The following is a 57,671-nucleotide window of genomic DNA, read 5'->3' on the forward strand; positions in this document are numbered from 1 at the left end:
TAATAATATATCATGATATATTAAGATTGTCGACGTATGCATGGTATTTCTGACAAGGGGATGCAAAAAAGCAGACCCCCTTTTGAGAGATCTGCTTTTTCGAACTCGTACAATGATTAAGAAAATTAAGCTTCGATAATTTCCACCGAAGTCATTTTGTCGCGCCCCTGGAACGCATCTACCTTGTCCATACCTTCTACAACTTTACCGAATACGGTGTGTACGCCGTCTAGGTGTGGTTGTGGAGCATAAGCGATGTAGAATTGGCTTCCGCCAGTGTTTTTGCCGGCATGCGCCATAGCCAGCGAACCGCGTTCATGCTTGTTCGGGTTGATCTCGCAGTTGATGGTGTAGCCTGGGCCGCCGGAGCCTGTACCATTTGGGCAACCGCCTTGAGCTACGAAGCCAGGAATCACACGGTGGAAGACCAGACCGTTGTAAAAGCCGTCTTTCGCCAGCTTTTCGAAGTTGGCAACCGTGTTAGGTGCATCATTTTCAAACAGATCGATCAGCACGACGCCGCCATTTTCAAGAGTAATTTTCGCTTGCTTTGCCATATGTAAATACCCCTTTCGAAATTACAGATGTTGAACACTTTTATTAGTTTACTATGAAATCACGCACAAAGCAAAGCAGACGGAAGAGAATTCCGCCTGCTGTATGCTGCTTCACATTCTCAAAGTAATAACTTACTTCATCACCGTCTGCTTCGCAATGCGAGCCGGGATCACATCATTGGCAATAATGTCCTGATGAGACTCGCGCCGGACCACAAGATCACTTTGCCCGTTCTGCACGAATACAACTGCCGGACGGCGAATCCGGTTATAATTGCTGGCCATCGAGTAGTTATAGGCCCCTGTGCAGGCTACGGCGAGCAGATCCCCGCTCTCCACCTTCGGCAATTCCACATCCCAGATCAGCATATCACCGCTTTCGCAGCATTTGCCGGCAATGGATACTGTTTCTTCATTCGGTTCAGCCGCACGGTTGGCCAGCAGTGCCTCATATTTGGATTCATAGAGTGCCGGACGCGGATTGTCAGTCATTCCGCCGTCAACGGCAACATATTTACGCACACCTGGAATCTCTTTGTTCGTACCAACAGTGTAGAGCGTAGTTCCGGCATCGCCCACAATGCTGCGGCCAGGCTCTACCCAGATTTGTGGCAGCGACTCGCCAATACCGGCAAAATGCGTCTTCACCGCACCCGTGATCGCTGCGACATATTCAGATACCTTCAGCGGTGTATCACCTTCCACATAACGAATACCGAAGCCGCCGCCGAGATTGACTACCGGGAACGATACACCAAGGTCTTCCTTTACCTTCCGTGTAAATTCAGCAATCCGCTCTACCGCAAGCTCGAAACCTTCCGTTTCAAAAATCTGTGAACCGATATGGGAGTGAACGCCCAGCAGGTGGAGATTGTTTTTCTCCGAAGCCAGTCTTACCGCTTCCTGCGCAGAGCCATTGCCAATATCGAAACCAAACTTTGAATCGGTCTGGCCGGTGGAAGCATACGCGTGATGGGCATGCGCCTCTACACCCGGGGTCACCCGCAGCAGGATATTAACGGTGACTTCCTTGCGCTGGGCAATGGCCTGCAGCATGCTGAGCTCCACCAGATTATCGACCACGAAGCAGCCGATTCCGGCATCAATCGCCATCTCCATTTCATCCGGCGTTTTGTTGTTGCCGTGGAAATGGATACGCTCTGCCGGAAATCCGGCCTGAAGCGCAGTATACAACTCCCCATCCGATACAACATCCAGAGACAGTCCTTCTTCGTCGGCCAAGCGGCACATCGCCATAACCGAGAAGGCTTTGCTGGCATAAGCAACCTGAAATCCGAGCCCGGATGCGGTAAAAGCCTCCATGTACTCGCGGCACCGGCGGCGGACCAATTGCTCGTCCACTATATATAGCGGGGTACCATACTCCGCCTTCAATTCTGTCACATCACATCCGCCAATCTCCAGATGATTGGCATCATTAATTCGGCTCGTCCCGTGTAAAAACATTTGTGCAGTCCTCCAATTTCTGTGGAAAGTCTTGTTCCACCCTGTCTATTTAGTGTATTCAGTATAGCAGACAAAGGGAACACCATTGAATGGACTAATTTGCAGTTGATTTGTATTTTACTACGACTTGTCCTTTTTCTTCTGAACGGGCGCCATCCGTGTATTGTCTCTGGTTTTGTTGAAGGATGGCCTTGTTTTGGAGCTGAGAACCGGCTGACGCAGAAGAATCGCGCCCATCTCCTTTGCATTAAACGGTATAAACGGCCACATATAAGAAGAATTGTAGGAACGGTGCGTAGTCAGCAGAATCACCAGCAGCGTAGAGCCGATCATAAAGCCCGGCACCTGGAACGCTGCCACGGCGAGCAGCAGTGCAAGCCTGACAATCCGGTTGGCCAGCCCCAGCTCATAACTCGGTGTGGCAAACATACCAATAGATGCGACAGCCATATACAGCACCACCTCATTGACGAAGAGGCCTGTCTTAACGGCAATGTCACCCACCAGGATGGCGGCAATGAGACCCATCGCCGAGCCGAGCGGGGTCGGAGTGTGCACAGCTGCCATTCGGAGCAGATCGACCCCAAGCTCGACGAGAAGAAATTGGGCAAGGAGCGGAATTTTGGCCGTTTTCTGCGGTCCGATGAAATCAAGCACTGCCGGTTTCAGCTCAGGGTGAATTACGAGCAGCATCCAGAGCGGCAGCAGGAACAATGAGGCGAAAATCCCAATGAAGCGTACCCAGCGCAGATATGTCCCCATAAATGGGGTCTGACGGTTCTCCTCAGCGTGCTGGCATAGATCAAAAAAGGTTGTCGGCAGAACCATTACGCTCGGTGAAGTGTCGACAAAAACCACCACCCTGCCTTCCAGCAAATGGGATGCGACAACGTCCGGTCGCTCTGAATAGCGTACCATCGGGTAGGGATTCCATCCCCCGTCCACGATAGCTTCCTCCAGCTGTTTGTCAGCAAGCGGGATCCCCTCAATATTCACACTTTTAATTTTGTCGGTAACAGCCTTCACCTGAGTTTTATCAACAATATCGTCAATATATGCCACACAGACATCCGTACGTGTGCGGCGGCCCACCTGGTGTAACTCATACTTCAGACCTGGATCGCGGATCCGTCTTCTGACTAGAGCGACATTGCTCAGGAGTGTCTCTGTGAATCCGTCCCTGGCTCCGCGTACTACCCGTTCAATAGAGGGTTCATCGGGATTGCGCGAGGGATAGGAACGGGTATCCATGATGATAACTTTAGTCTCACCTTCAAGAAAAAAAACACTCATTCCTGAAAGGACCTTGTTGATGCTCTCGCTTAATAATTCCCCTTTCTCCACCTGCAAGTGAGGAATGAATTCTGTCATAAAGCTGGCCAGGACATCCGTGGAAATATTCTCAGGGGTAAGATACGTCAAGCGCTTAAGGATTTCATCGATGATCGTATCTTTGGCGAATCCGCTGATGCACAGCAGTGCCGCCTTGCGCCCGCCAAAGGTCATCTCCCGGAGCACCACATCAAAGGATGAACCCAAACCCATCACTTCGGTAAGTGTATTTTTGGTATCCTCCAGCTTAAGCGGGATTGTATCATCCCCCTGCCAATAAGTGATAGACTGCTTGAGAGAATTGGACAGCTCCGCATCGCGTTTCTCCTGCAGGGGATCCTCGTTCTTCTTATTTTCCGCCTTATCCTCATTAGTTTTCTTTGCACTTTTTCCTTTTGGATCGGATGGGCTCGCCTGGACTTTCCCTGCTGACCCTTCCCCGGACTGCTTGTCGGCAGCTCCATCATCCGGTTCTGTCTCAGATCCGTCGTCCTCTGACTCCTCATCGTCTCCGAACAATCGGGCAAAAAAGCCCTTTTTCTTGCTCTCCGGCTCCTCTGATCCCAGTTCCTCCGATGCTTCAGCATCCTGTGTACCATCTCCGGCTGAACTCTTAGGGGCACTGGTGCTGCCTTGTGCAGAATCAACGGTTGTGGAGGGTTCCTCGGTTTTTGCCGTTCCTTCTTGATCCTGTGTTCCTTCTTGATCCGGTGTGCCTACCCCATCCGATGGCTCAAGATCGTTGCTATATCCGGTTGCCCCGGCGTCCACACCCATGTCCACACCGCTGTCCACATCGCTGCCTTTGGGATGGCTGGCTTCATCATCTGTCTTTCCAGCTATAGCGGGTGGACTGTCAGTCGACTGATCCCCTGTACCAAGCTCACCAGAGGCTTCAGTGTCCTGTCTCCCTGTCCCTTCGTTTGCCTTTGCATCAACATCGGCATGTGTCTCGGTCTCCGCTTCCCCGGTCTCCTCGTCATCTCCAAACAAAGAGGCCAGGAATCCCTTCCCGCCGTTCCCCGGCTCTTCTGCACCGGGTTCCTCCGCTGCTTCAGTATCCTGAGTCTGGCAGACTCCGGGAGATGAAGCCTCTGCGTCGGCCTTGTCTTTAGCTGTAGCCCCCTTTGTATCAGGTGTCCGGGTTGCATTGCCCGCATCCGCTTGTGGGGAGTCTCCATCAGCGGTACCCAGCTCTGCCGATGCTTCCATCTTGGTTGTCCCTGTCTCTGCTTCACTTCCGTCTTCCATAGCAGCCCCAGGTTCGGCTCCGGCAGAAGCCGCAGATTGATCATCTGTACTGGAAGCCTCCTCGGATTGCCCCCTGGCATCCTCACCGTCCTTTCCAGACTCCTGTTCCTTGTCATGCGGTTCTTCCATGTAATATCCGCTGTGAACATACTTTATCACACCATAACCTCCTTTTACTGTCGGTACACAAACCAATCGAACAAAGAGCCCGCAACCTTGCCGCAGACCATTGCCATGAGCAGCCCGAAGAGCAGGTGAGTCATATGCAGACGCTTGGCCAGTATAGGCAGCACATTCAGTACCTCGGTCAGGGCCGCAGCCAGCATACCGACAAATACCCCGTCAAACAGACCTACTGCAAGCTCTACCAAAGGCCCGGCGGTAATCCGCCAATTCCAGAAATCTGACATGGTGCCAAGCAGCGAGCCTCCCACCATAGCCCCTTCATACCAATGCACTTTATCGTAGGAGGAGGTCAGCTGAGCCAGCCGGGGTACCATATCCAGTACGATGAAAAGAGCGATTACCCCGCCGCCTACCGCAATGCCTCCGGCAATGCCAAGCAGCAGATTCAGCGCCAGCGTCAGCTGTGCGGTCATGTTCATTCCTCCGAATGCCCGGAGGCTTCATCTCCACGGCGTTTTAGTTTGCTGTACTCTTCGTTGACTACATAATGGTCGATATTTTTCTGGTAGAGGAACATCTCCACTTCAAGCGGCGTCGGCTCCTCGTTCCACTTTTTCTTAAAGAGATGATTGAAGAAAATCACCATGCCAAACCCAATGCCGAGCGAATAGGCAATCTGAAACACATACGGATGTTCATCCCTGTGGCCCGTCAGCATCTCAACAATCCTGACCTGCACCTCCAGCATGCTGACATCAGCATGGAAATTCATAATCGTAAGCGCCGAGCCGAAGAACAGCAGCAGCCAGACCAGGATAAACAAGGCAATGGAGGGTTTCCGCGACTCCACAGGCCCTTCAATCTGCACCAGGGTCCGCCCTTCGCCAATCGGCTGAATATCTGCTCCCGGCAAAAGGTCCTGAATCTTTGGAATGACCGTCAGCAGGTCAATCAGGATCAGATTACCGTCACTTTGGGCAGGGTCCAGCAGCAGGAGTGAATACAGCGGCTCTCTCCACTCCGGATCGGTTATCAAATAAGCCACATCCCGCAGCAGAACACCTTTGCCTTGGGGTACCGTCACCCGGTTTTTGAGCTGTATGTAAATTGCAGGAGCCGGATGGGCAGTCATGGACGGACACCTCCTGAAGGATCTGATGTGAAGCGGCAACGAGCAAGAATAACGGTAGTATGGGAGAAAAGGTTTATTTTTACTCTTGGACTGTGCAAAACAATGGTTTGACTTCATCGTAAGCAGGGGAACACAATCACTTACTCCCTGCTTCATACTTCATGTACAAATAGAAACGGCTGCGCCGCCCCTCACAGGACAGTACAGCCGTTATAGGTTTATTGGGAAAGAAGCTGGATATGGAGCAGCCCGTGCTTAGCTTCAGTGAACAGTACCAGCCTCATTTTCTTCAGACTTTACAGTATCGTACCATTCATTCACTTCACGGGTAATCTGCTCACCGCCGCCCGCTCTCCATGACGCCACAAAATCATCGAAAGCTGCCAGCGGCTGTTCCCCGTATATGATCGCACTAAACACCTCATTCTCCAGGTTGTTCAGATAGTCGAGCCTCGATTTCATGGTTTCCGTTGCGGGTCCGGTGAACATGTCTTTGTGGGATTTGTCCTTCTGCTGTAAAAGCAATTTGGCCGCTGCCGGAGTACTTTTACCATAATTCACCGCGATATCCTTCTCCAACCGGGTAGACGGCTCCTTGCCATCCGCAAGATTGAGCATCGCCTGAAGCTGGGCGTAAGGGATACGAGCTCCGTCGCGGACCAGCAGATAACGGATGCTATTCACGTAACCGCCGGAAATTTTGTCACTGGGCAGCATCTTGCCGCTGGCGCTCAGCTCATAGTCATAACCTGCAAACAGCCCATTCTCCAGCCCGCTCCCCGTTTGCGGGGCCGCAAAGTTGTCGAACAGATAATTCTCGTAGGTAAAAAAGGCTTCCGGGTGCTTCATGGCTTTGCTGATCAATGTAACTCCATTGGAGAACGGTGTACCATGGCGCATGACGGTTCCATCCGGTCCGGCGGGAATGACACCCGGTGTCCAAACTGCACCCGGAACATTCTGCAGTGTATCCTTCAAAGGCCAGCCGCTCATCCAGTAAGGACCGGGAATAATTCCCGCTATGCCGGCAACAGCAGGCTCCGCAGTCTTGTTCTCATCCCAGAGCGCTGCCTCCTGAGGAATGTAGCCCTTGCTGTGCCATTCTCTCAGCTTCGCAAGCCCCTGCGCGATCGCAGGGTTCACAGAGCCGAACTCCAGCTTGCCGTCCGGTCCGGTGTTCCACTGATCTGGAAGAGCGCCATAAGCACCGAAGATCCAGGAAGGGTCCCCCATCCATGTACTCATCGTCGATTTGAAGCCGATACTTAGCGGAATAACCTGATCGGGCGCCAGGCCGTCCGGATTGTGCGCTTTGAAGGCCTCCATGACCTTTTCAAGCTCTTCCATGGTGGCGGGCACCTGCAGATGCAGTTTATCCAGCCAATCCTGGCGGTACCACAAAATATAGTCATGATTATATGCATAATCAAGAACAGGCAGACCCATTTTCCGGTCTCCGCGGCTGTAGGGATTCCACACGTCCGGGTCCTGGGCCATCGCTTCCTTCCAGGTAGATGAGGCATAGGCATCGAAGAGTTCTCCTACTTCGGCATACAGTCCGGAATCAATCAGATCCTGGGCAACCGCGGTGTCTGCTGTACCGATGGTCACAATATCGGGCATTTCCTGGCCTGACGACAACGCAAGTCGCAGCTTGGTCCCGAATGCGCCATTGGTGTTGGTGATGGACCAGAGGGTTTGGATCTCAATGCCGAACATCTCCTTGGCCCAGCGTGTGGCTACATTTTGCTCAATGGATTCCCCGTTCTTAAATTTCAGCTCCGGGTCAACACCCCATGCAGTAGTGACCGTAACTTCAGGGTTATACTTGTCCTTGTAGGCATTGTTGTTAGCAACCACCGCAGGGGAGATAACGTCTGAATTGGGATTCGGCGGGATATCCCCGGCATCCTTGTCCTTACAGCCTGCCAGACTGACCGCCAGCATGACACTCAGGAACAGTACCAGCAACCTGATTTTTCTGTCCGCACCCATCATTATCCCCCTCTCTTGATTAAAACGTTCTTCTCTATCCTTCTCGAAATTCATTTGGGGTCATCCCGTAGTGCTTTTTGAACATTTTGCTGAAATACTGCGGGTTCTGGTAGCCCAGTTCCGTCGTAATCTCATAGACTTTCTTGTTCGTATGCTTCAGCAGATACAGGGCACGTTCCATACGCATACGGATGATATAATCCCCGAGTGCTTCTCCCGTCTCAGCTTTATAGATTTTGGACAGATATACCGGATGGAGATAGACTTGGTCGGCTATCGTCTTCACGGACAATTCATGGCCCGACGGACTTCCGACCAGTGCATGCACCTGTTTGATGATATAGCTTTTCGTGTATTGATCGCTCTCCGAGAGTTCTGCCTGAAGTCTATCCAGCAGCTCAAACGCCCATCCCTGAAGCCTCCCGCTGGAGGAACTAAGATCCTGTGCCAGCAGAGGGTCCAGGACAAGCTCGTCAATCTGATGCATGAACTGGCCGCTTTTGTGGGCAATGTACATAAATGCACTGGTGATGGACAGGAATACCTCATACAAATGTTCTCTGGAAAAAGAGGTGTGCTCCATGTCGCGGAACACATCCTCAAGCTTGCTGCGGACAGCTTCCCACTGCTTCGATTCCAGCAGATGAATCAGGGTGGGCGGCCGGTATAGGCTGTCCAGCGGTTTGAAAGCCAGCGGCTCCGGTGAATACCGATCCTTGAGAAACACCACTGAACCGGAATCCACAGGCGAAGCCAAAACCATGGACCCGAGTCCGCTGCGGTATGCAGCGGTCATTCCGTCTGGAAAGATAAACCATTCCGTAACGGTCAGTGAGATCTCTCCCTTCAGATAGTTGCTGACCGCTCCCTGAAAACGCGTAATTGCCTCTTGTAACCATTCATGACGTTTGGCTTCGTGATTGCCTGTCAATACAAGCTCGCGCCTAGTTTCATCATTCGGTTCCACGAGCAGCACCAGGCAATCATGAGGGGCTTTGCAGAACCACACACGGAAATGGCTGTGAAAGAGCTCTTCGGCAATGTTGCCGATGGCATATTCCATGAGAGAGATGGAACTAGGGTCCATCGTCAAGTAATGCCTTCCAAGCTGGATGAGCAGCAGCACAGCCTCGGCCCCGGGCTCAAAACCGATTTCATAGGCCCCCAGCTTCTGGGCAAGCGCCCGTTCAGACATTTGTTTCCCAAGCAGCAGATCGTGCATCAGCTTGCCGCGGAGCACACTGAAATCCCCTTTCCGGGTATACAGCAGCTGATGATACTTATCATGGGCTTCCCATTCATCCTTCAAAGACTCTATGGCAGTAGAGACACTCAACATGAATTCCTCTTCGCTTACCGGCTTTAGGATATAGTCGATGGCTTGAAGCTGGATCGCTTTCTTGGCATAGCCAAAGTCGGAATACCCCGTAAGGAGAATACAGCGGAGATTCGGCCAGCGGGCGGTTGCCGCCTCTATCAGCTGCAGCCCGTTCATCCCGGGCATGGAAATATCCGTAACGATAATATCAATCGATTGCCGCTCCAGAATCTCCAGCGCTTCCGTTGCAGAAGCGGCCTGGTATACCTCCCGCACCCCAAGCACCTCCCAGGGGATGGTTCGGGCCAGACTTTCGGTTACATAGGTTTCATCATCCACCAGCAGCAGTTCAATCATTCTTGTCCCTCCCTAAGTGCCTTCTCGGAAGGATCTGCGGGCAGCAGCCAGTACAGCGTGGCCTGCAGACCTCCCAGCGGTGATGGTGCGAAGGCAATGCCCGCCTCTTCACCAAAGCGCAGACGCATCCGTTGATGAACATTCCAGAGCCCGCAGCCCATCTCTTCATCCATTGCCCGGCCCAGCCTCTCCTCCAGCAAAGCGATCTCTTCCGGGGTCATGCCTTGCCCGTCATCCTCAACGGACAACATCATCTTTCTGCCCTCGCAGGTGCCTGTAATCCGGACCTGCCCTGCCCGTGCCACAGGCTCTATGCCATGCAGCACCGCATTCTCCACCAAGGGCTGAAGCATAAGCGGAGGGATGTCCACTCTGCGCATTTGCGGTGGAATATGGATGATGTACTTCAGGCGGCCCGTTCTCATGTTCTGAATCTCCAGGTAATGCGTCACGAACTCCACCTCTTCGGGCAGCGGGACCATCTCCCGCTCCTGCCGGGTGGTGTACCTGTAATAACGGGACAAATGATGGGACATCCCCACCACTGCTTTCATATTGTCCAGCTTGGCCATGCTTGTAATAAAAGAGAAACAATTGTAGAAAAAATGGGGATTGATCTGTGACTGCAGTTGCTTCAGCCTAGCTTCTCGCACATGGATCTTTTCCATCAGCACCTTTTCAATCAGTTCCTGCATCTGCTCCACCATACTGTTGAACCGGATCGAGAGGAAGCTGAACTCGTTTCTGCCCTTGATCCCCATACGGACCGAGTAATCCCCCTGTTTGAGCTTTTGAAATCCGCCTACCAGCTGTCTGACGGGCACTTGCACCTGTACGTACAATAAATAGGCAGTAAGACAGCTCATTAGCAGCAAGGCGCTGACTGAGAAATAAAACAGCCGGTTGGAGGTATGGATGGGCTGCAGAATTTCAGACAGTGGCATATAGTCGATAAGGGTCCATCCCATCTTGGAGGAATAGACAATATTAACACTGTAGGATTTCTGCCCAATCTCCAGTGTCCGGTTCCTGCTTCCGGTCAGCTCTTTTGGTTCCAGCTGCTTCACCAGCTGCTCCACCAGAACCCGGTCGGCACTGCGGTTATATATCAGCCCTGTACCCTGTTTATAATAGAACGGGTCTCTTCGGCCATCGCTCTTGAATTGATCCAGCATATCCTCAATATTCCGGCTGTCGAACTCCACTTTCATAATGGTCTCTGCCCTTCCGGGAGAGAACTGCGGCATAGAGGGTGTGTAGGAAAACCAGGAGAACAGGAAGCGCTCTTCGCCCTGATCCTTGATGGTATTCACCTGCCAGCCGGTTTTAACCTCATTCCTGAGCTCGTCGTCACTATACGGCAGCGCATCATTCTCCGTCACCATCCGGCGGACCGCAGGGGAATAAAGCGACAGCTTGCTGTTCCAATTGGAGGAGCTTTCCTGAATGCTGATTTTGGTCTGTATGCGCTTAACAAGCTGAATCGCCTTCAGATTCAAGTTTTCTTGTTCCGGTGCCATATCCTTCAGCGTCAAAATATCCGGATCGTGAATGAGCAGGATCGGCCAGGAGGACAGCAGCTCCATCTGGGACTCTACCTGATTCTGAAAAAAGCGGAGCTGGGTATTATTCGAGGTGTTCAGCTCACTGCGCAGCACATCGGTGGTCGTTTTGTTGGAGAAGAAATATAGAAGAGTGATCGGGATGAGCATAATGGCCATAATTCCTACGATTTTGCTGAACAAGTTATATCTGTACATCGGTTTCACATCCCGCACCTGAGTCGATAGCTCTTATTGTACAAAGTTTCTTCAGGGACGCAAAGGTAATCGCTGGAATACACTTGTGTTCACAACCTTAGCGAAACTTTCCAGCAGTGAATGCAGTCTATATTAACAGTTATTAACAAAAGGGGAGGGTGACCGCAATGAATCAAGCTCTAAAAACAACAATTCGCCTGGGAATGACGGCTTCTGTACTGATAGCTCTAACACTTCCGCTTACAGCTCACGCTGCCGACAAGGTCCAAGTATATGAGACTTATCAGGATGAAGTGAAGGGAATCGAGCTGTATTCTGTCAGCCAGTTAAATGGCGATCATTTTGATTCTGCAGTTATTGCCAGACAGGCGGATGGGAGCTATGCCAAATGGCAGGAGCCTTTCCATTCCTTTGTTCAGGATGGCAGCGGGCTGCTAAGGTTGTCGGGTTATGATGATCCGGAGCAAAGCTATGTATATGATGTAAAAAAAGAAACCATTATCCGCAAAACCCCCTACACGGTTTCTCCTGACGGCAAGTGGGGATACCTTGAACGCTCCCGTTATCTCTTCGTCCCGGGGGTTAAGCCCTATAGCGGTCACGTTGCCAAGATTCGGGACTATTACCTGAAAAATATGGAAACCCGTGCTGTCTCGATCTACAATTCCACCGAAAGAAGGTTTGACGCCTTCTGGCTGAATGGACATACCCTGCTGGAGAATGGCTATCTCGAGACGGCGAAGCAGAATGTGATCAGGACCTATGATCCAGCCACTGGTGAGCGGAAAGAATTGCTGAAAGGCTCACTATATAACTGGAACCGGGCAAAAGGCATACTGCTATACGTCAAGAACGAGCCCCAGCGCCTGCCATGGATCTATGACCTGAAGACCGGCACCTCAAGACTGCTGGACGACAATAGCGAAATGAAGGCTTTGTTCCCGTATACCACTCCCCCGCTGGTGTCGAAGCTTCCACAGGAATTAGCAGTGAATGAATTGCCTGTTATCCAGGTACCGGTATTACAGGAGAATGAGTACTTCGTTAATGTGGATGGTACAAGTGTCGGAATTCCTGCGGCATTTGCCAAAGAGGGGGTAACCTGGCTACTCGTTAAGCCTCTGGCCGCTGCTCTTGGCTGGGATCTCCGGCTGCAGCCGCAAAAGTCATCCTATAAGGCAGCGGATTACCGGTATGAGCTGACTGGCAGCAGTGCAAGTCTAGTGCTTACACCCTCGAACAGCTTCATCACCGGGGGCAGAATGTATCTGACCCGTGAACAGCTGAAGCAGTTAGGCTATAGCTCCATTGTTCTCACTCCAAATATGGACTACTGACAGCTAATCGCCAGCAGGTTGACTGATCATCTGACCCGGTCTGCTATCTCTGGTTATTCGATAAAAAAGAGGCCTCCCGCCATGTGGCTGGGAGGCCTCTTATTGTACATCAGTGCCCTGGGGTCACTCCCCTCAGGCGGTGCGCTTTGTTGTGGATAATTCAAGGCTTGCCGGTACCACCTGCCGGCTCTGCTGATTCGAGATGAAGAACAAGGCCGTCCAGATGAGCGCAAAGCCGGCAATTTGTGGCAATGTGACCAGCTGGTGGTAGACAATCCAGTTAATCAGGATACCCGTCATAGGAAAGCTGAGCTCGGCAAGCGTAGCAAAAGAGGCTTTGGTGGTGTTAAGGCCTTTGTAATAGAGCAGCATACTGAGCAGTCCGGGCAGCAGCGCCTGCAGCAGCAGATTGACCGCAATCGCTGACGATGCACCCAAGCCGCCATGGATCTGCCAAGGGGCCCCCTCCATACTCGTAATGACGAACAGCAAAGGCAGTGCCAGAATGAAGCGCAATGAAGTGACCGTTTCGTATTTCATCGAGCCCAGCAGATATCTTCCCATCACCGTAGATCCGCCCCATAAGGCGGCTGCTCCCAGCGCCATCAGACTGCTGACACCGATGAAGCTGTTCACATGGCCGAAAGGAATGGTCCAGCCGAAGGTCAGCAGATACGTTCCGGCCAGAGCTACGAAGATCAGCGGCCCGAAATTTCTGGGCAGACGCTCCTTCAGAATGACGGCGGCCAGGCCGATGGCGAACAGCGGCTGCAGCTTTTGCAGCAGAAGGACCGCATTCAGATCGCCTGTGGATAAGGCCTTGGTGAAGAGTATCGTAGCCACAGCCGAACCGCCCCAAGATACAATAAGCAGCGCAACAGCCTGGCGCAGACGGACCGACTTAAGCTCAGCGCGGTGGCGCCACAGCACAGGGGCTGCGGCCAAAAAGAGCACGACATGCTCCAGCAGCACAATCTGTGAAGAGGTCAGTGATTTGAGCAGAATAATGCGGAACAACGGATCAACGCCCCAAAGTGCAGCGCCCAGAACAACCAGCCAGAATCCGCTGCGCAGCGGCGCTGTGCGGACTCCTGAAGATGAAGCGGTAACTTGACTCATCATACATTCTCCTTGTCGATACAAACCCTCGATAAGAGACCAAAACCCCCGAAAACGTCTGAAAAGGACGTAATTCGGGGGTTGTTTAGGGCAAAGGCACAAGTAGAAGCGGCTACAACATCCTTAAAGGACGGTTCCCGTTTCAGCACCTGACATCTTTGTCTTATGATCCTCTCTCATCCGGACTTTACCGTCGGCTCTGGATTGTCACCAGATCAGTTCTTTCCTCAAAAACAGAGAAAAGAAGTCGCGGGCTTAGTTCGCTTTGAACAACACCGCCGGTCAGGAATTTCACCTTACCCCGAGAATCTTGTATTCCGTTATATTTTTCACAATTACAGGATAACGCCGTTTGCTCATTTCGTCTAGCCCTTTATGAAAATATTCACATTTTTTTCATTAGACACATCATTTCTGAAGCTCAGGCATCATCTCATTATTTGGAAGAAATAAGAATGTGAATCATATATACTGTAAATGTGTGCATTTTATCCATATTTTGCTTCATGAAAGAGAGGCCGTTATGAAAAGACCTGTTGCTCTGAATCTGCTCTATTCTGTTCTTGTCCTGATTGCCCTGGCCTTTGCCGGATTTATCGGCTATTTCTTTGCTGCTTTAGCCCTTGGGCTGGCCTTTTACGCACCGCTTGTGGTGGTGGTTGCCTGCGGCCTGGCTCTTTATTTTGTGATGGCTATTTTTGATTTACTTTCCAGCCGGGTCCGGAACCTGTCTCTTGCTGTCTTCGCCGGACTTTGCCTGCTGGCCACAGCCGGTTATGAGCTGAACAAAGCTTACGTGAACAGCTTCGCTGTGGTGGATGACCATGAGGTAAATCTCAGTCAGTATAAACCGTTCGGTGTCAACAGCAAGGCCGCAGTTCTGGGTAAGTCCGCAACCTACCACATCAGTGACCAGCTTCCGCATCTGGACGGAGCAACGGCTCTGTATCCGCTCTATTCCGCTTTTGTGCAGGCGGTGTACCCGGAAGACAATTATGATCCCTATGAAATTAATGATGATGACATCATCCTGTGCTCCTCCACCGCCTTTGCCTACAAACGGCTGATTGCCGGAGACACTGACATTATTTTTGCCGCAGCCCCTTCTCTCGCCCAACAGAAAGAGGCCAAACGGGCGGGCAAAGAGCTTATGCTTACGCCGATCGGACGTGAAGCGTTTGTCTTTTTTGTCAACAAGCGCAATCCGGTGTCTTCCCTGAGTACCGAGCAAATCAAGGACATCTATGCCGGCAAACTGAAGAACTGGAAAGAGGTGGGCGGCAAAAATGACCGGATCCGTGCCTTTCAGCGGGATCAGGGCAGCGGCAGCCAGACAATGCTTGAGAAAATCATGGAGGACCGCACACTGATGACTCCACCTCAGGAAGATGTAATGGATTTGATGAGCGGCATCATCAGTCAAACCTCAGATTACCGCAACTTCAAAAATGCGCTTGGCTTCAGTTTTTTGTTCTATGCGTCCGAGATGAACAAGAATGATCGCATCAAGCTGCTTGCCATCGATGGTGTGAAGCCTGACAAAGAGGGAATCCGGAGTGGAAAGTATCCAATGACCGCAGAATTCTATGCCGTAACCGCAGGCAGTGTGAATCCCAATGTAAAGCCGTTTCTGGACTGGATACAATCAGCAGAAGGACAGGAACTGGTGGAGAAGACAGGTTATACCTCATTAAAATAACAACAAGATGTTATTGCTCAAAGTGCTTTCTCGATGTCAAATAAAAAAGAAAGCACCGCCGTTTTCATCTGCTCCAAACCTGGTTGTTCTATCGGAAAATGCCCGGCGCCTTCTAAAATCACACATTCTTTTTTACCCTTTAACCGTTTATAAAAAGGTTCACTTACGATAAATGGCGTCATTGGATCTATTTCAGGATGAATAAGTAATATTGGACAAACATCAAAATTTTCGGGTTCAATCATGGATTTCATATTTAAGAAGCTTCTTAGAAATCGCAAAGTAACTTTTGTCCCGGCCGCTCGAGGATCTTTCATAATCAGTTGGGCCAATTCGAAATCATTTGTAATTAATTCCATTCTCGATACTTTTGTAACAGAAATTCGTAACGAATCCAAAACCAAAGGAAAAGCATCCATTGTGAATTTACCCAAACGACTAATCGCCTTATTCGGGGCAATTTGGTCACGAACTTTCGGGTTACTTGTATCCACAAAGGTTGTTACAATTAACCCTCTAACTTGATTGCTCTTTGAAGCCACATGATAAGCCAGCATGCCTCCAATGCTGGCCCCTAATAACACAATCGTTTTACCGTCCCGTTTGATTTCCTGTTCGATCAACTCTGTAAGTATTTCAATCCAATGTAGGTAATCCATAGATTGTAATGACTCAGTGTAGCTTAGTCCAAAAGGAGGGAGGTCAGGGGACACAACATCATATCCATGCTTTTGTAGCATCCGCGCATAGGGTGCCAATAATCTGCCATTCCCGCCTGCACCATGAATTAAAATAACTTTAATTTTTGAATCTGGAGCGTACATACGATCCAGATGGATACGACAATCGTTCCAATCCCACCACTCTTCAGACGGTAAGTTATTTTCTGCGATTCGCAGTTCCTCAGGAAAAAATTTCTGATATTGCTTCCAATATATTTCGGATTCATTGTATGTTAAATGATTAGTGGTAGTATTCATCTATTCGCCCGTCTTCTCGGAAAACACCTTCGGCCAATTAGCCTGTGCAGAAAATAACCGCCGCCGTTTCTCCGCATCCGGGTCCAGCACCACCTGCGTTTCCCCGTCAAAAATAACAGTTGCCCGCGAGTCCGCTCTATACGGCGGCCATTCCAGGCCGGGAATCGATGGATCCCCCCGGTGTGCGAATGCCGTCCAGGTCTTCTGCATCGTTTCGGACAACTTTTGCATGTCTGGAGTCACCGTCAAGCCATATTGCTTCAGCAGATGCAGGTTGCCGAACACATACAGAATTTCGGCACCATGAACAGCCTTCTCCAGCAGCGGATGGCCCTGAACCGTCCAGTCAAACCGGTACATCCACACGGGTGCCGCAGCAGACTGGGTCTCCGCAAAGGCAATTGAACTGCCCCAGAAAAAGAGGTCGGTCAGGAGCTCCGCCTGCCCTTCCCAGGACTTCGGATAATCGACGGCAAGCTCCGCCAGATCGTCAATACCCATAAGCATTTCCAGTGCTTTGAGCGATTGCTCGAAGCTCTCCCCCGGCCGTTCTTCCCGGAAGAAGAGATTCCCTTCATGCAGATTGGTGCCGATCAGCAGCGGAATTCCTTGTGCCGACCCACCCGCTATAGCTTCAGCAGGATCAGCAGGCACCGTCATAGGCTCAATAACCGGCTGGAAAAACATGCTGAGCGCTTCACCGGACAGCTTGTAAGTCATCCGCGCCGCCGCTTCCAGGATCTGCTCCGCCGGAAGGTTATCCAATACCTCCAAATCACTGCCTGGAGTAAGCCCCAGCTCAGCCAGCAGAGCCGCTGCAATCTCTTGGCCCTGCTCCGGCTGCAACGTCTGCCCGGCCCCGCTCTCCATAATAGCCCCTGCGAACAGCCCCTGCGCGGCGGGCATTGCCAGCAGCGCAGCAATGCTCATGCTGCCCGCTGATTCTCCAAAGACGGTAACACGCTGTGGATCGCCACCGAAAGCGCTAATGTTGCCCTGTACCCACTTCAGGGCCGCAATCTGGTCCAGCAGACCCGCATTTGAAGCGAACTCACTGCCGAATGGGGACATATGTACGAATCCGAACGGCCCCAGCCGGTAATTTATAGTAACCAGAACAACCTTGCCGTTGCGGGCCATCCGGGTACCGTCGAACATCGGCTGACTGCCGGCTCCGGTCACAAAGGTTCCCCCATGTATCCAGACCATCACCGGCAAGCTCTCCCCGGCTTCCGCAGGAGACCAGACATTCAGATATAGACAGTCTTCCGAGTAGTCCGGGGATGTACCGCCAAACCGTGTACTACTGGTGCTCACAGGCTGATGGCTTACCGGACTGAATGAAAGGGCCTCTCTGACGCTATCCCACGGCTGAGGCGGCTGAGGCGCGCGAAACCGCAGCTTCCCGACTGGAGGTGCAGCAAAAGGAATCCCGCGCCATACCTTCACACCCTCCTCTTCGGCTCCCAGCAGTTTTCCGTATAATGTTGTAACCAGTGGTGCTGTCATATCAATCTACCTCTTCCTGTTATTCCTTGTTATCTTCAATCTGTATATAGAGTCCGAAGCGGAAACGGAACCACTGGAAGACATGGGTAACGACCACTTTCAGTACGGCATATCCCGGTACGGCCAGAATGATTCCGAGCACACCGAACATTTTACCGGCAAAAATAATGACAAAAATGATGGTAATCGGATGTATCTTCAGCGACTTGCCCATGATCTGCGGAGAGATGAACTTGCCTTCGATCAATTGAACAGCCGTCCATACGAACACCATTTTGAGCAGCATGAACGGAGACGTTACCAGCGCTACGATCAGGGCCGGTGTAATGGCAATTGCCGGACCCAGATAAGGTACAACCGCTGTACAGGCAGCGACAATCGCCAGAACCAGCGAATATTCAAGCCCGATAATTAAATATCCGATGTAGAGCAAGGCGCCGATGCAGCAGCTGACAATAATCTGTCCCCGAATATAGGACGCCACCTGGCTGTTCATCTCTGACATGACCATGCGGGTCTGAGGCTGCAATGCCGTAGGAATAAATCTCATCAAATAATCCGGCAGCCTTTTGCCGTCGCGCAGCAGATAGAACAGAATAAAGGGGGTAGTTACCAGGGCAAGCACAATCTCCGTCAGCGCTCCTACAAAGTTGCCTACACCGTTCAACGCATTGTTCAGGAAAGAAGTGCCCCACGATGTGACTTTGCTTGTAAGGTCAGTGACATCCGTCCCCACATTCTCCTGAATCTGTCCAAATAGCTTGCTGCCAGTCAGGTTGATGAATTCCTGTTGGATCTGATCACTGTATTTAGGAAAATTATCAATCAGGCCTACCAGCTGGGTGCGGATCATCGGGATTACCGTAAGCAGGATCAGGGTTATAATTCCGGCGATGATCAGATACAGAATAACGATGCCATAAGGCCGTCTGATCTTGCTCCGCCGCTCTAACCGGTCCACCAGAGGGTTCAACAGATAGTAGGCAATCCCCGATAACAGCAGAGGTGCCGCCACGGTATGCAGCAAGACTGAAATCGGTTTGAAGATAAACGGGATTTTGGCAAATACCAGTATATTTACCCCGATCAGCAGTACGATCAGCAGCGTTACCACAAATCGGTTATTCAGAAAAAACTTCTTGAACTTTTCCGGCCATACCTGCAGCCTCTCCATCACTCAAGCCCCCTTAACACAATTGCTTCATCCTATGTGTTTATTTGCACTTTGTATTAGCATAGTTAACACGGGGGGAGCAAGTCAAATTTCCTTTTAATCAAACTTGAGGTCAGTAATTTGGCCTGCGTTCATAAACCCGATCGACCTGTAGACTTTGTTAGAGTCCGGATTTTTGCCGTCCGCGTAGAGTACCGGTGTCAATTCTGCACTCAGAAGGTGCTCACAAAGGGCTGCAACCAGTGCGCTCGCATACCCTTGCTTGCGGTGACTTGCAGGGGTGTACACATCGTTAATGCGTGCATGTCTGGCCGAACGGTGCGTGATCTTTGCCATGGATACGGGGGTATGATCCGCCATCCACAGGTACAAGTCGCCGGAGGCGGCATCTTCAGCAGCTATCGTCAAAAAATCCTCCGGCCGCAGCATCTCGCCAAAAGCATCCTTCATGAATCCGGTCAAAAATTCAGCAATCACGGGAACCTGTTCAGCCTTAGCTTTCTCCAGGTGTCCATGGACCTCGGCAGGCTTCCACACCTCCGGACAATGATATGCCTCCAGCATCATATTCGTATGATAGAGCTTACCCTTTCTGTTACAAAAAGCCTCCGCAAATGTCTTCGCAATCTCCGGCTGCGCAGAAATCCCGGGAAACTCATATAACTGCACCCGTTCTGCTAGCTGCTGCACAAGACGCTCCTGCTGTTCTCTCTCAAGCTCTCCGGACACCCACAGCCAGGGATTATGTCCCGGTGATTGTGTGAATATCAGCTTGCGGTCTGAAGTGGTCAGCCGGATCGCTGCAGGATATTCGGTAATCCGGTGGATTAGATTATACCGAACCTCCTCCTTCATGAACGCCTCACTTTGCAGCACTTCGTCTCCCGTCTCAAAGCTCTCAAACATACCCGTCCCCCCTTAAATTTCCTTTTCATTTCATCATAGACCTCCCTCCCGCAAAAATAAACAGCCCGCCGCCAATTTATTCTGGCAGCAGGCCGTTCCGTATCCGTAGTAGTTTTTGTCAGGCTATCTAGCTTACCAGCTTCATCCGAAGCTTGTCCTTTCCGTCTCTTAAACCAGCGGGATCACACGACTCCGGCCGCAATGAGATGTCATTCTGATCTCAGATCCGGTCAGTTGGATGCCGAGAAGCAGCAGCGGGTCAGTATCTCTTACAGATACATCGGCTCTTGCAAGTACATCGGCTCCTGTACCATCTTCATTCCGGGGTTCTTCCATCCCAAGACTGCTCATCAGACACGGCTCCCCATAGTAAGCTGAGACCAGCCAGTGCGTGCCTGGAGCGATGCCCGCCAGCAGAGTCGGGATAGCCGTCCGCGGACGAAGGACATTGGTATTCGTATGCGGACGGATCATCACGGCTTCACGGTAGCCCGCTAGCCCCAATACTCCGCTTACACCATGACTGCTGACAGCTGTCACCGCGTATCCGTCAGCGGAGCGGAGCTCCTGAAATGCCGGCTCCAGGGCCACGGCATATCCGCCTTCTGCCGCATCCAAGGCCCGCCCCGTCTGCACGCGGTGAATGCGGATATGCCACGGAAGACCGGCAACCACCCAGGTCTGCACCTCCACATTCGCCCAAGGCTTCCAGCGGGAGTACAGGATATTGTCTTCAATCCGTGTCTCTATATTTTGCCGGCGTACCCGGTACAGATTATCCCCCGCCTCGCTAAGCGCCAGCGTGGAATCGAACGCGCCCTGGGCAATCCCCCATTCCGAGCGGGGCACACTGAAGCCAAAGGCCGTGGAATATACGAATTTCTCATACTTGGCAGAAGTGTGTGTATGCTCATTGGTCGAGAGATGACCGCTGTTGAAAGCTGCCACATGATCCGTCTCGGGCTGGCGGCAAATGACCAAATGTGCAGGCTGCTGTACAGCCAGCGTTTTCAGTTCAGGAAGCGGCAGCTCTTCAGACAGCCAAAAGGGGTGATTGTCCACCAGCGCAAGCGGCATGAAGAACTTCAGAGACCAGTAAGGCGAGCCCGGTGAATTATAGTTCTCGGCCATCACCAGGTTCGGATAAGCATAGCCGATGGTCAGTACGCCCTCTTCATTCAGGATATCCTGCTTCAGCCACCAGCGCATGTTGCGCAGGATCAGTCCCTTGATCACCCCGTAGGGCATTGTCTCTACTTCAGCAAAAGCCAGCGCACCCCAGAAAGCAGACTGCGCAAACCGGTACGCCAGACTTCTTCCATACGGAAGAGCCGAGCCGTCCCCGGCAAACCAATGGATGAATTCTTCGGCGAACTTCCCGGCCCGCTCTTTGAACACACGGGAACGCTCAGGATCTTCATCACCCATAAGCTTAGCGTACAGCAGGCCGTAGAAGTGGATGGCAAACGGAACATAATAATCAATATGCCCGCCGATTCCATCGCTGTACCAGCCATCCGAGAGATAGAAATCATCAATCCGGCGCAGGTTGTTCTCGAGCTGCTGCCCGTCATAAGGCAGCCCTGCTGTGCGGAAGCCCAGATTCACCAGCACGTTGAAGAAGAGCCAATTGCAATCGTAGCAAGGATGTGCATTCATCTGATTCAGCCAGGCGTACAGATTGGCGCGCTCCTGGCCGTTCAGTGGAGTCCAGATCCGCTCCGGGATCATCGACAGCGCATAACCGAACGCCGCCATCTCCACAAGCCGCTGGTCATAGTCAGCGACCTCTCCCCAATATTCCTTATGCCCGGGATCAGTACCGTTCCTGATGCCATCCAGGATCAGTTCCCACATGTCATCCTCCCCGCCTCCGGCGAGAAAAGGCACAAATCCCCACAGCACCCGGGAAAAGCCCTCCATTTCCGCAATATCCGGACCATAATGGACTCCGGTTACGCCCAGCTTCACGCGGGCATGCCCATCGCTGTAGTGTGGCTTCAGCGGATGGGCAAGCTGCAGGAAGGCTTCCTGCAGGTCCGCTTTGGTGATCAGCGGATTAGCTTTTAGTTTCTCCAGCGAATTGGTTTTTGTCCGCTGCAGTTGGCTGCCCATCAATACCACTCCCTATCTGTTTCTTTTACTCCCAATAGAAAGGTCCCTTGCCCGTCAGCCGTGCCAGCCCTTCGACATAGAAGAAGTCCCCATAAATCAAGGGTACGTCAATATTCGTGCCAGCCGGGTAATTGCTTGTACCATGGAGAATCAGACCTTCCTCAGCCTCATTGTCCCAGGTGCCGTAATTGCGGTATAACGATTCCAATATCCGGACCGCAGGTTCCCGGTATACCGGCGCCTCGAGTTCGCCAAGCTTGTCTGCGAGGAGGAGCAGCCCGCTTGCGGCGCAGGCTCCTGCCGAGGAATCCCGGAAGTTCCGTGCTTCACCGGCTGCGCGAAAATCCCAATGCGGCACATGATCCTCCGGCAGGCGCGCCAGGAAGAAATGGGCCACCTTCTGGGCCGTATGCAAGTATTCGGTTTTGCCGGTATGATGGTAAGCAAGCGCCAGGCCGTAGATGGCCCAAGCCGTTCCTCTGGACCAGGCAGACTCCGGCGCATAACCCTGACCGCCAATGCCTTCGATGAACTCCCCGCTCTCCGGATCGAAACGGACAATGTGATAGACTGAGCCGTCCGGGCGGATGAAATGCTTCACTACCGTATCCATATGCGCTTCAGCAATGTGACGGTAGCGCGGGTCTCCGGTCACCTCCGCCGCCCAGAAGAGCAGCGGCATGTTCATGGCACAATCAATAATTGCATAACCTCTGTTGTCTTCACCTTCATACCAGGGGTTCCAGGCGCGGATATAGCTGCCCTTCAGGTTGAAGCGGGCCGCCAGGTAATTCGCCGCCTTCAACGCTCTGATCCTGGAGACCTCATTGCCGAGAAGCTTGTAGGAAGCCACACTGGTTAAGGTCCACATGAAGCCCAAATCATGGTCCAGACGGACATACTCATTCAGCACTTGGTCCAGCTGTTCCTCGCATTGCTCGGCCAAAGCCCGCAAGGACTCATCCCTGCTGTCGTTATACAAAAGCCACAGCTGACCCGGCCAGAAGCCTGCCGTCCACCAGAACGGCTGCTCCAGTACATATTGTCCGCCCCGACTCGCATGAGGGAAGCCTGCGCCGATCCGCAAGCTGTTCTGCTGTGTCTTCTTCAGCGCCTGATGCCATGCTTCTTCTGCCCACGCATGTTTTGTTTCTGCTATCATCTTTAGCCACCGCCATTCATTCATTTGGAATTGATCATGTCTCCATGAACTGAAACTCGAATTCATAGCTTTCCTGCTTGCCTGGTTTCCCCGAGGTGTGGAAATCCATTCCGTACCAGGTCCTGGCCTCGCCAAAATGATCGCTGTAGACATGCTCCGAAATCACTGGTCTGAGCGCACCGGTATTATAGAGGATACGCAAACCTTTTCCGCCCGTACCCCGCAGCAGAACACTGCCCTCCTCCAGCACAGGCTGGCAGAAGGTCACTAGCCGTTCCATCAGCGCCGCCGGGGCTTCGGCAAACCGGAAATCGTCGGTCATCGTAAGTACAGGAAGGACGTCTGAGGTCTGCCAACTGAACGATCGCGTCAGCCGCTCCAGCGGTCCGTACCCGTAAGCAGCGGTCAAATCCAGCTTCAGCACACTCTCATCCCCCCCTGCCTCAGCTTCCAGCACTTTGGCACAAGCCCCGGCTCCCGGCAGCTGTAGCTGCCCGTCAATAATAGGCACACTGTGCCCCTGAGAACCGTTACAATCATAGGTATACCGCTCTGCACCGAAATATCCTGCCGTGTACTCTCCGCTGCCGAGATCAGAGAGATAGACCGTATCATCCCCCAGCAGAATAAATTGGCCAAGATCATTATGATTGTGCGGCTCGTCGTTATTTCCGCCTTTGGCGGCGAAACCGAATACCCCGGCCGGAGTAATCTTCCGGGTAACCAGCCATTCCGCATCCGGTAAATAGCTGCTGCTGCTGGCCCACTCGCTCCGGCTGTCCACCGGACTGCGCCAGATCAGGTTCCGCACCGCCGGTGCCCAGCGGCTGCAGTGGTCCTCCGTATATGAAGCCCTAATCGAAACAGGCGGCGATTCCACTTCAGAATAGATGGCGCCCAGATAGTGGCTGAGTCCCAAAGACACGCTGACTCTCTGCTGCGAATCGGAGAAGTTGGCCACGACATTGCCGCCAAGAAAACATTTCTGCTGGAATGCAGCGATGCTCTTCACCTTCTCCAGCCGGAACCAATCCAGTTCTCCCCGGCTTCTGCGGCGGAGCAGGTCAGCGTAATATACGAAATAGCCAAAACCATAATTCCAGTAGCCCATCCCTTCCAGGCAGGCACCGTCTTCACCGAAGCCCTGCAGATAATATTCCATTGTCCCCTGTACCTTGAACAGGATATCCGCAAGCGTCTCCGGGTCCTTCAGCATCAGCATCGCTGCCGCACCGACCGATCCCGAACAGACCGCCGCCCAGTTATGCGTTGCCGTCTCCCAGTGATAAGGCCCGGAGTTCAGATAAGGTCCGAACAACCGTCTCTGTACCTCTTCTTTGATTCTCGTATGTAGTAGAACAGGAAGCCTGTCCCCAAGCAGACAGCTGATCTCACTCAGTGCAAAACCGGTTTCAGCCGAGAACAGATCAATCGTTTCCGGGATACCGCTATTGCCGGTATGGGCTGGCAGACACCATGTGTATTCGTTGCAGATGCTCCATATCATCTCGCAGACCGCATGGATATGGGTTTCCTGCTCCGGCTCCAGCAGAGACAGCAGTACTGACGTGTTCAGCATTCTCCTGCGCTCAAAATAGGGCCGTTCATACTCCAGTCTGGACCCGGTGCGGACAAAAACAGTAAACAAATCATAGGTAAGCTCAGGTGCTTTTTCCCCTCTGAGCCTGTCCTCTTCCGCACGAATTTCTGCGACCTCCTCCGCATATAGCGGTGAATGCCTTACCGTAGACCAGAATCCGGCTGAATCCCCATTAGGATAATACAGCCGGGTATCGGCTGGCTCCATATTCTGTACGGTTGCAAGCAGTTCGGATCTTAGCATCTTATGTCGCCTCTCTCTACGGCACACGGCTACCCACGGTATTCAACGGGCGTTACTCCTGCATGTACCTTAAAAGTCTTGATAAAATAGCTCTGGTTGTCATATCCCAGTTGTTCACAGATCTCGCCAACTGTAGAATTTGTTCCATCCAGCAGTTCCTTGGCTCTTTCCATTTTTAGTTTTGTTACATATTCGATAAAAGTAGTGCCTGTCTCCTTCTTGAACAGCCTGCTGAAATAGCTGGCGTTCAAATGGAGATGATCTGCTACCTCATCCAGACTGATCCGTGTTCCCAGGCGAAGGGAAACATATTGGCAGGCCTCGGTGACTTCGGTCCTTTTGCTGCCCCCGGCGCCAGCCCCCTTCGCCGCAACGATGGATTCCAGATGATTATCCAGCCATTCCCGCAGGGATGGCAGTGAATCGATATCCACGATCTCTTTGTGCAGCGTATCCGCCGAATACGCCGGACGGATGAACTGGAGGGAGTGCAGCTTCAGCTTCAGGTCGAGCAGCAGCTTCAGCGTCCAGTCCTTGACCGTCTCCGGAGGATACCGCTCTTCCCGGATCAATGAGATCCACTTGTCGGACACGGTACGCGCCTGCTGTGCATTCCTGCCCAGCAGTACCTCCCGCAGTTCCGCGGCAGCCTGATCATAATGTGCAAACAGATTGCTTACTGCGGCGGTTCTATTGGCAGACTTACGCGTAACGGTATCCCCTGGCATCAGATAAAAACGCTGCTCTTCGGCGTTCAGCAGCCCATTCAGCTGCTGCTTAAGCCCTTCCGGTGTTCCGGTGCCCTCTCCGGTAATGAAGGACATGCGGACCTTCAGCACCTTCGACAGGGTAGACTGGATAATCTTCAGCCCGGCTGCGGCTTCCGCATAAATATTACCCTGCAGACCAGGCCGGTAGGAGAACAGCAGGAACGAAGATTTGACATTGTAGCCAATATAAAGTCCGCGCGGCTTCATCCCGTCCAGCACTTCATTCATCACATTACTCACGGCAAAATGCAGTGTCTGATCCGAGGAGAAACGGTATTTCACATGCCGGTAATCCTCCAGGTAGGCAATAACAGGCAGACAGAATTCCCCCGGCTGGAACAGTCCGTATTCAGCAGCCTCAGCCAGCCATTTCTCCGGTGACAGCAGCGGCTGATGGATGAAATTCTTGATGCTCCGCTCCTTGCGCAGCTCCTTAGTCTCTCCGAACAGCTGCCTGATGCGGGAGGTCTCCCAGCCTGCGCGGTTCTCTTCATCCATGGATTCCTTGAATCTGCACAGCAGCTGCACAAGATCCTCCGGGTCCAGCGCATCTTTTAGCAAATAATCCTGCACATTGAGGCGCATCGCCTGCTGGGCGTATTGAAATTCATTGTGGCAGGATAAAATCGCGATCCGCACACCCGGCCTCAGCTCCTTGATACGGGCAGACAGTTCAATTCCATTCATCCGCGGCATGCCGATATCCGTAATCAGAATATCTGGTATCTCCTGCTGTGCATGCTCCCAGGCACTCTCTCCGTTCTCATGCGTACCCATCAGGCGTAAGCCAAGCTCCCCCCAGCAGATACTCTCGGACAACAGCTCGATCACCGGATAATCGTCATCCACGAGCATCACCTTATACATCCCGTATCTCCTCCCTGTGCGGAATATGCATCTCTATCGTAGTCCCGCTGCCGATTTCACTGCGAACATTGATGACAAAATCCTCACCGAACAGCATCCGCATCCGTTCCACTACATTGGACATACCCATCCCGGAGAAAGAACCTTTGGGCTCTTCGTGACCGGAGCTCATCTCCGTCCCTGCGGACTGCATCCGTCCTGCTATACTCTCTAGCCGGGCTTCATTCATCCCTAGGCCATTGTCGGTTACAGACAGGACCGTATAGCTCTCCTCCACATCCGCACGGATGCTGATCACCCCCGGCTGCTGGCTGAGCCCATGAATGAGCGCGTTCTCAACCAGCGGCTGAAGGAAAAAGCGCGGTACCTTTATCAGAAACGCCCTAGGATCAATATCCAGCTGTACCTGGGCCTCCTCCTTCTGGCGCAGATTCATCAGGCTGACATAGTGGGAGACCAGATCAATCTCTTCATGCAGAAAAATCTCATCCTCTTCACGGCTGATCGTCATCCGTAGCAGCATGGACAGGGAGCTGATCATTTTGGCGCTCTCCGGATCACCTCGCTTCATGACCTTCATACGGATCGAGTTCAGCACATTGAACAAAAAATGAGGGTTGATCTGAGCCTGGAGCATTTTCAGCTCCGCTTTTCGTTTACGGGCCTGGGTGTCTGAGACTTCTGCGATCATTTCCTTGACCCGGTCCAGCATCTGGTCGAACATCAGCCCCAGCCGCCCGATTTCATCATTACCCCGGACTCCGGAGCGTACCAGCAGGTTCCCGCGCTGCACTGCAGTTGTTACTTTGCCGAGCCTTACCAGCGGTTTCGTAAAGGCACGGACCAGAGTAATGAGCAGCAGCAGGAAGACGAAGAAGGAGATCAGCTGGATGACAAACACACGATTAAATATAGAACTGATATCTACGATGCTCTCCTTGTAAGGCTGCATCAGTACCAGCCGCCAGCCGTTGAAGGACAGCTGCTGCTGAACAACAAGATAGCGCTCCCCGGCAATGGCAACGACCTCTGAAGCCTGCAAAGAATTCACGGCGTTCACATACGGAAACGGTTTGCCAATACTCTCCGGATCTCCCCCGGAGACAATATGGTTCTCTCCATCCAGCAGAACCACTTTCTGTCCTGCCGACAGATTGCCGAAAATATCATGAAGCTGATCCTCCATAATGGTCACAACGGCATACCCATAGATCTCGGTGCTATCGAGGCGCAGCGTTCGGGCCACCGTCACCTGATACGGATGATCAAACTTGTCGTAGGCCATTTCAGTGGGCTCTACACCTGCCCAGTAGGACTCCAGCCCCTTCAGCTCTGTCATCTTGCGGAACCAGGGCTTCTTCTTCAACTCGAGCGGATTGTAATCGCTAACAGAATAATTCATATAATATTTATCGTTGGTCAGCAGAATTGTTACATAACTGTTCTGACCAACAACAGTAAGGGTATCCAGCTGTTCGAGCACACGGTTCTGATCCATAAACCTCTGATATTCGTTACCGCTTACATTATTGGCTGCGGCAAGCTTGAAATACGCTTTCAATCCGGGATTGGTCTGGACATAATTGGCGATGGTCAGCATCCCTTTCAGGCTGTTCGTCACTGAGCCGTTCACCAGCTGTAAGGAATCTTCTGCATTTGCAATAGCTTGCCGTTTGACGGCCTCCTGGGTTAATGAATTGTAGATCAGCAGTGTGAGCGCGGCAGGAACCAGAATACAGGCAATGGATGCGACAATCAGCTTATGACGGATCGATTTGGGGGCGAGCTCCCTGAGTCTGCTGATCATGGCGGTGTCCCCTTTCAATAAGTACCCCTGAAACAAGCAGAAACGGCTTGGCCCTCCAGCGAAAAAGGACTTCCGTTTCTGCGGGAAATATATTCTCATCTTGTATACATTCTATGAAATGATTATAGCAAATTATTTTTTATTGGCTGCAATTATTTTATTCACACGGTCCTGGGAATTCTTGATGGTCGTATCCACATCCTGATCCCCAAGGATCATTTTCTCATACTCCTCGTTAATGGCTTTGTACACCTCTGCCTGGTACGTAGCCGGCGGAATGATCGCCGATGCTTTGGAAGCCACAAGCGTGTCAACGAGAGATTTCTTGTCAACCTTCTCCGGATTCTTGGTACCGGCCAGGATCGTATCAATAATCCCCTCCACCTGATCGCTCGTTACCTTGCTCCAGGCCGGAATGTTCTTGCCTTGGACAAGCTGGCCTTCGGTTGTATACCAGCGGACAAATTTATAGGCCGCTTCCTTGTTTTTGGATTTGGCGGCAACGGACACATAGTCTGTAGTCACCGGGGTAAGCCCATTTTCATCAGCAGCATTGTTCTTAGGAAATGGGGCTACGGCTACATTAAAGTTCAAAGGCACCTTTTCTGTACCGCCGATTTCCGTGTTCATCCAGCTTCCGATTAGAATCATGCTGGCAGACTGGTTGAAGAACTGGGTGCGGTAAGCCAGCTTCTGGGAGATCATGTCCGAATAAGGAACGGAAGACTTATCTTCCTTTTCCATTCTCATTCTCAGCTCAAGCGTCGCCTTGAAGTTCGGATCATCCAGATTGGAGGTTCCGTCCGCCTTCAGAAACTCGGAGTTCTGCGGCTGGTTCTCCATCTTCAGCTTCAGGAATTCCATCCAGCCACCTGCCTGCGGACCGTGGAAGTATGCCCCGTAACGCTTCTCTGCTCCTTCGCCCTTCGTCAGCTTCTGGGCATAGTCGGCAAAATCATCCCAAGTCCAGTCAGTAGGCACGGCAAGTCCTGCTTCATCCAGATTATCCTTGTTCAACAGCACGTACCATGGATTGAATTTGCCCGGCAGCGCATAGACCTTGCCATCTAAATGGGTATCCACTTTATAATCTTCTTCTACCTTGAAGCCGTCCTTGGCGATATACTCGTCCAACGGTTCCGCCATCCCCAGCGCAATCCGCTGGGCATATCCCGCTGCGTCACTGAACATCAGGATATCCATCGGCGCGGAGGAGGCCGCCTCCAGATCCAGCTTTTTGAAGGCTTCCTGGGTATCGCCCTTTTCACTCAGCTGTACCAGCTCAATGGTCACACCCGGATTGGCCGCTTCATAGGCTTCTAGTGTGTGCTTCCAGTTGTACGCCTCCTCTGTCCCATAAGTGTAGAGCCGCAGGTTGGTTTTCTCTGTATTGCCGGCTGCGGCTCCGTTCGTTGCTTTGCCCGCATCTGTGTTCGCCCCGCCACTTGTACTATTATTGCTGTTATTCCCGCCGCAACCCGCCAGCAGGCTTAACATCAGAACCCCTGCAATCGCCCCGGACCAGCCTTTTCTTTTCACCATCATTGAACCCTCCCTGGATAATATCAGTGACTCACAAATGAATTATAGGATACGCTTACATTTGGCACATGAAACAATATTTACTTTTATTGAATTATTTTTACTTCTATTAACCTTTTACACCGCCAAGTGCGATGCCCTCAATGACATTCTTTTGTCCCAGGATAAAGATGATAATCAAAGGAAGGATGGCAGACACCGCTGCCGCCATAATCAGGGAGTAGAACTCTCCGCTCATGGAAGTGAACTTCTGGATTGCTATCGGCAGAGTCAGCAATTTGTCGCTCCGGATGAAGATCAGCGGATTCTGATAATCGTTCCAGGTCCAGATGAACCGGAGGATCGCATACGTGGCGACCGCAGGCTTCACCAGAGGCAAGGCGATGGACCAGAAAATGCGCGGATGTCCGGCACCATCGATTTTGGCCGATTCAATAAACTCCTGGTGGAGACCCATAAAAAACTGACGCAGCATAAATGTCCCGAGCACACTGAAGGTTCCGAGCAGCACCAGACCCAAATGGCTGTCGAACAGCCCGATGTTGCGGTAAATAATAAACTGTGGAATCAGGATTGCCTGCCCTGGAATCATGTATGTTACCAGCACAATCATGAACAGGAAATTGCTGGCCCGGAACTTGATTTTGGAGAACCCATAAGCCGCCATGGCCGAGATTAGACAGGATGCCGCAGTAGTTATCACCGCAACCTTGATCGAATTCCAGTAGTATAAAGTGAACGGATAATCACCAAACCAGACCGCTTTGTAGTTCTCAACCGCATTCCATTCCTTCGGAAGCCACTGGATGGGATACGCAAATACTTCCGACTCCACCTTGAACGAGGTGACCAGCATCCATACAAAAGGCAGCAGGAACAGCACACTTCCGGCAAACATGACCACCGTAACTATGATTTTCAACCCATCGACGCCTGGACGTTTTTCCATATGCTTAACCCTCACTTCTCTGTCTAGTAATTGACCCATTTCTTCTCTGCCAGCCACTGCCCGAACGTAATCAGCATGACGAACAGGAACAACACGACGGCAATCGCTGAAGCGTAGCCAACCTTAAGATTGACAAAAGCTGTATCATACAAGTACCAGACCATCATCGTCGTAGAGCCAATCGGGCCGCCCTGGGTCAGCACCGCGATCACATCAAACACTTTAAACGTAGCAATGATGCCGGTTACAAGCAGGAAGAAGGTCGTGGGCGACAATAGCGGAAAGGTAATCCGTCTGAATTTGGTCCAGGCGTTAGCTCCATCAATTTCGGCAGCCTCGTACAGATCCTTCGGAATGGACTGGAGTCCGGCGATGTAGATAATCATGTTGAAGCCGATGGAGATCCAGACCGAAATCATCATAATGGAGATCAGGGCAAAATGCGGATCGGCAATCCACTTTGGCGGATCAGCAATCCCGATAGCCTTCAGCATTTCGTTAATCGGGCCGTACGAAGGCTGGAACAGTACCTGCCATACAATGGCTACGGCGACGGTCATCGATACATAAGGGACGAAGTAAGCGATTTTAAAATAACCCTTCATATACACGTAGCGGTCGATCAATATCGCCAGTACCATGGATACCAGCAAATACACCGGTACTGTCAGCAGAAAGATAAAGTTGTTGCGCACCGAGCGGATAAACATGTCGTCCTGCAGCAGATTGCTGAAGTTCTGCAGCCCTACCCAGCGGATACCGTCAAAGCCTTGCACAAAATTCCAGTCAGCAAAGCCTAGCACCAGTGTGGCAATGATCGGTATCAGCACCAGAATCGTTACCCCGATCAGCATCGGGCTTACAAAGAGCAGCCCGGACAGCGTTTCTCCCTTTTGCAGCGACCAGCCTTTGCGATTGCGCACAGCCGGCGGCTTTTGCGTTAAAGTCTCCATAATTTGCCCCATGTCTCACACCTCAATGGTTTTGTTATAGGCCAATCCCTTTTCTCTGTTCTCATTATAAAAAAAATACCGTCAGCGCTTTGACGGTATTTTGATCTTATTCAGTATAATTTTTACTTCTTCTTTTTACCCTTGACACCCTTGTCTGTCCGGGCCTTCAGCCCGCCATCGTAGGTATAGAGGATATGATCCTCCAGTTGTTCCCCTTGGAGCACCTTCCGCACCAGCTTTTTGCCCGCCTTGGGCGTCATCTCCCTATACCAGACTCCCTCCGGGTATGAGATCACTATACAGGCGTCCGAGCATCTTCCGTTACACTCGGTTACTGTGGTATGTATCTTACTTGCCGCTCCCTGTTTCTCAATTTCATCCTCAATGGCATCAGCCACTTCTTCGCCTTTATTCTTTCTGCAGCTGCTGCCGCCGCAGATCAGCAAATGATTAACCGTTCCTTGCAGATTCCAGGTCGTCATTAAATATATACCCCCTTTTGAACACTAATACCCCGCATAAGGATCATTCTAAACTCTAGCCATTCACCGGATGCCCGTCAATAGCGTACAATCGGTTTCCTGGAGTGCGGAGGACAAAGTCTTGGTTACCAGCCTCATTAGATGGGGATAATATCTTTTGCTTGCCGGGTCCTCAAGGCCATTACAAAAAAGAAAAGGAGAACAAACCAAATGAAAATTCTGTATATTTACGCCGTACTTGGCTTATTGGGCTTGACTATATCAATATCCGTGGATTGGTTAACCGGAACCCCATTCTCCATGTCGTTCAGCTTTCTTACCTCGATCTTCAACACCACTACCTTCGAGGAGCTGACCGTGATCATTATATTCTTCTTACTTCCGTTTATCCAACTAGGGATGGATGCTTACAACAGGAAAAAGAAACCCGGCCATTGAGGCTACCGGTACCAGCCGAACCGTTTGCGCACATGGTGGACAAGGAACAGCAGAATAGGAATTACCGCGCAGAGGAGCGGAAGAATGTATTTCAGAAACGCTCTCCCTTCATTCAAGTGACTAGTGTAATTCTCAGCGCTCATAAATGAACTGAACAATACAATGACTCCAACAGGCACAACCAGTTTCCGGTAATCCTGAACTTTAAACAAATCTGCAGTGATTACGGTCGCTGCGTAACAATAGATCGACATTTTAAAGAAAACACCGATGATCAGGGTCAAAATGACTAAGGCATCCAGACGCTGGATAAAGTTAGCCACGTTTACCAGCGTGATCGTCGTATAAATGGGAAAGGCCGCTCTACTATATATATTTTCTCCAAGTACGGATATTTCAATGGCATGGGTGAAAGTGAGCAGCAGCCCGCTTAGGATCACTGCCATGACCCCTGCTCTTTTGGCTTTTCGGGGTTTGTTGAAATGAGGCAGAACCGTTGTCATGCAAACCAGTTCCCCAAACGGAAAAATCCAGATGCTGGGATAGGCAGAGCTTAGCGCATCCCACCAATCGTCGGCCTGAAGGGGAAACAAATGCTTAACGTCCACCAGTCCGGCAGCGATAACAATAAAATTGCAGACCAGCCCCATGATCATGATGATCCAAAAATAAATTTCCGCTGTCCTGGCGAATACCTCAATCCCCTTGTTCAGGATGTACATGACCGCAATTACCATAATTGCATTGATAACCAGGATCGGAGTCCGGTCGTAAGTAGACGAGATTAACAGATCTCCAGCCTCCCGTAAATTACGGGAGCCGTTGAACATCAGCACCGGGATATACAGCAGACTCAGCGGCCAGCCAATGGCCTTACCCAGTATTTTTTGTGTATATCCGCTCATGATCAGTTCGGGAAACTGACGATACAGATCGTAGTAGATCAGATAGAGCAGTACTCCTCCTGGCAGGGCCATTAATATGGACAGCCATACCGCATGGCCGCTTTTCAGACCTATAGGAACTACCAGGGCCGTTCCCAGTTCAAACAGCACTATCATGGCAAACAATTGACTGGGTCCGATGACTTCTTTTCTCATAAGAAAGCTCACCTATCTTTTCATTAGATCAATCTTTATTTTTCAGGTGACATGAACGGAGCGAGCCGCATTCCTGTACCCCGAATATACGCTTCAACCTTGAGATCAAGTGTTCCTTTGGCAAAGATCTGGTCCCATTCGTTCTCCACAGTTCTCCAAGCGTTGGGGTGGGTACGTTTTAATTCATTCCCAAAATTCAAATAATCAACACCCGTTTGCTGTGCCGCTTGGAATGCCTGCTCTATTTCTGCCTTCGTCAGCTTTTCCATAGCCTCCTCCAATTTGATGATTTCCTCAGTATTGCTCAAGTCCACACTGCTCTTGGTCTCATTAATATTCCCTTCCTCACTGACATTCACATGAAAAACCGGAATTCCCTCCCGCAATTCTACCTTGACCCCGGTTCTGGATAATAACACGTTAACTGCAACTGCTTTTTTCTGTTCCCCCGCATCGATGTCCACATTCGTTTCGATGATTTTATTCAGTATCCAGTCTGTTCCCCTGGCTTCGGGTCCGTCGATCCATGTTACCAGCTTCCCCTTCTTGAATACGGCCTGGCCTCCCATTGTGATAGTAGTCTCTACATCCGATTGCTCCAGGTTTGATTTCTTCTTACCTGCTTCTACATTGCCAATCATGCGCAGTCCGCTGACCGTGAAGCCTCCCTCCCCTGTCATTTTATTAATCAGCTCAAAAACGTCAACCCGTTGATTCTCCCCCCACACATTGGAAGTATTTTGAATCTTCTTAGACAATCCGATGGAGGGAATGCTTTCCTGCGGTGTGAATACTTTTAGAATAGAAGCAGCACTTGTGTCTCTTGAGATCAGAACAGCTGTATTGAGCCTAAGCTCATGGGATCGTTCGAAGATATCCAATACACCGCTGATCCCGCTTTTTGCGATGGACTCTCCCAGTACCAACAATTGGGTATGGGCAAAAAATAGCTGACGGCTTGCCTGCTTCGAGGTTTTGCGCAGGGCCCCGAATACCGTGTGATCGTTTGACGTATAGATGGTGATTGGGGACGCCCCGCTGTTTGCCCCTTGGCTTGTAGCAGTGGCTGACGGGATGACAACCTGGAACGTTACCTTGTATTCACCCGGTTTCGTTCCCTGGTCTATTCCGATTCCGCTGACAATGGCCAGCTCGTTCAATTCTCTGCTGTTCCAGCAGCCTGTCAGACTCAGGGCCAGTCCCAGATAGGCAATCAGGCAACCTCTCATTTTAACTTTCATTGGTGTTTACCCTTTTGCCTTTAACTACCTTTTTGCGCACATTACTATTATCATTGTTCAGACGCGGCCGGATTTTCATAAAATGAATGGGTGAACGAATTAAGGTGTCCTTCTGCGCCTTAAGGGCAAAAGGAGCTATAGGAGACATATAAGGAACTCCCAATGAGCGCAGGCTACATAAATGTGCGATCAGGATTAAAGCCAGAATAGCTATGCCATAAAGGCCCATAAAGGCTGCAACAAATACAATGACAAATCGCAGCAGCCTTACTGAGAGTGCCATGTTAAAGGCCGGCGTAGTGAAGCTGGAGATCCCTGTTAAGGAAACAACGATAACCATAGCTGGTGAAACAATTCCCGCCTGGACGGCCGCTTGTCCCAGAACCAAACCTCCAATGATGGAGACCGTCTGACCAATCGTGGAAGGCAGCCGAATGCCCGCTTCACGGATAATTTCAAAGGTCACCTCCATCATCAATGCTTCCACAAAGGCCGGAAAAGGCACTCCTTCCCGCTGCGAGGCCAGATTAATCAGCAACGGGGTCGGAATCATCTCCTGATGAAAGTTAAGCGCGGCAACAAAGATAGCGGGACCGAACATCGAAATCAGCAAACAGAGAAAACGCAATAAACGGATCAATGTAGAAATATCAAAACGCTGATAGTAATCCTCTACCGTATGAAAAAACATAAAAAACGTTGTAGGTGCAATGAGCACAAAAGGAGTTCCATCTACAAAAATGGCGATTCTCCCGTCCAGCAGATTCCCGGCCACGCTGTCAGGCCGTTCTGTATTATACAGCGTAGGAAAAGGGGAATAGCCACCTTCTTCAATTAGCTGCTCAATGTATCCCGATTCCAATATGGAATCCACTCTGATTTCTTGCAGCTTTTCTCTTAAATTCTGCAAATTATCTTCGTTTACTATGCCATGTATATACATGATGGCCATACTAGTCTGTGTCACAGCACCCAGTGTCATCGGCTCTACCCACAGATTGGGATTTTTAATTTTGCGGCGGACCAGAGAAATATTAACCCCAATCGTCTCCGTAAAACTCTCCTTGGACCCGCGGATCGATACCTGTGTACTCGCTTCAGACACAGGACGGACCTCGCCTCCGCTTGTGTTGCCGCATATCGCTTCTGCCATGTCTTCGATCAGGATAAGGGTATTTCCGGACAAAAGGGCTTCAAAGAGCTCACTTATCGTGGTGACGGACTTCCCTTTACCTGGATTCAACGCTTTTTCTTTCATATATTTATAAATGTCCAGGCTTGTTGTCAACTTCTGCCCTTCCTCGTTAACAGTTTGAAAGGACATGGCGTGTGAGATGAACTCATTCACGATCTCCTTATCCGTAAGGCCATCCATATATACGGCAGCAATCCGGGGAGCATCATCTATCGTTTGAAAATAGCGGATAATCAGATCCAGACTGTTACCGAGGCCTTCCCGGATATGCTGCAAATTGTCGTCAAGGTTCTCTGTAAGCGGGGAGCTTTGATTGTTGCTATCCTCCGTTTGGGACTTTTTCGGTTTGGTTGTTCGAGTAGCCATCATCCGCACCTCCTGCCCATACTATTTGCCCGCTTCCCTTTTTTTATGCAGCATATGGAATAGAGAAACACAGGTTCAAACAGACTAATTGCAAGGATCTATGCACACAAAAAGGCTGCCGGCACGAAGAATTTCGTACGGACAGCCTCTGATTAATCTATATTCAATAAATCTCCAGCCATTAGTGTTCATCCACTACGCCAAGCGCCCTGTTCTTTTCCTTAAAACGCTCATTATGCGAGGAGACATAAGCCACCTTGGGGGCCTCAGGGTCCAAATACAGCTTCGCGCTGTTCAGAGCAAGAACCGCATCAGTGAAGGTCCCGGCAATTAACCGGACCTTGCTGCTGTAATCTACGAAATCTCCGGCGGCAAATACACCCGGAAGGTTCGTTTCCAGCCGACCGCTGACATTGGCACACCATTCGCCCATATCAATACCCCAATCCTTTAGCGGACCAAAGTCGCTTTTCAGCCCATGATTCACTATCACTGCATCCACTTCAAGCTGCTCATGTTCGCCCGATTCCATATGGCTGATGGTGACCTGGTCTATCTTCTCTCCATTGCTGCTGTGCAGCTGGCTAACCGTGTGAGGAACACGGACTTGAACCGATGAGGCTTTCATGCGGGCAATATTCTTCTCATGACCGCCAAACTGCTCGCGGCGGTGAACAATCGTCACGCTGGCGGCAACGGGCTCCAGCTCATTCGCCCAATCCACCGCCGAATCGCCGCCGCCCGAGATCAGCACCCGCTTGCCGCGGAAAGGTTCCAGCTCCTGCACAGTATAATGAAGGTTCGTCACCTCATAGCGGTCCGCCCCCTCAATCTCCAGCTTCGCCATCTGCAGGATACCGTATCCTATGGTCAGGATGATAGTACGCGTCCAGTGCCGCTCGCCGCTCGCTGATGTCAAAATATACGTGCCGTCCTCTTGCCGCTCCTGAGCAATGATCTGTTGGCCCAGTACGATGGTAGGATCAAAGGTCCGGGCCTGCTCAGCCAGCTGATCTATCAGTTTCCGGCAGAGTATTGGAGTAACTCCCCCCACATCCCAGATCATTTTTTCGGGATAAATAAGCATTCTTCCGCCCAGCTCATCCTTGGCTTCAATCAGCTTCGTCTTCAGGTCGCGCATCCCGCTATAGAATGCTGTATACATACCGGCAGGACCCCCGCCAATAATCGTCACATCGAATAATTCCAGCTCTTTGCTCATGTAATCCCCTCCATGTGTATTGGTATTTCAGCGAATTAAGAACGGGTACGGGCCAGCAGGTAGAGAAAATAAGGCGCCCCAATCACGGCAACGACAATACCTGCCGGAATTTCGGAAGGCTGCAGTATCCAGCGGCCGATGGTATCCGCCGTAAGAACAAGCAGTGATCCCAGCAGCGCCGAAGCGGGCAGCATCAACTGATGCTTCGGCCCCACCAGGCGCCGAGCCAGATGCGGCCCCACCAATCCGACGAATCCGATTCCGCCGCTCACGGCGACACTGGCCGCTGCTAGACCGACCGCAGCCCCCAGCAGGCGGAATTGCTCCTTCGTTACCGCCGCGCCGAGTCCGGTTGCAGTCTGATCCCCCAGGTTCAATACATTCATGACTCTGGCCTTGTAGATCACATAGGGCAGCAGAATGAGTATCCAAGGCAGCAAGGAAAGTACGAACTTCCAGCTGGTCCCCCAGATACTGCCCGCAAGCCAAGTGGCGACAAATTGATATTTGTCGGGGTCCAGGCGCAGGGTAAGTACAATCATAGCCGCGCTCATGCCTGCCGCAACCGCCACCCCGGTCAGCAGCAGCCGGATTGGAGAGATTCCCTCATGCCGCTTATAGGCAAGCGCATAGATCATGGCTGCCGTACATGCAGCCCCGACAAAAGCTACCAGCGGAAGCATAAATACCGGTGCGGCTGTGGTTGCCGGATAAAAAGAAACCAGCAGCATCACCATGAGTCCGGCTCCGGCATTGATGCCAAGAATTCCGGGATCGGCCAGATCATTGCGGAACACACCCTGCATCACTGCACCTGAAACCGCAAGTCCGGCTCCGATCAGAATCGATATCACAATCCGCGGCAGACGGAAATCGAACAGGATGAGCTCCTGTTTGTCCGTGCCACGGCCGAGCAGGGTATGCAGTAGCTGGGGCGGTGTCAAATGTATGTATCCTGTGTTCATACTGATCACAAAAACAGCTGCGATCAAGGCAGATAGTACTGCCAGCACTTGTAATCCCCGTCTGCGTCTAACCTCATCAAAACTTATTGCCTTCTGTTTACGCACCTTCACAGCTCCCTTCTTTCTTTGCGGGCCAGATACAGAAAGAAAGGCACACCAATCAATGCTAGAATCGCGCCCAGCGGCGTTTCATGCTGCGGGATAATGGTTCTCGCAGTGAGGTCGGCGAGCACGACCAGCAGACTGCCAAGAACGGCGGAGCATGGAATAATCCATCGGTAATCCACACCGACAAGATACCTTGTCAAGTGGGGAATAATCAGACCTATGAACCCTACAGCTCCTACGACCGAAACCGAAGAACCGGCAAGAACCAGGACGATCAGAGCACCTGCCAGCTTCACCAGACCTGTACGTTGCCCGAGACCTTTGGCAATATCCTCACCCAGGCTGAGCATGGTAATGGAACGGGATAGAGCAATTGCCCCAAGAATAGCCACAAATACCCACGGAAACATGATCTTGAGCTGGAACCATTTCGTTCCGGCTATACCTCCCGCATACCAAAAGGCCAGATCTTGTCCGATTTTAAAATATAAAGCCACTCCCTCACTTAAAGCCGAGAGTAGTGCACTCAATGCCGCACCAGCCAGTACAAGGCGTGCTGGCGTAAGTCCGCCTTTAGCCAGGGAACCGATACCATATACGATCGCCGCACCAGCCCCTGCACCGGCAAAAGCATACAGAATCAAACCCATGAACGGCAGATTCGGCATAAAAGCAAACACAAGCGCCAGCGCAAAACCTGCGCCAGAATTAATGCCCATCAGCCCCGAGTCCGCGAGCGGATTACGGGTCATCCCCTGCATTATGGCTCCAGCCACCGCAAAGCTAGCCCCGATCATCACACCACCTAGCACGCGGGGAAGCCGCAGCTCGCGGATAATCTGGTGATCCGTAATATCCGGATTGAAATGAAAAATAGCGTTCCATACCACCGGCAGCTTAATATCCGCAGCCCCGAAAGAGACCGAAACCGCAATTCCCAGCGCCAGGGCAATCAGACCGCCAACCAGGATCAGCGTAGCCGCCCAAGGACGCGAACGAAGCTTCACCTCATTCTGCCGCCTATGGGGACCTGTGCCGGCTGCTGTCTGTTGACTCATAGGTTCCACCTTTTTCTCATGAAATTGATAATCATTATCATTATCACATTGTAAAGGAAGATGCTGTATTTTGGCAATGGACAAATATGATTTGCAGCTTTTATAGAAAACCAAAACCCCCGGAAACCATCCTGAGGAAGCGACAATTTGCCGGGGGTTTTGAATGTCCTAAAATCTGAAGACTGCATACCATCCGCTGGTTGGTTTGACAACTGCAGGCGGGGCAGGAAGGTGCTTTTATCGGGTATAGTCTTCATATTCATCGCGCCGGTTCAACTTGTGATACATATATTCGTCGTTCTTCAGTTTGTAGAGTGCACCCATTCCGGCAAAGATGAAGAACAGCACCTCCAGTAAAATCATATTAATTATCCTTATCCGTCTCCGCGATGAGTCCATTATCGATCAATTAGAGAGCGGCTTAACGGCGATCAATAACTTGGATTTGTGGAAAATGTGAACTTGGTACGAGTGCATAGGACGGACCTCCGTGTAGCTTGGCGGCAATGTATATGTATGCTCTTCCCCGTCAATTACTACCTTCACTTTATCACTCGCCCGATACTGAGAGAGTCGTTCAACAACAGCAGCTTCTTCAGTAGAATAACCCATTACCAAAGCGTCCACACTTAGCTGATAGATATTGATTGCAGTGATTAAGAGGAGAAGATAGGCGAAAAGGGTAAATAAAGATCCAAGTATTTTTTTCCAGAGGGTATTTAGCAAGGCCTGATTTCTTCTCACAGCTAACGTGTACTCAACCAATAGCAGATAAGAAACTACAATATCAACTGTTAATTCAACCAGCAGTACTCTGCGTTCAAATCCACTGTACTTCACGACAATCCCTAAATCTAATAATAACAACACAGCAGCGAAGGCAACTCTTATTGTGTTTCTCGTTTTCATTGGCCACAACATTTATTTAAAGCTCATAGTATCTTCCATAATTCTGCCCTCCAGGGTTAGCAAATAGAGATATTGCGCAATCCATACTTCATCCATGCTTGCTCTTTTTGCTCAAAACGTTGTAGATTTGTAGTATCCAACTTCAATCTATTCACGCCTCCACCCCGCCAAAAGAAAGGATATGTACACTGAGTCCCAGCCCCAACTCGCCCAACGCCCTAACTGTTTCCGGAGGGAAGTCCATTCCCATCTGGCCGTAATCGGATCTCAGATAAGCATTGAGTCGAACCGTCTCATATTGTTGCTTCAGCTTGCTGATTTGCTCACGATATGGAAGCAGTTTCTGTACTAATAAGGCTAGAGCCTCTTCAGGAGCCACATTCTCAGAAAACTTCTCTGTAATATGCCAGCTGTCAAATGGAGCTTGTCTATTATTTAATTTCGCTAGCAGTTCTCCATTTCTGGTTATGTTGCTTGGAACTGTACTGAGCATATGGCTAATTTCATCAAAATTCAGACTCTTATCGTAGATACTAAAGGTAAATTCACCTTCCATACTGCAAATCCATCCCCCTATGTCATTTATTCATAATCCACATGTATTTACTCCTCCCCTATTTATATCATAAAGTAGTGAACTCCGGTATAAAGGGAAAGACCGCCTTCCAAAGTGACTCCGGACGCCATGCATTGTGAGTCGCACCGTGTGTTGAAGGATGAAGTGGGGCCTTATGTAGAACAACCGTTAACTATAATTTTGAACGAACGATTCAGTAATATTTCGAAAAGGGCATCCCTGTCGCCATCTCTGGCTGAGGAATACCCTTCATATCATAAATTCCTATGCAATTAGCCTAGCGCCGAAACCTACAACAGCTTCGAAATCACCGTTCCCGACAACAGCTGGCCCAGCGTCCGGTCGAGCGGCAGCGGCTTATTACCGAGACATGTCCGCACGGCGGTCAGCAGCACGCGTACATCAAACTTACTCGGATGCACTGGAATCACTTCTTTTTCCAGCGCCAGCAGACTGTATACGGCCATCATCGCTGATCTCACGGAATACTCCACGGTAAAGACACAGTCGTCAGGCACTTCGGCAAATTGTCCGAGGAAAGCCAGATTCGTACTGCCCTGCGGAACAACCTGCGGACGGTCGCCCGCCACACGGGGCATAAACTGGGAAGTGATATATGGCATCATGCAGGGAATGACATTCGTCGTATGCTCCAGAATTTCCGGAATCCGGTCCTTCAGGCCGATATGGTAGCACAGCTCTTCCAGTAGCTCGCGTCCGGTACAATCGCTCATCTTCTTCTTGATATAGTTGCCCTCGGCATCCGGGAACAGGCCATACGCCCACAGGACCTTCACATTCTCCGGCTGATTGATGAAATGCGGCTGCTTCGGTGCAGTCCAGGACATCATCCAGTTGGAATCCTTGATCGTAACAACACCGCCCATACCCGGCAGATCACCGGTCAGCTCCAGCAAATAAGGGAAGACGATCTCATCATCGGTAAATGTCATCGTAAAAGACAGCCATTTCGTCTTGTCAATGTCCCCGCAGAATACTTCAGGATGACCGAAATCGGGGGATTTGGCGGCAAGCTTTTCCCATAGGCTCCAACAGCCGCGCTCCGTAACCGAACGGTTAAGAACCGCAGGATGGTCCATATCGCCAAGAGTCGAATTTTCCGTCATCGAGCCGTTCGTTACCATCACCAGATCGCTGCGGGAGGTCGAAATAGTCTTTGGCATTCCGTTCACTAGAACATGAATGGCCGTAACCGTCTTTTCCCCGCCAGTGAAATCCACATCCAGATCGGTGACCTGATGTCCCTTGTCAAAATGAACTCCCTCACTCTCCAGCCACTTCATCAGCGGAAGAATCAGCGAATCGAACTGGTTGTATTCCGTATGCAGGATGCCCTTCAATTGATTCATCCCGGAGATCAGGTGCATGAAACGCTCCATATAACGTTTGACCTCAACCACACTGTGCCAATTCTCGAAGGCGAACATGGACCGCCAGAAATACCAGAAGTTCGTGTCCAGGAAGCTCGGGTCAAAAAACTGCTCAATCGTCACCGCGCCCAGCTTCTCCTCTGTCACCATCACCAGCTTACCGAGTTGAAGCGCGTGGGCCGTAGACAATCCCAGCGAGGAAAAGTCGGCCTTCTGCCCTGCCTTCTCCACCAGACGGCAGTGAGATTCGATCGGCTCGGCCAGATTCAGCTCGCGGAACTCTTCCAGCACTGTCCGGTCAGGGTTGGTCAGCGATGGAATGAAGCCGAACAGCTCCATAAAGCACTCAAAATGCTCCTCAATCTCGCGTCCGCCCCGGGCACTGTAGCCGTCTTTGGCATTCCCCGCGCCGTCCATTGAGCCGCCATATACTGCAGATTGCTCCAGAATATGAATGTTCCGGCCAGGCATATGCCCGTCACGGATCAGAAAAGCCGCCGCGGACAGCGAGCCGATCCCCCCTCCAACGAGATATGCTTTTTTCGAAGCAATTCCTCCCTGCACGAGCGGGTTAATTCTTTGATAGGTTCCCATTTTGTCCTCTTCCTTTCATCGAACTGGATAAGTGACTCTAGAACTGACTTCACTATACCCAGCGGAACCTAAGAATTCTATGGACAGCTCGCCGCATCTGTACAGGGTTTACACATCTGCGGGAGATTGTGTCATTTTATTGGGGCGGTATGATAGTTAGCCAGACTCCGGGAGATACTGCCGTCCATAATCCGGGCCACTTTGTCCACGATCTGTGCCGGGTCGGTGTTCGCTCCTGCCTTGAGCCAATGAATGACCTGCTCCAGGATTGCCAGGGTATAGAAATCAGCAATATCTTGCATAGCCAGCATATTCACCCGTTCCGGCTCTTTCATATTCAGCTCCTCTACAACCTGAATCACCACTTCATAGATCACCCCGTACAAAAATCCCTCCAAATGCTCACGCCCCAGGGAATGGAAGGTGTTCAGGCATATGGTTTTGTTGCTCTGCGTATAGTACAGCACGCTAAGGAACCCCTGCTTCCAACCGGAGCAATTGCGGTATGGCTCTAGGCCTTCAATGATTTCGGTCTGGTAGACCCAGCCAAGCAGCTCATAGATATCCTGAAAATGATTATAAAAGGTATGCCGGGTCACCCCGCAATCGCAGGTAAGCTGCTGAATGGTAATTTTGTGGAGCGGCTTTGTGAGCATCAGTTTTTTGAGTGAGCGGGCCAATGCATTTTTTGTGACTTGTGAATAGGACATAGCTTCCTTCTGCCCCCTGGATAATAGATTGACCTTGCGGATTATCACACTATGTAAAATATTACTCTTACTTCCAATATATATGCAAGGGGTAACAGGAAATTCGGGATCTGGAGCTGGGTTAGTGAGCTGTGAATAAAAGCACAAAAAAAGACGGGCAAACCTCTATCATTTGTCCGTCATCTCACTTGTCTTACATTCAACAATTGCATAGCCATTATTCAGGCCCATCATTTCAGCCACAAGGCACTGCCTTCAGCATAATTTTTTCAGATGAATAACCTCAACTAATTCATTAAAAAGTCCAAAATATTCATTCCACTGCCCGTATTGGCCTTGTACAGTTCCGTATATCCGCATTCCCGGCAGCTAATGGTGATGAACTTTTTATTCTGGACATCAAAAAGCTTCGCAAAGTTGCCGCCGGTTGCCTGGAACTGGTCCACGGCATATTCTTTACATCCGCATTTATTGCAAATAAAATGTTTTTTAGCCATGGTGCTCTCTCCTCCAAAAGGTTTCTCTGTTGCGTCTAGAGTATGTGCTGTTACTTATTACATCGGCTGAACACAGACGGAAAATAATCATATTGCCCACAATGATGCTAAAGACGCAGAGGAACACTATGATTTAGTTTGTGGTCTAGGCCGTATTTCATTGGCAGATCAAAAACAAATATCAATATCATATCATCCATAATTTTCCTTATCCAGCAAATCAAATAAATAAGTAATAAAGACCCACTTGGGGGCTTATTGGGCAGGCTCAGACAGGTTATCTGAAAATCTGATCATTAATTATACTTCTAAAATCCAGTTTTGTTCCGCACCAGCCTTCCGGTAGATCGTTCCCAGCGCCAAGGTACATCATGTCCCTGCATATGCAGGCCTCCATACCATTCATCTATTCCTTGCATCAGGACGCGGTCCGCCCTTCCGTTCTTTATCTGCTTACCCAGCTCAGTCATTGTAACCTGCCGGCTCAGAAACTCAGGAATTTGCCGGAAATCCGTATCATCAACAGCCCCGTCGATGTACATCATAGGATGATTACCCGCTGTCAAAGCACGCACATACTTGAAGTATTCGATATCCCCCATACCAAGTACATGCAAGGCATCCGTAACTTGACGGAATAACTCCAGCGGCGTATGCGCCCCGGCTTCAACAGCTTCAAGTGTGGTCTGTTCCACAATTCCCAGGCCATTCTCAACGGAAGGAAGCCGTGATAAATGGGCCATGAAGGCTTCATAGGCAAAAGGCAGGCCGGACGCCGCCAGCTCCGACTTCTTCAGTTCAAGCAGAGCAGCCATTTGGGCAGGATCAGCTGAAGCATACGCCTGCCAAAGCTCACTTCCAAGCTCAATTTCCCGCTTTCCGATCGTCCGCCAGGTCCCGGATAACGTTCCAAGCTGTGCCGGAGTAAGCTGTCCCAGACCATGGAACGGTTCGATTCCCGGAAACTCCCCGATGCAGAGCAGACTAAGCTTGGTACGGCCGGGCATATTCCTTTTGAACGTATGCAGCAAATAGGCAAGCATACTCTGGTCAAACAGGTCATGCTCAAACCAAAGTACTACTTCGTCGTACCGGGTATAGTCGCGGAGCTTACGCTCCTGTTCCTCACAGCCCGCTATATACTCATTAGCCGGAATACCGAGCGTTGCCTCCAGCACCAGAGAGCGCTTCGCACGTTCCTCCGGCCGGGAGAGGTCTTCAAATATTGGACCAGAGGAATAAATCTCCCTCCATACCAATACATCCCCTTGAACAATTCCTTGCTTTAGCATGTTACCCACCGTATCTCCATTCACAATATGCAGCATATTTGCGCCCCTTTCGTATAAATGATTGAACACGGAAGCCAGATCGGCAACCGGGAGTGTGCCTTTCAGCTTTTGGCGTGCATCATGCAGCCTTTTCTTGAGTGTCTGCACCGGAGTCCCGAGATAAGCGGAAATCTCCTGGAGGGAATAGCCGTAGAAATAAAACAGCTGCACCGGGACCCTAAGCTTGGCGGATAACGCGGCCACCGAGTTTTGCAGCACCTGCTCCTCCGCATAACGTTCCGCAACCTCCGCCGCACCCGGCGCATTCTGCAAACCCTGCAGTGTTTCATCCAGAGGAATCGTGGGTTGAAGCTTGCGCCGGAGTACACGCTGACCTTGCCTTACGACAATCGTCTTGAACCAGCCCGGAAAGGCAGCCGGGTCGCGCAGCTTGTGCAAATTCAGAAACGTTTCAAGGCATGCCTCCTGAACTGCATCCTCCGCGAGATGGACGTCTTTCAGCAAGTCGTAAGCGACCGCGTATGCCATCCCCCGGCAATGCACCATCAGCTGTGCGAACGCCTCAGCATCTCCTTGTCTCGCCTTCTCCACCCACTGACGCATGTCCGCCATCCCCTTCACTTTCATGTTCTTATACTATAGGTGCCATAATCACGGGCAAAGGTTACATTGTGCCGGAGAAGAAGATAATGGATAGATAAACCAATCGAACTATCCCGGAATAGTAACCATAAACCCATTCCCGCTTACAATGGATATCTTGATATACAGTGTAATGAATACACACAGGTGCCGCCACATTTTATTCTTTCTGCAATACAAGAAAGCATTCCCTTGGAAAGAAGTGGACAGCCTGGCATTTGTAAACGTTCAGCTCCAAGGCGTTGTTTATTTAAAAAGAGGGTTTTAAAATTCTTGAATAGAATAATTTATGAGGTAATCAATTTGTACACATAAGGAGATCAATCTATGGCAAAAAACAAATTACTAAGAATGGACAATGTTGGCATTGTTGTAGAATCCCTTGATGACGCAATTTCTTTCTTCGAGGAGATTGGCTTGAAGCTCGAAGGGCGAGCCACTGTCGAAGGGGAATGGGCTGGTCGCGTAACCGGGCTGGGTTCACAGTGTGTAGAGATTGCTATGATGGTTACCCCAGATGGCCACAGCCGAATTGAGCTTTCGCGATTTCTCACCCCACCCACTATATCAGATCACCGGACGGCTCCTGTAAATGCCCTCGGTTATCTGCGTGTCATGTTCACTGTTGAAGACATTGACGAAATGGTATCCAGACTCACTAAGTATGGTGCTCAGCTCGTTGGCGAAGTGGTTCAGTACGAGAACTCGTATCGGCTTTGCTACATTCGTGGAACTGAAGGACTTTTAATCGGTTTAGCGGAACAACTCGATAACCAAATCCCATAAGTATAATACATGTTCATTTTGCTATATGTTGTCGTTTAATGCATACTCAGAACAAAACATGCCTAACAATAGCAATACAAAAAGCCGCCCCTCACGAGGCGGCCTTCAAACGTTCATTTCACCCGTCACATTCACTACTCGCCCTTAACTCCCAGCTCATACCACTTCTATATTCTTCACCAATCTCTTGCTGTCTTACCGTAACCCTACTGTGCGATCTGCTCGCGGATATTCGCGAGAATCTTCTTCTCCAGCCTCGACACCTGGACCTGCGAGATGCCGAGGCGGCTGGCGACTTCGGATTGGGTCTGGTCGCGGTAGTAACGCAGGTAGACGATCAGGCGCTCGCGCTCAGTCAAGGCCCCGATGGCCTCGTTCAGCGCCAGCTTGTCGAACCAGCGCTCCTGTGTCTCGTCAGCAATCTGGTCGATCAGCGTGATCGGGTCTCCGTCATTCTCGAAGACGGTCTCGTGGATCGAGGTCGGCGGCTTGTTGGCCTCCTGGGCGAACACGATTTCTTCGGGCGTGACCCCCAGCGCTTCTGCGACTTCCCCGATGGTCGGCAGACGGTCCAGCGTCTTCGACATTTCGTCCTTCATTTTGCGCACCCTGTTGGCCATTTCCTTGAGGGAACGGCTGACCTTGAGGGTGCCGTCGTCCCGGAGGAAACGCTGGATCTCGCCGATAATCATCGGCACGGCATAGGTGGAGAATTTGACCTCGTAGCTGAGGTCGAATTTATCAACGGACTTTAGCAGTCCGATACAGCCGATCTGGAACAAATCGTCAGGCTCATACCCGCGGTTCATAAACCGCTGCACCACCGACCAGACGAGGCGAATATTACAGTTGACCAGCGTATCGCGGGCCAGATTATCTCCGGCTTGACTGAGTGCGATCAGACGTTTGACCTCCGCATCGTCCAAATAGGTCGGCGGAGCTTTTTTTGACTCTGCATCCATGGCTCCAACCCCTAATTGTATAAAGCTTTTTTCGAGACGATGGTTTTCTTCATTGAAATGGAGGTACCGCGCCCCGGTTCACTTGCAACTTCGAATTCATCCATGAAATTCTCCATAATCGTAAAGCCCATTCCCGAGCGCTCCAGCTCCGGCTTGGAGGTGTACAGCGGCTGCTGGGCCAGCTCGAGATCCTCAATTCCCCGGCCTTTGTCCTCAATGGTGAGATGCACGGTTTCATCCTCGATGGAGGCGGAGATGCTGACAACTCCTTCAGGATCACTATCGTAACCGTGGATAATGCAGTTGGTAACAGCCTCCGACACCACCGTCTTCAGGTCATTCAGCTCTTCCATCGTAGGATCAAGCCGGGAGACAAAAGCCGCCACTACCACGCGTGCGAATGATTCGTTCTCCGACAGTGCGGCAAACTGGACACTCATGAAGTTACCCGCTTCGCTCTTTGTCATAACGCAACCTCCAAATCCGAGAGTGCAGCGCTCTCGTCGTCATATAGGGGCATGATTTTGAACAAGCCCGACATTTCCAGCAGCCTTTTTACAGGTGCGGTGGCGTCACAGACGACCATTTTCCCGCCTTTGCTGCGGATGAGCTTGTACCGCCCGAGAATGACGCCTAAGCCCGAGCTGTCCATAAACTGCAATTCCTTCAGACTGAGAATCAGATGCTCTACCTGGCCCCGCATTATTGCTTCATCCATATCCATACGTACATACTCGGCTGCGTGGTGGTCCAGCTCTCCTGACAGCCGTACAATCAGCACACCTCTGTGATGCTCCATCTCCACATGAGAATTCATACCTGCCACTCTCCTCTTCGTTGCTTTGAGAAAACGTCCTGTACATCAGTTCTTTCCCCTACAAGGACAAGGTTTTCTACGCGGGAATTCTATAATCCTGCCTCACGACAAAACTAGAAGAAAACCCCTACGAATCAACAGAAAGCCTGAGACTAATCTACAAAATACAAGAAATTAATCAGCCCTGAACATGGAGCCCGTGGTCCGTTTGAACAGCCTCCACCAGCCTGCCTTCGGCACATCTGCGTCTGCCTTCAGCTCATATTGCTTCACAATAGTTGTTCCCTGATAGACAACCAGCTTGCCTACCGTTTGACCTGCCTTTACAGGGGCCTTAATGCTGTCCGGCACCACGAGCTCATGACGGATGCCCTCCTGGGTAATTCCTTTCTTCAAAAGCACACTGTAGGTTTCTTTGGCGACAAGCGGAAGCTGGGTCTTCACGCCTTTCTCAATTTTCACACTGCCGATGGCGTCTCCCGCTTTGTGAATCGTATGGACTTTATATTGGGAAAAGAGGTAATCGAACATCGCGGACACTTCACTGTTACGGGTTTTGGTATTGGGTTCGCCCAGCACCACCGCAACGGCACGCAGTCCATCTCTGGCCGCAGTTGCGGAGAGGCAGAACTTGGCTTCGGACGTATAACCTGTCTTCAGGCCGTCAGCCCCCGTATAAAAGCGCACAAGCTTGTTCGTGTTCACCAGCCAGAACGGCTTGGCCGAGTCCTTGCGCAGGTAATCCTGATAGGAACCGGTGTACTTGATAATCCGTTCATGCTTCAAGAGCTCCTGGCTGATGACGGCAATGTCATGGGCGGAGGAATAGTGATTCTCGGCCGGCAGACCGTTGCAGTTGGCAAAATGCGTGTCCTTCAGGCCAAGCGCCTCGGCCTTTTGGTTCATCTGATCGACAAAGGCGCTCTCCGAACCGGCTAATTTCTCGGCCATTGCCACAGAAGCGTCATTGCCTGAGGCCATGGCTATGCCCTTAAGCATTTCATCCACAGTCATTTCTTCGCCGGGCTCCAGAAAAATCTGCGACCCGCCCATCGACGCGGCATATTCGCTTGTCCGCACCTTGTCGGTCAATTGCAGCTTGCCTTCATCCAGCGCCTCGACGGTCAGCAGCATGGTCATGATTTTGGTAATACTTGCCGGCGGCAGCTTATCGTGGCTGTTCTTTTCATAGATCACGGTGCCGGTGTTCGCATCCATCAGAATGGCAGAGCGCGCTCCGGGTGCCAGATCCACAACAGCGGTGTTCTTACCGGTGTCTTTAGCTTTGGTTTTTTCCTCTGCATACGCGCCTGAAGCTGAGCCCAGAACCGAAGCAGCAACACACAGCACGAGCAGTACATAACGCATTTTTCTCACAATGGTTCCCCTCCTGAACATTAACCTTCATTTCACAGGTACTGTGTTCCAGTCTGGTCAGAAAGGGTGAAAATTATTCCATTTGTATGTAAAAAGACAGGTTCATCTCCGGTGAGGCCCCCCTGAAGTGCAGACTCCGCAACATAGCCGGAATAAATGGTTCATAAAAGAAGACTGCATCCCTTTTCAGCAGGGAGCATGATATTGTGAACTTCCTTTTTTTATAAAAATGGGTTGTTTTTCATTTTAAAGCATTCTAAGATGGTTTCAGACATCGATGTACTCTATATGAAAGAGAAGATCATATGAAAGTGACAATTGAAAACATACCGTCCTGTACAATTGTATATATGAGACAGATTGGTCCTTATGGAATAGCAAATTCACAATTAATGGATACATTCAAAAGGTGGGCAGCCTCTACTTCAATTTTTAATACAATGTCTGTGATCCTTGGAATTGCCCAAGATAATCCTGCATTTGTGAAACCGGAACATTGCCGCTACGATGCGTGTCTGGTTGTTCCTGAGGATTACTGTGTCCAATCTGATGAAGTCAGCTTAGGCAGTATAAGCGGAGGAAGCTACGCTGTATTTATGATCCCTCATACAGCAGAAGCTGTTCAAAAAGCCTGGGGTGAAATCTTCACGGAGTTGAAGAACCGAAGGCTGAGTCTGGATGAAACAAGACCCATCCTGGAGCGGTATAGTATGGAGCTTGTTAGTAATCATTATTGTGAGATTTGCGTTCCACTTCATTAAGAAAAAGCGGCAGTCCAGGACGTTTCTGTCCATGGCTGCCGCTTTATTTTTGCTTAGAGTCTTTCCACACCAAGCACTATAATCCCTGTCTGCCTAATACCGTATGACCCCATCCTTGGTCACCAATGCGAAGACCAGCGGTTGCGGGGGAACCGGCTCGGCGGAAATCAGGTAAGCTTCCAGCACTTTGGCTTCCGCTTCCTGCACCTTGTTCACTCCGGCGTCGTTCACATGCAGGACAGCGAGTGTTTCGCCTGCCGCTACAGCATCCCCGACTTTCTTGGACAGCTGAATACCGACCGCCAGATCAATGACCGATTCCTTCGTTTCCCGGCCGGCACCAAGCAGCATGGCAGCGATGCCAATTTGCTCAGCCTGGATGCTCTCCACGTACCCGGCAGTTACTGCCTTCACTTCGATGAAGGTCCGTGCGGACGGCAGTGTATCGGGCGACTCCACCTGGGTTACATCTCCGCCCTGGGCCAGGACGATCTGCTTGAACTTAGCCAGTGCACTGCCATCCTCAATGTGGGTCTTCAGGATCAAGCGCGCTTCGGCCTCATCCTTCGCTTTTCCCCCGAGAACCAGCATCTGACTTCCAAGAATCAGGCAGACCTCTTCCAGATCTTTAGGCCCGTGACCCTTAAGGGTTTCGATGCCTTCCTTGATTTCCAAGGCATTGCCGATGCCGTAGCCCAGGGGCTGGTCCATGTCGCTGATGACCGCAACCGTGTTGCGCCCCAGATGGGTTCCAATATCGACCATGGCCTGGGCCAGGGCGATGGAATCGTCCAGCGTTTTCATGAATGCGCCGCTGCCGGTTTTGACATCGAGTACAATGGCATCGGCGCCGGCGGCAATCTTTTTACTCATGACGGAGCTCGCAATCAGCGGAATGGATTCCACCGTCGCGGTCACATCACGCAGCGCGTACAGTTTCTTGTCCGCAGGGGTGATATTGCCGGACTGGCCGATGACAGCCGCACCGATCTCGCCAACCTGGGTGAAGAACCGTTCACGGTCCATCTCCACGGAGAAGCCGCTGATCGACTCCAGCTTGTCGAGCGTGCCGCCGGTATGTCCCAGACCGCGGCCGGACATTTTGGCGACTGGTACTCCGGCAGAGGCTACGAGTGGAGCAAGCACTACTGTAGTTTTATCGCCCACACCGCCTGTGGAATGCTTGTCTACCTTGATGCCCGCAATCGGACTAAGGTCAACCTGGTCACCTGACATGGCCATTTCCAGGGTCAGATCACCGGTTTCACGTGCGTTCATCCCCTGGAAGTAGACCGCCATTGCCCAAGCAGAAATTTGATAATCCGGAATTTCACCTTTGCTGTAGCCCTGGATCAGATAAGCAATTTCTTCACGGCTCAGCTCGCCGCCGTCTCTTTTCTTCTGAATCAGATCAACTGCCCGCATTATGCCTGTACCTCACGCACAAAAGCGCGCACCAGGCCGATAAATTTCGGTTTTGTCAGGTTTGCCACCTTTACCACCTGCTCATGCGTCAGCGGCTCCAGCTCATCCCCAATAGCCATATCGGTAATACAGGTAATACCCAGTACCCGCAGCTTGCTGTGGCTGGCAACAATCACTTCCGGCACCGTGGACATGCCTACGGCATCTCCGCCGAGAAGGGCGAGCATTTTGAGCTCAGCAGGTGTTTCATAGGTTGGGCCGCTGATTCCGGCATAGACGCCTTCCTGCAGCACCAGTGCTGCGCCGTCCACACCTTTGACTCCAGCCGCCAGCTTTTTGGCCAGAACGATATATTCAGGATCATACGCCCGGGACATATCCGGGAAACGAACACCCAGCTCCGGATCATTAGGTCCGATCAGCGGGTTGTCGCCGGTCATGTTCAGGTGGTCGGTAATCAGCATCAGATCCCCGGCTTTGAATGAACGGTTCATGCCGCCGCCCGCATTGGTAATTACCAGCGTTCCTATGCCAAGCTTAGCCATTACGTATACCGGCAGTACAACCTTGCGCATGGCATAACCTTCATAGTAATGGAAACGGCCCTGCATAATCATAACGTCTTTGCCTTCCAGCTTTCCGATGACGAACCGTCCGGCATGGCCTTCCACCGTCGAACGCGGAAAGTGGGGGATTTCCCCGTAAGGTAAGTAAATGGCATCTTCAATCTGGTCGCCAAGATCGCCAAGACCCGAACCCAGAATCAGTCCGATCTTTGGAGCGTATGCACCCAGTTTGGATTGAATATATTCAGCAGCTTCTTTGACCTGCATGCCATAAGGGGTATTTGCGTGTTGTGTCATAAGTAACGTCCTCCCTATATCAATTGTGTATGGTGTAAAAGTCAGTTCAGCTGAGGCCTCAGCCTACATCTTCGGAATAAACGCCAGGACCAGCTTCAAAAAGTGCTCCCGCACACGGTCTGCCGTCTCCATAACCTCCGCATGGTTCAGCGGCTGGTCCAGAATACCGGCAGCCATATTTGTGATACAGGAAATACCCAGCACCTCAATGCCGGCATGACGGGCAACAATGGTCTCCGAAACGGTAGACATCCCGACCGCATCCGCACCCTGGCGGCGAAGCATCACGATTTCAGCCGGTGTTTCGTAGTTGGGTCCAAGCAGTCCGGCATATACACCTTCCTTGAATTCAAACCCCTGTACTGCCGCAGCTTCTTTGGCCACTGCTATCAGACGGGGGCTGTAGGCTGAGGACATATCAGGGAAGCGCACACCCAGCGCATTGTCATTGGGGCCCGTCAGCGGATTGCGTCCGGTCAGGTTCAGATGATCGGTGATCAGCATCAGATCCCCAGGCTTGAAGTCTGTGTTCACGCCTCCGGCGGCATTGGTCACCAGCAGGCTGGCTACTCCCAGCTCCTTCATTACACGAACGGGAAAGGCTGTCGTTTCCGGGCCATAGCCCTCATACATATGAAAACGGCCCTTCATCATAACCACACGGCGTCCTTCGATCATGCCAATCAGCAGTTCACCCTCGTGTCCTTCCACCGTAGATACCGGGAAATGCGGAATTTCATGGTAGGGAATGACCACCTCATCGGTGATCAGATCCGCCAGCACGCCAAGACCCGAACCGAGGATCAGGCCGATCTCCGGGGCAACCGGACATTTATCTTTGATATAGATTGCTGCTTCCTGAATATTGCTCTGAGTTACTACGTTCATGATTATATTGCCTCCTAAAGGGGTTGTGGGATTACTTCAATTCCGCCAAAAAGCTTGTCCCGTACTGCGGCGCTTTCGCCCCGAAGTTGTCGGCAATCGTCGCTGCCACATCCGAGAACGTCTGCCGGATGCCCAGGCTGTCCGGGTTCTTGAACCGCGGACTGTAGACCAGCAGCGGCACATATTCGCGCGTATGATCCGTTCCACTGTGGATCGGGTCATTCCCGTGGTCTGCCGAGAGGATCAGAAGATCGTCTTCCGTTAACGTCGAGAGCAGCTCAGGCAGCGCCTGATCAAACACCTCCAAGGCATGACCATAGCCCTCAGGATCACGGCGGTGGCCGTACAGGGAGTCGAAGTCTACCAGATTGGTGAACAGGAAGCCGTTAAAAGGCTTGCGCAGCTCTGCAATTGTAATTTCGATACCATGCTCATTGCTTTTGGTCGGATAGGAGGCTGTAACCCCTTCACCCGTAAAAATATCATTGATCTTGCCGACGGCAATCACGTCTTTGCCGATATCCTGCAGCGCATTCATTAGGGTTGGCTCAGGTGGCTTCACCGCATAATCATGACGATTCGGCGTGCGTACGAAGTTCCCCGGTTGGCCCACATAAGGGCGGGCGATTACACGTCCCACCGAGAATTCAGGAGCCATCGTCAGCTCACGGGCGATAGCGCATGCGCGATACAGCTCTTCCAGCGGGATAATATCCTCATGCGCAGCAAGCTGAAATACACTGTCTGCAGATGTGTATACAATCCAGGCGCCTGTCTTCATCTGCTCCTCACCATACTCTACCAGTATCTCCGTACCGGAGGCCGGTTTGTTGCCAATCACCTTGCGGCCGGTAGCGGCTTCAAACTTCTCAATTAGTTTAGCCGGGAAGCCGTCAGGGTAAGTATTGAAGGGAATCTCAATCTTGAGTCCCATCAGCTCCCAGTGTCCGGTCATCGTATCCTTACCAACCGAAACCTCCTGCATTTTACCGTAATATCCGGTTGGGGCAGCCACAGGTTCAAGCGGCGGCAGCGGTGCAATATTCGCAAGGCCAAGCTGCTGCAGGTTAGGAAGCTTAAGACCCGGCACCCGTTCCAGAATATGGCCCAGCGTATGGGCTCCTTTATCTCCAAAACCTTCGGCATCCGGCGCTTCACCGATACCTACACTATCCAGTACAATAAATCCGATTCGTTTAAATGAGGACATTGCCGTCTTCACTCCTTTAGTAGTATGCAAGACTTGAGCCGCTGATCTTTCAAATGAGTACCACCTGGTGGTGCCTTAGGTTTCAGTATGATTCCATCATAGCGATCTTACTCACAAAAAGCATCTTTTGCCGACTGCGGACTTGATTATTGTAAGTGATCTCTTAGATTAAACGTGTTTCCGGTTATCTGGCCCGCGGATGATGGCTCTCATAGACATCCTTCATATTCTTACGCGCAATTCCGCTATAAATCTGGGTAGTAGAAATATCAGAATGTCCCAGCATTTGCTGTACGGAACGCAGATCAGCCCCACCCTCCAACAGGTGTGCCGCAAAAGAATGTCTTAAGGTATGCGGAGTAATGTCCTGCTCGATCTGGGCTTCGCGGGCGTATTTCTTAATGATTTTCCAGAATCCCTGACGGGTCAGCCTGCCACCCAGACTGTTCAGGAACAGGGCTGACTCATCCGTATTCCCGCGAAGCAGCTTGTCCCGCATACCAGCCGTATACCGGGCTACACATTCAGCGGCCATCTCCCCCATGGGAACGATCCGCTCCTTCCCGGAAGATCCGGTGCAGCGCACATACTTCATATCTGTATGCACATCCTCCACATTCAGCGAGATCAGCTCGGAGACGCGGATACCAGTGGCATAGAGCAGCTCCAGCATCGCCTTATCGCGTTTGCCCGGGGGGGTGTCTTCACCAGGTGCTTCCAGCAGCCGTTCCATCTCTTCCACACTCAGTATTATCGGCGGCTTGCTGCTTGGTTTGATTTTGTCCATATCCAGCGTCGGGTCCTGCCCGATCAATCGTTCCTTCAGTAAATAGTGAAAAAAAGCCCGGAGTGACACCGTATTCCGGTTCACCGTTGCGGCTGCGCGCCCTGCTCCCCGCTGTGCCGCGAGATAGAGCATAATATGTGATCTTTTGATCTCTTCCGGCGAGGCTAAGCCCCGCTCTTCGGCAAAATCCATAAACTGTGAAATGTCCCGTCCGTAGGACTCCAGTGTGCTTGGCGACAAGCCTTTGTCTTCGGATAAATACTGCATAAACGGCTGCAAATGTGACTTCATCAATCCACGCTCCTGTCTTACTCAGGCTGCTCTTCACGATTCTGGAGCATTTTAGGCATAGGGCTCGCGGCAAGCTTTTAAGGGTAGGCCATGTGCGGTCCCACCCTTGTCTTTTTCGACAGACTCTCAGCTATTTCCTGCTTATGGAGTAGTGTTCACTCACCGTACCAGTAATAAAACCGCAATCTCTCCCCCGCGCCCAGCGCTTCGGGACTATGCGGAACCTCTTGGAATGCCCGGACGGCCGTTCCTTCAGGGATTTCATGATGCTCATAAGGATTGATCCAACTGCTGATCCAGCTCATGGCATAATAAGCAAGGCAGCTCATGGCCACCAGCAGTGTCATAAAATACAGCCGGCGCATGGTCTTCGGCACAGAGACGATCATCGGGATTCCTCCTCAAATTTTATGGAGCAATTTAGCCCCACGAACTCGTCCTACACTCTATGCACCGGTGACTTCTAATATGTATGAAGCACTGTAAATCATTTAAAAAGCCCCCTCCGGTATATCGTACCGGGGAGAGCCTATGCGGTAAATCCTCATCTATAAGCTTATTCGGAAGGCTTGCTGTCCGTGCTGTTCTTGTCCTTGCAGCGGTAGCAGATTCCGTGAAAATCAAGTCTATGATCCAGCACGGTAAAATTAAACTCGTTCTCCAGCCGCTCTTCCAGCGGTCCGAGCCAAT

General features: G+C 51.1%; 51 protein-coding genes and 1 riboswitch (1 of these 52 running past the window's edge). Of the genes, 5 read left to right on the plus strand and 46 right to left on the minus strand.

Annotation, left to right across the window (positions count from 1 at the left end):
- Positions 1-125: 125 nt before the first annotated feature.
- From A3842_RS19245 to A3842_RS19280, 8 genes are all read right to left on the minus strand, one after another.
- Complete coding sequence (locus tag A3842_RS19245; protein ID WP_074087558.1) at positions 126-557, minus strand: peptidylprolyl isomerase; 432 nt, start codon at positions 555-557, stop codon at positions 126-128.
- Between the two features lie 132 nt (positions 558-689).
- Positions 690-2,024 carry a diaminopimelate decarboxylase gene (gene lysA, locus A3842_RS19250; protein ID WP_074102412.1) on the minus strand — a complete coding sequence of 445 codons (1,335 nt, stop codon included), beginning with the start codon at positions 2,022-2,024 and terminating at the stop codon, positions 690-692.
- A 120-nt stretch (positions 2,025-2,144) separates the two neighbouring features.
- Positions 2,145-3,875, minus strand: coding sequence for a spore germination protein (locus tag A3842_RS19255; protein WP_371916010.1), 1,731 nt, complete (start codon positions 3,873-3,875; stop codon positions 2,145-2,147).
- Between the two features lie 905 nt (positions 3,876-4,780).
- Positions 4,781-5,206, minus strand: coding sequence for a stage V sporulation protein AB (locus A3842_RS19260; RefSeq protein ID WP_074087556.1), 426 nt, complete (start codon positions 5,204-5,206; stop codon positions 4,781-4,783).
- Between the two features lie 2 nt (positions 5,207-5,208).
- Positions 5,209-5,865, minus strand: coding sequence for a stage V sporulation protein AA (locus A3842_RS19265; protein ID WP_074087555.1), 657 nt, complete (start codon positions 5,863-5,865; stop codon positions 5,209-5,211).
- Positions 5,866-6,126: 261 nt separating this feature from the next.
- Positions 6,127-7,860, minus strand: coding sequence for a type 2 periplasmic-binding domain-containing protein (locus A3842_RS19270; protein WP_074102413.1), 1,734 nt, complete (start codon positions 7,858-7,860; stop codon positions 6,127-6,129).
- Positions 7,861-7,894: 34 nt separating this feature from the next.
- The gene (locus tag A3842_RS19275) at positions 7,895-9,535 is read right to left on the minus strand and encodes a response regulator (RefSeq protein ID WP_074102414.1); all 1,641 of its coding nucleotides are present in this window, start codon (positions 9,533-9,535) and stop codon (positions 7,895-7,897) included.
- Positions 9,532-11,295, minus strand: a complete 1,764-nt coding sequence (locus A3842_RS19280) for a sensor histidine kinase (protein ID WP_074102415.1) — start codon at positions 11,293-11,295, stop codon at positions 9,532-9,534. The genes A3842_RS19275 and A3842_RS19280 overlap by 4 nt, the downstream gene beginning before the upstream one ends.
- Positions 11,296-11,462: 167 nt before the next feature.
- Here A3842_RS19280 and A3842_RS19285 point away from each other — a divergent pair, with 167 nt between their 5' ends.
- Positions 11,463-12,632 carry a hypothetical protein gene (locus A3842_RS19285; protein WP_074102416.1) on the plus strand — a complete coding sequence of 390 codons (1,170 nt, stop codon included), beginning with the start codon at positions 11,463-11,465 and terminating at the stop codon, positions 12,630-12,632.
- A 132-nt stretch (positions 12,633-12,764) separates the two neighbouring features.
- Here the strand turns inward: A3842_RS19285 and A3842_RS19290 are convergent, their stop codons facing one another.
- Positions 12,765-13,751 (minus strand): DMT family transporter, encoded by a 987-nt coding sequence (locus A3842_RS19290; RefSeq protein ID WP_074102417.1) that lies wholly within the window; start codon positions 13,749-13,751, stop codon positions 12,765-12,767.
- Positions 13,752-13,915: 164 nt separating this feature from the next.
- A riboswitch (FMN riboswitch) is annotated at positions 13,916-14,064 on the minus strand.
- Between the two features lie 210 nt (positions 14,065-14,274).
- On the opposite strand from A3842_RS19290, the gene A3842_RS19295 reads away from it, so the two are divergent.
- Complete coding sequence (locus tag A3842_RS19295; RefSeq protein ID WP_074102418.1) at positions 14,275-15,450, plus strand: PstS family phosphate ABC transporter substrate-binding protein; 1,176 nt, start codon at positions 14,275-14,277, stop codon at positions 15,448-15,450.
- 17 nt (positions 15,451-15,467) lie between these two features.
- Here A3842_RS19295 and A3842_RS19300 read toward each other — a convergent pair whose 3' ends face one another.
- From A3842_RS19300 to A3842_RS19360, 13 genes are all read right to left on the minus strand, one after another.
- Entirely contained in the window at positions 15,468-16,430 is a 963-nt protein-coding gene (locus tag A3842_RS19300; RefSeq protein WP_074102419.1) for an alpha/beta hydrolase, read from the minus strand.
- The gene (locus A3842_RS19305; RefSeq protein WP_074102420.1) at positions 16,431-17,939 is read right to left on the minus strand and encodes a carboxylesterase/lipase family protein; all 1,509 of its coding nucleotides are present in this window, start codon (positions 17,937-17,939) and stop codon (positions 16,431-16,433) included.
- Positions 17,940-17,958: 19 nt separating this feature from the next.
- Complete coding sequence (locus A3842_RS19310) at positions 17,959-19,113, minus strand: AI-2E family transporter (RefSeq protein ID WP_074102421.1); 1,155 nt, start codon at positions 19,111-19,113, stop codon at positions 17,959-17,961.
- A gap of 96 nt (positions 19,114-19,209) precedes the next feature.
- Complete coding sequence (locus A3842_RS19315; protein ID WP_074087545.1) at positions 19,210-20,019, minus strand: GNAT family N-acetyltransferase; 810 nt, start codon at positions 20,017-20,019, stop codon at positions 19,210-19,212.
- 168 nt (positions 20,020-20,187) lie between these two features.
- Positions 20,188-22,134, minus strand: coding sequence for a DUF2264 domain-containing protein (locus A3842_RS19320; protein WP_074102422.1), 1,947 nt, complete (start codon positions 22,132-22,134; stop codon positions 20,188-20,190).
- A gap of 25 nt (positions 22,135-22,159) precedes the next feature.
- On the minus strand, positions 22,160-23,296 hold the full coding sequence (locus A3842_RS19325; RefSeq protein ID WP_074087795.1) for a glycoside hydrolase family 88 protein: 1,137 nt from the start codon (positions 23,294-23,296) through the stop codon (positions 22,160-22,162).
- Between the two features lie 34 nt (positions 23,297-23,330).
- Positions 23,331-25,139 carry a heparinase II/III family protein gene (locus A3842_RS19330; protein WP_074102423.1) on the minus strand — a complete coding sequence of 603 codons (1,809 nt, stop codon included), beginning with the start codon at positions 25,137-25,139 and terminating at the stop codon, positions 23,331-23,333.
- Positions 25,140-25,168: 29 nt separating this feature from the next.
- A complete protein-coding gene (locus A3842_RS19335) occupies positions 25,169-26,776 on the minus strand; it encodes a response regulator transcription factor (RefSeq protein WP_074102424.1) in 1,608 nt (535 codons plus the stop codon).
- Positions 26,769-28,583: a cache domain-containing sensor histidine kinase gene (locus tag A3842_RS19340; RefSeq protein ID WP_074102425.1), complete on the minus strand. Its 1,815-nt coding sequence runs from the start codon at positions 28,581-28,583 to the stop codon at positions 26,769-26,771. The genes A3842_RS19335 and A3842_RS19340 overlap by 8 nt, the downstream gene beginning before the upstream one ends.
- 132 nt (positions 28,584-28,715) lie before the next feature.
- A complete protein-coding gene (locus tag A3842_RS19345; protein WP_074102426.1) occupies positions 28,716-30,125 on the minus strand; it encodes an ABC transporter substrate-binding protein in 1,410 nt (469 codons plus the stop codon).
- Between the two features lie 109 nt (positions 30,126-30,234).
- Entirely contained in the window at positions 30,235-31,074 is an 840-nt protein-coding gene (locus A3842_RS19350; RefSeq protein ID WP_074087539.1) for a carbohydrate ABC transporter permease, read from the minus strand.
- A gap of 23 nt (positions 31,075-31,097) precedes the next feature.
- Positions 31,098-32,039, minus strand: coding sequence for a carbohydrate ABC transporter permease (locus tag A3842_RS19355; protein WP_074087538.1), 942 nt, complete (start codon positions 32,037-32,039; stop codon positions 31,098-31,100).
- Positions 32,040-32,149: 110 nt separating this feature from the next.
- Entirely contained in the window at positions 32,150-32,509 is a 360-nt protein-coding gene (locus tag A3842_RS19360; protein ID WP_074102427.1) for a (2Fe-2S) ferredoxin domain-containing protein, read from the minus strand.
- Between the two features lie 210 nt (positions 32,510-32,719).
- On the opposite strand from A3842_RS19360, the gene A3842_RS33905 reads away from it, so the two are divergent.
- The gene (locus A3842_RS33905; protein ID WP_074102428.1) at positions 32,720-32,947 is read left to right on the plus strand and encodes a YczF family membrane protein; all 228 of its coding nucleotides are present in this window, start codon (positions 32,720-32,722) and stop codon (positions 32,945-32,947) included.
- A gap of 2 nt (positions 32,948-32,949) precedes the next feature.
- Here A3842_RS33905 and A3842_RS19370 read toward each other — a convergent pair whose 3' ends face one another.
- From A3842_RS19370 to A3842_RS19425, 13 genes are all read right to left on the minus strand, one after another.
- Positions 32,950-34,047 (minus strand): GerAB/ArcD/ProY family transporter, encoded by a 1,098-nt coding sequence (locus A3842_RS19370; RefSeq protein WP_074087535.1) that lies wholly within the window; start codon positions 34,045-34,047, stop codon positions 32,950-32,952.
- Positions 34,048-34,082: 35 nt separating this feature from the next.
- Entirely contained in the window at positions 34,083-35,288 is a 1,206-nt protein-coding gene (locus A3842_RS19375; protein ID WP_074102429.1) for a Ger(x)C family spore germination protein, read from the minus strand.
- Positions 35,278-36,849, minus strand: a complete 1,572-nt coding sequence (locus A3842_RS19380) for a spore germination protein (RefSeq protein ID WP_074087533.1) — start codon at positions 36,847-36,849, stop codon at positions 35,278-35,280. The genes A3842_RS19375 and A3842_RS19380 overlap by 11 nt, the downstream gene beginning before the upstream one ends.
- 181 nt (positions 36,850-37,030) lie before the next feature.
- Entirely contained in the window at positions 37,031-38,071 is a 1,041-nt protein-coding gene (locus A3842_RS19385; RefSeq protein ID WP_074102430.1) for an NAD(P)/FAD-dependent oxidoreductase, read from the minus strand.
- A gap of 35 nt (positions 38,072-38,106) precedes the next feature.
- Positions 38,107-39,141 carry a FecCD family ABC transporter permease gene (locus A3842_RS19390; protein ID WP_074102436.1) on the minus strand — a complete coding sequence of 345 codons (1,035 nt, stop codon included), beginning with the start codon at positions 39,139-39,141 and terminating at the stop codon, positions 38,107-38,109.
- Positions 39,142-39,143: 2 nt separating this feature from the next.
- Positions 39,144-40,202, minus strand: coding sequence for a FecCD family ABC transporter permease (locus A3842_RS19395; protein WP_074102437.1), 1,059 nt, complete (start codon positions 40,200-40,202; stop codon positions 39,144-39,146).
- 237 nt (positions 40,203-40,439) lie between these two features.
- On the minus strand, positions 40,440-40,565 hold the full coding sequence (locus A3842_RS33380; protein WP_256701765.1) for a hypothetical protein: 126 nt from the start codon (positions 40,563-40,565) through the stop codon (positions 40,440-40,442).
- Positions 40,566-40,607: 42 nt separating this feature from the next.
- Positions 40,608-41,111, minus strand: coding sequence for a hypothetical protein (locus tag A3842_RS19400; RefSeq protein ID WP_143186321.1), 504 nt, complete (start codon positions 41,109-41,111; stop codon positions 40,608-40,610).
- Between the two features lie 151 nt (positions 41,112-41,262).
- On the minus strand, positions 41,263-41,667 hold the full coding sequence (locus A3842_RS19405) for a DUF4279 domain-containing protein (protein WP_074102432.1): 405 nt from the start codon (positions 41,665-41,667) through the stop codon (positions 41,263-41,265).
- Between the two features lie 311 nt (positions 41,668-41,978).
- Positions 41,979-43,673 (minus strand): oleate hydratase, encoded by a 1,695-nt coding sequence (locus A3842_RS19410; RefSeq protein ID WP_074087529.1) that lies wholly within the window; start codon positions 43,671-43,673, stop codon positions 41,979-41,981.
- Between the two features lie 131 nt (positions 43,674-43,804).
- Positions 43,805-44,383 (minus strand): TetR/AcrR family transcriptional regulator C-terminal domain-containing protein, encoded by a 579-nt coding sequence (locus A3842_RS19415; RefSeq protein ID WP_074087528.1) that lies wholly within the window; start codon positions 44,381-44,383, stop codon positions 43,805-43,807.
- A 287-nt stretch (positions 44,384-44,670) separates the two neighbouring features.
- Positions 44,671-44,880 carry a zinc ribbon domain-containing protein gene (locus A3842_RS19420; RefSeq protein WP_074087527.1) on the minus strand — a complete coding sequence of 70 codons (210 nt, stop codon included), beginning with the start codon at positions 44,878-44,880 and terminating at the stop codon, positions 44,671-44,673.
- A gap of 308 nt (positions 44,881-45,188) precedes the next feature.
- Positions 45,189-46,775, minus strand: a complete 1,587-nt coding sequence (locus A3842_RS19425) for a sigma-70 family RNA polymerase sigma factor (RefSeq protein ID WP_074102433.1) — start codon at positions 46,773-46,775, stop codon at positions 45,189-45,191.
- A 366-nt stretch (positions 46,776-47,141) separates the two neighbouring features.
- Here A3842_RS19425 and A3842_RS19430 point away from each other — a divergent pair, with 366 nt between their 5' ends.
- A complete protein-coding gene (locus tag A3842_RS19430; protein ID WP_074087525.1) occupies positions 47,142-47,600 on the plus strand; it encodes a VOC family protein in 459 nt (152 codons plus the stop codon).
- Between the two features lie 206 nt (positions 47,601-47,806).
- Here the strand turns inward: A3842_RS19430 and sigF are convergent, their stop codons facing one another.
- From sigF to A3842_RS19450, 4 genes are all read right to left on the minus strand, one after another.
- Positions 47,807-48,562 (minus strand): RNA polymerase sporulation sigma factor SigF, encoded by a 756-nt coding sequence (sigF, locus tag A3842_RS19435; RefSeq protein WP_025704171.1) that lies wholly within the window; start codon positions 48,560-48,562, stop codon positions 47,807-47,809.
- 11 nt (positions 48,563-48,573) lie between these two features.
- Positions 48,574-49,029, minus strand: coding sequence for an anti-sigma F factor (gene spoIIAB / locus A3842_RS19440; protein ID WP_074087524.1), 456 nt, complete (start codon positions 49,027-49,029; stop codon positions 48,574-48,576).
- The gene (spoIIAA, locus tag A3842_RS19445) at positions 49,026-49,379 is read right to left on the minus strand and encodes an anti-sigma F factor antagonist (RefSeq protein WP_062522208.1); all 354 of its coding nucleotides are present in this window, start codon (positions 49,377-49,379) and stop codon (positions 49,026-49,028) included. Before spoIIAA ends, spoIIAB begins: the two co-directional genes overlap by 4 nt.
- A 174-nt stretch (positions 49,380-49,553) precedes the next feature.
- A complete protein-coding gene (locus A3842_RS19450; RefSeq protein ID WP_074102438.1) occupies positions 49,554-50,747 on the minus strand; it encodes a D-alanyl-D-alanine carboxypeptidase family protein in 1,194 nt (397 codons plus the stop codon).
- Positions 50,748-51,061: 314 nt separating this feature from the next.
- Here A3842_RS19450 and A3842_RS19455 point away from each other — a divergent pair, with 314 nt between their 5' ends.
- A complete protein-coding gene (locus A3842_RS19455) occupies positions 51,062-51,517 on the plus strand; it encodes an AraC family transcriptional regulator (RefSeq protein WP_074087523.1) in 456 nt (151 codons plus the stop codon).
- 93 nt (positions 51,518-51,610) lie between these two features.
- Here the strand turns inward: A3842_RS19455 and A3842_RS19460 are convergent, their stop codons facing one another.
- The 7 genes from A3842_RS19460 to fur all read right to left on the minus strand — a co-directional run.
- Positions 51,611-52,942: a pyrimidine-nucleoside phosphorylase gene (locus A3842_RS19460; protein WP_074102434.1), complete on the minus strand. Its 1,332-nt coding sequence runs from the start codon at positions 52,940-52,942 to the stop codon at positions 51,611-51,613.
- Entirely contained in the window at positions 52,942-53,805 is an 864-nt protein-coding gene (locus A3842_RS19465; protein WP_083609651.1) for a purine-nucleoside phosphorylase, read from the minus strand. The genes A3842_RS19460 and A3842_RS19465 overlap by 1 nt, the downstream gene beginning before the upstream one ends.
- Positions 53,806-53,868: 63 nt before the next feature.
- A complete protein-coding gene (locus A3842_RS19470) occupies positions 53,869-54,693 on the minus strand; it encodes a purine-nucleoside phosphorylase (RefSeq protein WP_074087521.1) in 825 nt (274 codons plus the stop codon).
- Positions 54,694-54,724: 31 nt separating this feature from the next.
- Positions 54,725-55,903 (minus strand): phosphopentomutase, encoded by a 1,179-nt coding sequence (gene deoB / locus A3842_RS19475; protein ID WP_074102435.1) that lies wholly within the window; start codon positions 55,901-55,903, stop codon positions 54,725-54,727.
- A gap of 184 nt (positions 55,904-56,087) precedes the next feature.
- Positions 56,088-56,981: a site-specific tyrosine recombinase XerD gene (gene xerD, locus A3842_RS19480; protein ID WP_074087519.1), complete on the minus strand. Its 894-nt coding sequence runs from the start codon at positions 56,979-56,981 to the stop codon at positions 56,088-56,090.
- 155 nt (positions 56,982-57,136) lie between these two features.
- Positions 57,137-57,370 (minus strand): DUF4227 family protein, encoded by a 234-nt coding sequence (locus tag A3842_RS19485; protein WP_074087518.1) that lies wholly within the window; start codon positions 57,368-57,370, stop codon positions 57,137-57,139.
- A 167-nt stretch (positions 57,371-57,537) separates the two neighbouring features.
- Positions 57,538-57,671, minus strand: partial view of a ferric iron uptake transcriptional regulator gene (gene fur, locus A3842_RS19490; RefSeq protein WP_074087517.1) — the 3' portion only. 334 nt of this gene lie beyond the right edge of the window; only the last 134 of its 468 coding nucleotides appear in the window; the start codon falls outside the window, past its right edge; it ends in the stop codon at positions 57,538-57,540.

Origin of the sequence: Paenibacillus sp. P3E (assembly GCF_001909045.1) — a bacterium.
Taxonomy (GTDB): Bacteria; Bacillota; Bacilli; order Paenibacillales; family Paenibacillaceae; genus Paenibacillus_AQ; species Paenibacillus_AQ helianthi.

Coding starts and splice junctions, on each gene's coding strand:
- A3842_RS19385 (WP_074102430.1), bottom strand. CDS start 38,071: ATGAGCAAAGAGCTGGAATTATTCGATGTGACGATTATTGGCGGGGGT.
- A3842_RS19420 (WP_074087527.1), bottom strand. CDS start 44,880: ATGGCTAAAAAACATTTTATTTGCAATAAATGCGGATGTAAAGAATAT.
- A3842_RS19355 (WP_074087538.1), bottom strand. CDS start 32,039: ATGGGGCAAATTATGGAGACTTTAACGCAAAAGCCGCCGGCTGTGCGC.
- A3842_RS19450 (WP_074102438.1), bottom strand. CDS start 50,747: ATGCGTTATGTACTGCTCGTGCTGTGTGTTGCTGCTTCGGTTCTGGGC.
- A3842_RS19335 (WP_074102424.1), bottom strand. CDS start 26,776: ATGTATAAGGTGATGCTCGTGGATGACGATTATCCGGTGATCGAGCTG.
- A3842_RS19375 (WP_074102429.1), bottom strand. CDS start 35,288: ATGAAAGTTAAAATGAGAGGTTGCCTGATTGCCTATCTGGGACTGGCC.
- A3842_RS19320 (WP_074102422.1), bottom strand. CDS start 22,134: ATGGGCAGCCAACTGCAGCGGACAAAAACCAATTCGCTGGAGAAACTA.
- sigF (WP_025704171.1), bottom strand. CDS start 48,562: ATGGATGCAGAGTCAAAAAAAGCTCCGCCGACCTATTTGGACGATGCG.
- A3842_RS19270 (WP_074102413.1), bottom strand. CDS start 7,860: ATGGGTGCGGACAGAAAAATCAGGTTGCTGGTACTGTTCCTGAGTGTC.
- spoIIAB (WP_074087524.1), bottom strand. CDS start 49,029: ATGACAAAGAGCGAAGCGGGTAACTTCATGAGTGTCCAGTTTGCCGCA.
- A3842_RS19415 (WP_074087528.1), bottom strand. CDS start 44,383: ATGTCCTATTCACAAGTCACAAAAAATGCATTGGCCCGCTCACTCAAA.
- A3842_RS19350 (WP_074087539.1), bottom strand. CDS start 31,074: ATGGAAAAACGTCCAGGCGTCGATGGGTTGAAAATCATAGTTACGGTG.
- A3842_RS19395 (WP_074102437.1), bottom strand. CDS start 40,202: ATGAGTCAACAGACAGCAGCCGGCACAGGTCCCCATAGGCGGCAGAAT.
- A3842_RS19315 (WP_074087545.1), bottom strand. CDS start 20,019: ATGTTTGAGAGCTTTGAGACGGGAGACGAAGTGCTGCAAAGTGAGGCG.
- A3842_RS19340 (WP_074102425.1), bottom strand. CDS start 28,583: ATGATCAGCAGACTCAGGGAGCTCGCCCCCAAATCGATCCGTCATAAG.
- A3842_RS19260 (WP_074087556.1), bottom strand. CDS start 5,206: ATGACCGCACAGCTGACGCTGGCGCTGAATCTGCTGCTTGGCATTGCC.
- lysA (WP_074102412.1), bottom strand. CDS start 2,024: ATGTTTTTACACGGGACGAGCCGAATTAATGATGCCAATCATCTGGAG.
- A3842_RS19370 (WP_074087535.1), bottom strand. CDS start 34,047: ATGAGAAAAGAAGTCATCGGACCCAGTCAATTGTTTGCCATGATAGTG.
- A3842_RS19405 (WP_074102432.1), bottom strand. CDS start 41,667: ATGGAAGGTGAATTTACCTTTAGTATCTACGATAAGAGTCTGAATTTT.
- A3842_RS19325 (WP_074087795.1), bottom strand. CDS start 23,296: ATGATAGCAGAAACAAAACATGCGTGGGCAGAAGAAGCATGGCATCAG.
- A3842_RS19245 (WP_074087558.1), bottom strand. CDS start 557: ATGGCAAAGCAAGCGAAAATTACTCTTGAAAATGGCGGCGTCGTGCTG.
- A3842_RS19265 (WP_074087555.1), bottom strand. CDS start 5,865: ATGACTGCCCATCCGGCTCCTGCAATTTACATACAGCTCAAAAACCGG.
- A3842_RS19455 (WP_074087523.1), top strand. CDS start 51,062: ATGAAAGTGACAATTGAAAACATACCGTCCTGTACAATTGTATATATG.
- A3842_RS19300 (WP_074102419.1), bottom strand. CDS start 16,430: ATGAATACTACCACTAATCATTTAACATACAATGAATCCGAAATATAT.
- A3842_RS33380 (WP_256701765.1), bottom strand. CDS start 40,565: ATGATTTTACTGGAGGTGCTGTTCTTCATCTTTGCCGGAATGGGTGCA.
- A3842_RS19310 (WP_074102421.1), bottom strand. CDS start 19,113: ATGGAGAGGCTGCAGGTATGGCCGGAAAAGTTCAAGAAGTTTTTTCTG.
- A3842_RS19275 (WP_074102414.1), bottom strand. CDS start 9,535: ATGATTGAACTGCTGCTGGTGGATGATGAAACCTATGTAACCGAAAGT.
- A3842_RS19430 (WP_074087525.1), top strand. CDS start 47,142: ATGGCAAAAAACAAATTACTAAGAATGGACAATGTTGGCATTGTTGTA.
- A3842_RS19425 (WP_074102433.1), bottom strand. CDS start 46,775: ATGCGTCAGTGGGTGGAGAAGGCGAGACAAGGAGATGCTGAGGCGTTC.
- A3842_RS19330 (WP_074102423.1), bottom strand. CDS start 25,139: ATGCTAAGATCCGAACTGCTTGCAACCGTACAGAATATGGAGCCAGCC.
- A3842_RS19470 (WP_074087521.1), bottom strand. CDS start 54,693: ATGAACGTAGTAACTCAGAGCAATATTCAGGAAGCAGCAATCTATATC.
- A3842_RS19410 (WP_074087529.1), bottom strand. CDS start 43,673: ATGGGAACCTATCAAAGAATTAACCCGCTCGTGCAGGGAGGAATTGCT.
- A3842_RS19360 (WP_074102427.1), bottom strand. CDS start 32,509: ATGACGACCTGGAATCTGCAAGGAACGGTTAATCATTTGCTGATCTGC.
- A3842_RS19345 (WP_074102426.1), bottom strand. CDS start 30,125: ATGGTGAAAAGAAAAGGCTGGTCCGGGGCGATTGCAGGGGTTCTGATG.
- A3842_RS33905 (WP_074102428.1), top strand. CDS start 32,720: ATGAAAATTCTGTATATTTACGCCGTACTTGGCTTATTGGGCTTGACT.
- spoIIAA (WP_062522208.1), bottom strand. CDS start 49,379: ATGAATTCTCATGTGGAGATGGAGCATCACAGAGGTGTGCTGATTGTA.
- xerD (WP_074087519.1), bottom strand. CDS start 56,981: ATGAAGTCACATTTGCAGCCGTTTATGCAGTATTTATCCGAAGACAAA.
- A3842_RS19400 (WP_143186321.1), bottom strand. CDS start 41,111: ATGAAAACGAGAAACACAATAAGAGTTGCCTTCGCTGCTGTGTTGTTA.
- A3842_RS19295 (WP_074102418.1), top strand. CDS start 14,275: ATGAAAAGACCTGTTGCTCTGAATCTGCTCTATTCTGTTCTTGTCCTG.
- A3842_RS19285 (WP_074102416.1), top strand. CDS start 11,463: ATGAATCAAGCTCTAAAAACAACAATTCGCCTGGGAATGACGGCTTCT.
- A3842_RS19305 (WP_074102420.1), bottom strand. CDS start 17,939: ATGACAGCACCACTGGTTACAACATTATACGGAAAACTGCTGGGAGCC.
- A3842_RS19460 (WP_074102434.1), bottom strand. CDS start 52,942: ATGCGGGCAGTTGATCTGATTCAGAAGAAAAGAGACGGCGGCGAGCTG.
- A3842_RS19280 (WP_074102415.1), bottom strand. CDS start 11,295: ATGTACAGATATAACTTGTTCAGCAAAATCGTAGGAATTATGGCCATT.
- A3842_RS19290 (WP_074102417.1), bottom strand. CDS start 13,751: ATGAGTCAAGTTACCGCTTCATCTTCAGGAGTCCGCACAGCGCCGCTG.
- A3842_RS19465 (WP_083609651.1), bottom strand. CDS start 53,805: ATGACACAACACGCAAATACCCCTTATGGCATGCAGGTCAAAGAAGCT.
- A3842_RS19380 (WP_074087533.1), bottom strand. CDS start 36,849: ATGGCTACTCGAACAACCAAACCGAAAAAGTCCCAAACGGAGGATAGC.
- A3842_RS19485 (WP_074087518.1), bottom strand. CDS start 57,370: ATGATCGTCTCTGTGCCGAAGACCATGCGCCGGCTGTATTTTATGACA.
- deoB (WP_074102435.1), bottom strand. CDS start 55,903: ATGTCCTCATTTAAACGAATCGGATTTATTGTACTGGATAGTGTAGGT.